This window comes from Shuttleworthella satelles DSM 14600 (genome assembly GCF_000160115.1).
Classification (GTDB): domain Bacteria; phylum Bacillota; class Clostridia; order Lachnospirales; family Lachnospiraceae; genus Shuttleworthia; species Shuttleworthia satelles.
Map to the genome: position 1 here is coordinate 1374366 of NZ_GG665866.1, position 55495 is coordinate 1429860.

Annotated in this window: 61 protein-coding genes and 1 pseudogene (1 of these 62 running past the window's edge); 9 read left to right on the forward strand and 53 right to left on the reverse strand. The window is 52.5% G+C overall.

Annotated features, from left to right (window positions below):
• The 7 genes and pseudogenes from GCWU000342_RS06180 to GCWU000342_RS06205 all read right to left on the reverse strand — a co-directional run.
• Positions 1 to 270 (reverse strand): DUF3801 domain-containing protein (locus GCWU000342_RS06180; RefSeq protein WP_006906476.1); only part of this gene is annotated, 270 nt, incomplete at its 3' end.
• Positions 267 to 1118, reverse strand: a pseudogene (locus GCWU000342_RS06185) (ATP-binding protein). The pseudogene GCWU000342_RS06185 and the gene GCWU000342_RS06180, both read right to left, overlap by 4 nt.
• A 354-nt stretch (positions 1119 to 1472) precedes the next feature.
• The gene (locus GCWU000342_RS11085) at positions 1473 to 1721 is read right to left on the reverse strand and encodes a hypothetical protein (protein ID WP_456299936.1); all 249 of its coding nucleotides are present in this window, start codon (positions 1719 to 1721) and stop codon (positions 1473 to 1475) included.
• Entirely contained in the window at positions 1690 to 1896 is a 207-nt protein-coding gene (locus tag GCWU000342_RS11090; protein ID WP_456299937.1) for a replication initiator protein A, read from the reverse strand. The genes GCWU000342_RS11085 and GCWU000342_RS11090 overlap by 32 nt, the downstream gene beginning before the upstream one ends.
• Positions 1897 to 1983: 87 nt before the next feature.
• Positions 1984 to 2268: a CD1845 family protein gene (locus tag GCWU000342_RS06195; RefSeq protein ID WP_006906349.1), complete on the reverse strand. Its 285-nt coding sequence runs from the start codon at positions 2266 to 2268 to the stop codon at positions 1984 to 1986.
• 158 nt (positions 2269 to 2426) lie between these two features.
• Positions 2427 to 3833: a 23S rRNA (uracil(1939)-C(5))-methyltransferase RlmD gene (gene rlmD / locus GCWU000342_RS06200; RefSeq protein ID WP_006906482.1), complete on the reverse strand. Its 1407-nt coding sequence runs from the start codon at positions 3831 to 3833 to the stop codon at positions 2427 to 2429.
• Positions 3834 to 4287: 454 nt separating this feature from the next.
• The gene (locus GCWU000342_RS06205) at positions 4288 to 5244 is read right to left on the reverse strand and encodes a 3'-5' exoribonuclease YhaM family protein (protein WP_006906483.1); all 957 of its coding nucleotides are present in this window, start codon (positions 5242 to 5244) and stop codon (positions 4288 to 4290) included.
• An 88-nt stretch (positions 5245 to 5332) separates the two neighbouring features.
• On the opposite strand from GCWU000342_RS06205, the gene GCWU000342_RS06210 reads away from it, so the two are divergent.
• Positions 5333 to 7783: an endonuclease MutS2 gene (locus tag GCWU000342_RS06210; protein ID WP_006906484.1), complete on the forward strand. Its 2451-nt coding sequence runs from the start codon at positions 5333 to 5335 to the stop codon at positions 7781 to 7783.
• A 303-nt stretch (positions 7784 to 8086) separates the two neighbouring features.
• On the opposite strand, the gene GCWU000342_RS06215 is transcribed toward GCWU000342_RS06210, so the two are convergent.
• The 6 genes from GCWU000342_RS06215 to rpmJ all read right to left on the reverse strand — a co-directional run bounded on the left by GCWU000342_RS06215 (position 8087) and on the right by rpmJ (position 11573).
• The gene (locus GCWU000342_RS06215) at positions 8087 to 8611 is read right to left on the reverse strand and encodes a bL17 family ribosomal protein (protein ID WP_045000398.1); all 525 of its coding nucleotides are present in this window, start codon (positions 8609 to 8611) and stop codon (positions 8087 to 8089) included.
• Positions 8612 to 8815: 204 nt separating this feature from the next.
• Positions 8816 to 9778 carry a DNA-directed RNA polymerase subunit alpha gene (locus tag GCWU000342_RS06220; RefSeq protein ID WP_006906486.1) on the reverse strand — a complete coding sequence of 321 codons (963 nt, stop codon included), beginning with the start codon at positions 9776 to 9778 and terminating at the stop codon, positions 8816 to 8818.
• 49 nt (positions 9779 to 9827) lie between these two features.
• Complete coding sequence (gene rpsD / locus GCWU000342_RS06225; RefSeq protein ID WP_006906487.1) at positions 9828 to 10421, reverse strand: 30S ribosomal protein S4; 594 nt, start codon at positions 10419 to 10421, stop codon at positions 9828 to 9830.
• Positions 10422 to 10439: 18 nt separating this feature from the next.
• Positions 10440 to 10832: a 30S ribosomal protein S11 gene (gene rpsK / locus GCWU000342_RS06230; RefSeq protein ID WP_006906488.1), complete on the reverse strand. Its 393-nt coding sequence runs from the start codon at positions 10830 to 10832 to the stop codon at positions 10440 to 10442.
• A 33-nt stretch (positions 10833 to 10865) separates the two neighbouring features.
• Positions 10866 to 11234, reverse strand: a complete 369-nt coding sequence (rpsM, locus tag GCWU000342_RS06235; protein WP_006906489.1) for a 30S ribosomal protein S13 — start codon at positions 11232 to 11234, stop codon at positions 10866 to 10868.
• Positions 11235 to 11459: 225 nt separating this feature from the next.
• Positions 11460 to 11573 carry a 50S ribosomal protein L36 gene (gene rpmJ / locus GCWU000342_RS06245; RefSeq protein WP_006906491.1) on the reverse strand — a complete coding sequence of 38 codons (114 nt, stop codon included), beginning with the start codon at positions 11571 to 11573 and terminating at the stop codon, positions 11460 to 11462.
• A gap of 322 nt (positions 11574 to 11895) precedes the next feature.
• Between rpmJ and GCWU000342_RS06250 the strand changes: the two genes are divergently transcribed.
• Positions 11896 to 13662 (forward strand): acyltransferase family protein, encoded by a 1767-nt coding sequence (locus GCWU000342_RS06250; protein ID WP_045000400.1) that lies wholly within the window; start codon positions 11896 to 11898, stop codon positions 13660 to 13662.
• Positions 13663 to 13923: 261 nt separating this feature from the next.
• On the opposite strand, the gene infA is transcribed toward GCWU000342_RS06250, so the two are convergent.
• The 24 genes from infA to rpsJ all read right to left on the reverse strand — a co-directional run bounded on the left by infA (position 13924) and on the right by rpsJ (position 25528).
• Positions 13924 to 14142, reverse strand: coding sequence for a translation initiation factor IF-1 (infA, locus tag GCWU000342_RS06255; RefSeq protein ID WP_006906495.1), 219 nt, complete (start codon positions 14140 to 14142; stop codon positions 13924 to 13926).
• On the reverse strand, positions 14120 to 14800 hold the full coding sequence (locus tag GCWU000342_RS06260) for an adenylate kinase (protein ID WP_045000402.1): 681 nt from the start codon (positions 14798 to 14800) through the stop codon (positions 14120 to 14122). Before GCWU000342_RS06260 ends, infA begins: the two co-directional genes overlap by 23 nt.
• Before the next feature lie 101 nt (positions 14801 to 14901).
• Positions 14902 to 16215: a preprotein translocase subunit SecY gene (gene secY, locus GCWU000342_RS06265; RefSeq protein WP_006906497.1), complete on the reverse strand. Its 1314-nt coding sequence runs from the start codon at positions 16213 to 16215 to the stop codon at positions 14902 to 14904.
• Between the two features lies 1 nt (position 16216).
• Positions 16217 to 16657, reverse strand: coding sequence for a 50S ribosomal protein L15 (gene rplO / locus GCWU000342_RS06270; protein ID WP_006906498.1), 441 nt, complete (start codon positions 16655 to 16657; stop codon positions 16217 to 16219).
• 15 nt (positions 16658 to 16672) lie between these two features.
• Complete coding sequence (gene rpmD / locus GCWU000342_RS06275) at positions 16673 to 16855, reverse strand: 50S ribosomal protein L30 (RefSeq protein ID WP_006906499.1); 183 nt, start codon at positions 16853 to 16855, stop codon at positions 16673 to 16675.
• Between the two features lie 14 nt (positions 16856 to 16869).
• Positions 16870 to 17379: a 30S ribosomal protein S5 gene (gene rpsE, locus GCWU000342_RS06280; protein WP_006906500.1), complete on the reverse strand. Its 510-nt coding sequence runs from the start codon at positions 17377 to 17379 to the stop codon at positions 16870 to 16872.
• Between the two features lie 13 nt (positions 17380 to 17392).
• The gene (gene rplR / locus GCWU000342_RS06285; RefSeq protein ID WP_006906501.1) at positions 17393 to 17761 is read right to left on the reverse strand and encodes a 50S ribosomal protein L18; all 369 of its coding nucleotides are present in this window, start codon (positions 17759 to 17761) and stop codon (positions 17393 to 17395) included.
• A gap of 18 nt (positions 17762 to 17779) precedes the next feature.
• Positions 17780 to 18319, reverse strand: a complete 540-nt coding sequence (rplF, locus tag GCWU000342_RS06290) for a 50S ribosomal protein L6 (protein WP_044959451.1) — start codon at positions 18317 to 18319, stop codon at positions 17780 to 17782.
• 62 nt (positions 18320 to 18381) lie between these two features.
• A complete protein-coding gene (gene rpsH / locus GCWU000342_RS06295; RefSeq protein ID WP_006906503.1) occupies positions 18382 to 18783 on the reverse strand; it encodes a 30S ribosomal protein S8 in 402 nt (133 codons plus the stop codon).
• 21 nt (positions 18784 to 18804) lie between these two features.
• Entirely contained in the window at positions 18805 to 18990 is a 186-nt protein-coding gene (locus GCWU000342_RS06300; RefSeq protein WP_006906504.1) for a type Z 30S ribosomal protein S14, read from the reverse strand.
• Between the two features lie 19 nt (positions 18991 to 19009).
• Complete coding sequence (gene rplE / locus GCWU000342_RS06305; RefSeq protein ID WP_006906505.1) at positions 19010 to 19549, reverse strand: 50S ribosomal protein L5; 540 nt, start codon at positions 19547 to 19549, stop codon at positions 19010 to 19012.
• Positions 19550 to 19566: 17 nt separating this feature from the next.
• Entirely contained in the window at positions 19567 to 19878 is a 312-nt protein-coding gene (gene rplX / locus GCWU000342_RS06310) for a 50S ribosomal protein L24 (RefSeq protein ID WP_006906506.1), read from the reverse strand.
• A gap of 11 nt (positions 19879 to 19889) precedes the next feature.
• The gene (gene rplN, locus GCWU000342_RS06315) at positions 19890 to 20258 is read right to left on the reverse strand and encodes a 50S ribosomal protein L14 (protein WP_006906507.1); all 369 of its coding nucleotides are present in this window, start codon (positions 20256 to 20258) and stop codon (positions 19890 to 19892) included.
• Between the two features lie 16 nt (positions 20259 to 20274).
• The gene (gene rpsQ / locus GCWU000342_RS06320; RefSeq protein WP_006906508.1) at positions 20275 to 20532 is read right to left on the reverse strand and encodes a 30S ribosomal protein S17; all 258 of its coding nucleotides are present in this window, start codon (positions 20530 to 20532) and stop codon (positions 20275 to 20277) included.
• A 33-nt stretch (positions 20533 to 20565) separates the two neighbouring features.
• Positions 20566 to 20772, reverse strand: coding sequence for a 50S ribosomal protein L29 (gene rpmC, locus GCWU000342_RS06325; protein WP_006906509.1), 207 nt, complete (start codon positions 20770 to 20772; stop codon positions 20566 to 20568).
• Positions 20769 to 21200, reverse strand: a complete 432-nt coding sequence (gene rplP / locus GCWU000342_RS06330; protein ID WP_006906510.1) for a 50S ribosomal protein L16 — start codon at positions 21198 to 21200, stop codon at positions 20769 to 20771. The genes rpmC and rplP overlap by 4 nt, the downstream gene beginning before the upstream one ends.
• Position 21201: 1 nt before the next feature.
• The gene (gene rpsC / locus GCWU000342_RS06335) at positions 21202 to 21858 is read right to left on the reverse strand and encodes a 30S ribosomal protein S3 (RefSeq protein ID WP_006906511.1); all 657 of its coding nucleotides are present in this window, start codon (positions 21856 to 21858) and stop codon (positions 21202 to 21204) included.
• 14 nt (positions 21859 to 21872) lie between these two features.
• Positions 21873 to 22259 (reverse strand): 50S ribosomal protein L22, encoded by a 387-nt coding sequence (gene rplV, locus GCWU000342_RS06340; RefSeq protein WP_006906512.1) that lies wholly within the window; start codon positions 22257 to 22259, stop codon positions 21873 to 21875.
• Positions 22260 to 22289: 30 nt separating this feature from the next.
• Positions 22290 to 22571, reverse strand: coding sequence for a 30S ribosomal protein S19 (rpsS, locus tag GCWU000342_RS06345; RefSeq protein WP_006906513.1), 282 nt, complete (start codon positions 22569 to 22571; stop codon positions 22290 to 22292).
• Between the two features lie 10 nt (positions 22572 to 22581).
• On the reverse strand, positions 22582 to 23424 hold the full coding sequence (gene rplB, locus GCWU000342_RS06350; protein WP_044959445.1) for a 50S ribosomal protein L2: 843 nt from the start codon (positions 23422 to 23424) through the stop codon (positions 22582 to 22584).
• Between the two features lie 79 nt (positions 23425 to 23503).
• On the reverse strand, positions 23504 to 23806 hold the full coding sequence (rplW, locus tag GCWU000342_RS06355) for a 50S ribosomal protein L23 (protein WP_006906515.1): 303 nt from the start codon (positions 23804 to 23806) through the stop codon (positions 23504 to 23506).
• Positions 23806 to 24426, reverse strand: coding sequence for a 50S ribosomal protein L4 (rplD, locus tag GCWU000342_RS06360; protein WP_006906516.1), 621 nt, complete (start codon positions 24424 to 24426; stop codon positions 23806 to 23808). The genes rplW and rplD overlap by 1 nt, the downstream gene beginning before the upstream one ends.
• A 28-nt stretch (positions 24427 to 24454) precedes the next feature.
• Positions 24455 to 25138, reverse strand: a complete 684-nt coding sequence (gene rplC, locus GCWU000342_RS06365; protein ID WP_006906517.1) for a 50S ribosomal protein L3 — start codon at positions 25136 to 25138, stop codon at positions 24455 to 24457.
• Between the two features lie 72 nt (positions 25139 to 25210).
• Positions 25211 to 25528 carry a 30S ribosomal protein S10 gene (gene rpsJ / locus GCWU000342_RS06370; protein WP_006906518.1) on the reverse strand — a complete coding sequence of 106 codons (318 nt, stop codon included), beginning with the start codon at positions 25526 to 25528 and terminating at the stop codon, positions 25211 to 25213.
• Positions 25529 to 26058: 530 nt separating this feature from the next.
• On the opposite strand from rpsJ, the gene GCWU000342_RS06375 reads away from it, so the two are divergent.
• Positions 26059 to 26985: a class I SAM-dependent methyltransferase gene (locus GCWU000342_RS06375; protein WP_045000405.1), complete on the forward strand. Its 927-nt coding sequence runs from the start codon at positions 26059 to 26061 to the stop codon at positions 26983 to 26985.
• Here the strand turns inward: GCWU000342_RS06375 and GCWU000342_RS06380 are convergent.
• From GCWU000342_RS06380 to GCWU000342_RS06390, 3 genes are all read right to left on the reverse strand, one after another.
• Positions 26936 to 27877 carry a magnesium transporter CorA family protein gene (locus tag GCWU000342_RS06380; protein ID WP_045000407.1) on the reverse strand — a complete coding sequence of 314 codons (942 nt, stop codon included), beginning with the start codon at positions 27875 to 27877 and terminating at the stop codon, positions 26936 to 26938. The two genes, GCWU000342_RS06375 and GCWU000342_RS06380, sit on opposite strands and share 50 nt — an antisense overlap.
• A gap of 153 nt (positions 27878 to 28030) precedes the next feature.
• A complete protein-coding gene (gene truA, locus GCWU000342_RS06385) occupies positions 28031 to 28930 on the reverse strand; it encodes a tRNA pseudouridine(38-40) synthase TruA (protein ID WP_045000409.1) in 900 nt (299 codons plus the stop codon).
• A 177-nt stretch (positions 28931 to 29107) separates the two neighbouring features.
• The gene (locus GCWU000342_RS06390) at positions 29108 to 29509 is read right to left on the reverse strand and encodes a Fur family transcriptional regulator (RefSeq protein ID WP_006906522.1); all 402 of its coding nucleotides are present in this window, start codon (positions 29507 to 29509) and stop codon (positions 29108 to 29110) included.
• A gap of 258 nt (positions 29510 to 29767) precedes the next feature.
• Between GCWU000342_RS06390 and GCWU000342_RS06395 the strand changes: the two genes are divergently transcribed.
• Together GCWU000342_RS06395 and GCWU000342_RS06400 are read left to right on the forward strand one after the other, a co-directional pair.
• Positions 29768 to 30034 carry a type II toxin-antitoxin system RelB/DinJ family antitoxin gene (locus GCWU000342_RS06395; RefSeq protein ID WP_045000410.1) on the forward strand — a complete coding sequence of 89 codons (267 nt, stop codon included), beginning with the start codon at positions 29768 to 29770 and terminating at the stop codon, positions 30032 to 30034.
• Between the two features lie 2 nt (positions 30035 to 30036).
• A complete protein-coding gene (locus tag GCWU000342_RS06400; RefSeq protein WP_006906524.1) occupies positions 30037 to 30303 on the forward strand; it encodes a Txe/YoeB family addiction module toxin in 267 nt (88 codons plus the stop codon).
• A gap of 294 nt (positions 30304 to 30597) precedes the next feature.
• Here GCWU000342_RS06400 and GCWU000342_RS10690 read toward each other — a convergent pair whose 3' ends face one another.
• From GCWU000342_RS10690 to GCWU000342_RS06430, 6 genes are all read right to left on the reverse strand, one after another.
• Complete coding sequence (locus GCWU000342_RS10690) at positions 30598 to 32046, reverse strand: tocopherol cyclase family protein (protein WP_006906525.1); 1449 nt, start codon at positions 32044 to 32046, stop codon at positions 30598 to 30600.
• Positions 32047 to 32115: 69 nt separating this feature from the next.
• A complete protein-coding gene (locus GCWU000342_RS06410; RefSeq protein WP_006906526.1) occupies positions 32116 to 33900 on the reverse strand; it encodes a phospholipase D-like domain-containing protein in 1785 nt (594 codons plus the stop codon).
• Positions 33901 to 33996: 96 nt separating this feature from the next.
• On the reverse strand, positions 33997 to 34950 hold the full coding sequence (locus tag GCWU000342_RS06415; RefSeq protein WP_242649979.1) for a DMT family transporter: 954 nt from the start codon (positions 34948 to 34950) through the stop codon (positions 33997 to 33999).
• A 115-nt stretch (positions 34951 to 35065) separates the two neighbouring features.
• Complete coding sequence (locus tag GCWU000342_RS06420) at positions 35066 to 35551, reverse strand: deoxycytidylate deaminase (RefSeq protein WP_045000412.1); 486 nt, start codon at positions 35549 to 35551, stop codon at positions 35066 to 35068.
• A gap of 228 nt (positions 35552 to 35779) precedes the next feature.
• Positions 35780 to 37294, reverse strand: coding sequence for an L-threonylcarbamoyladenylate synthase (locus GCWU000342_RS06425; protein WP_006906529.1), 1515 nt, complete (start codon positions 37292 to 37294; stop codon positions 35780 to 35782).
• Positions 37295 to 37400: 106 nt separating this feature from the next.
• Positions 37401 to 39104: a glycosyl hydrolase family 18 protein gene (locus GCWU000342_RS06430; RefSeq protein WP_006906530.1), complete on the reverse strand. Its 1704-nt coding sequence runs from the start codon at positions 39102 to 39104 to the stop codon at positions 37401 to 37403.
• A 792-nt stretch (positions 39105 to 39896) separates the two neighbouring features.
• Between GCWU000342_RS06430 and GCWU000342_RS09965 the strand changes: the two genes are divergently transcribed.
• On the forward strand, positions 39897 to 40568 hold the full coding sequence (locus tag GCWU000342_RS09965) for an adaptor protein MecA (RefSeq protein WP_006906533.1): 672 nt from the start codon (positions 39897 to 39899) through the stop codon (positions 40566 to 40568).
• A 307-nt stretch (positions 40569 to 40875) separates the two neighbouring features.
• Here GCWU000342_RS09965 and GCWU000342_RS10195 read toward each other — a convergent pair whose 3' ends face one another.
• Entirely contained in the window at positions 40876 to 41046 is a 171-nt protein-coding gene (locus GCWU000342_RS10195) for a DUF362 domain-containing protein (RefSeq protein WP_083790734.1), read from the reverse strand.
• A 354-nt stretch (positions 41047 to 41400) separates the two neighbouring features.
• Here GCWU000342_RS10195 and GCWU000342_RS06440 point away from each other — a divergent pair, with 354 nt between their 5' ends.
• Positions 41401 to 41781, forward strand: a complete 381-nt coding sequence (locus GCWU000342_RS06440; protein ID WP_006906535.1) for a hypothetical protein — start codon at positions 41401 to 41403, stop codon at positions 41779 to 41781.
• Positions 41782 to 41911: 130 nt separating this feature from the next.
• Here GCWU000342_RS06440 and GCWU000342_RS06445 read toward each other — a convergent pair whose 3' ends face one another.
• Positions 41912 to 42250, reverse strand: a complete 339-nt coding sequence (locus tag GCWU000342_RS06445; protein ID WP_006906536.1) for an ATP-binding protein — start codon at positions 42248 to 42250, stop codon at positions 41912 to 41914.
• Positions 42251 to 42699: 449 nt separating this feature from the next.
• Between GCWU000342_RS06445 and GCWU000342_RS06450 the strand changes: the two genes are divergently transcribed.
• On the forward strand, positions 42700 to 42942 hold the full coding sequence (locus GCWU000342_RS06450; protein ID WP_006906538.1) for a DUF1858 domain-containing protein: 243 nt from the start codon (positions 42700 to 42702) through the stop codon (positions 42940 to 42942).
• Between the two features lie 376 nt (positions 42943 to 43318).
• Here GCWU000342_RS06450 and dnaB read toward each other — a convergent pair whose 3' ends face one another.
• Genes dnaB through GCWU000342_RS06465 form a run of 3 tightly spaced genes read right to left on the reverse strand, consistent with a single transcriptional unit; the run spans position 43319 to position 47169 of the window.
• Positions 43319 to 44671 carry a replicative DNA helicase gene (gene dnaB, locus GCWU000342_RS06455; protein ID WP_006906539.1) on the reverse strand — a complete coding sequence of 451 codons (1353 nt, stop codon included), beginning with the start codon at positions 44669 to 44671 and terminating at the stop codon, positions 43319 to 43321.
• 3 nt (positions 44672 to 44674) lie between these two features.
• Complete coding sequence (rplI, locus tag GCWU000342_RS06460) at positions 44675 to 45121, reverse strand: 50S ribosomal protein L9 (RefSeq protein WP_006906540.1); 447 nt, start codon at positions 45119 to 45121, stop codon at positions 44675 to 44677.
• Positions 45121 to 47169, reverse strand: coding sequence for a GGDEF domain-containing protein (locus tag GCWU000342_RS06465; RefSeq protein WP_006906541.1), 2049 nt, complete (start codon positions 47167 to 47169; stop codon positions 45121 to 45123). The genes rplI and GCWU000342_RS06465 overlap by 1 nt, the downstream gene beginning before the upstream one ends.
• Before the next feature lie 290 nt (positions 47170 to 47459).
• Here GCWU000342_RS06465 and GCWU000342_RS06470 point away from each other — a divergent pair, with 290 nt between their 5' ends.
• On the forward strand, positions 47460 to 48572 hold the full coding sequence (locus tag GCWU000342_RS06470) for an ABC transporter ATP-binding protein (protein WP_045000777.1): 1113 nt from the start codon (positions 47460 to 47462) through the stop codon (positions 48570 to 48572).
• Between the two features lie 113 nt (positions 48573 to 48685).
• Here the strand turns inward: GCWU000342_RS06470 and GCWU000342_RS06475 are convergent, their stop codons facing one another.
• Both GCWU000342_RS06475 and GCWU000342_RS06480 read right to left on the reverse strand, forming a co-directional pair.
• Positions 48686 to 49939 carry an ATP-binding protein gene (locus tag GCWU000342_RS06475; protein WP_006906543.1) on the reverse strand — a complete coding sequence of 418 codons (1254 nt, stop codon included), beginning with the start codon at positions 49937 to 49939 and terminating at the stop codon, positions 48686 to 48688.
• A 701-nt stretch (positions 49940 to 50640) separates the two neighbouring features.
• A protein-coding gene (locus GCWU000342_RS06480) for a GbpC/Spa domain-containing protein (RefSeq protein ID WP_006906545.1) crosses the window boundary here: on the reverse strand, positions 50641 to 55495 show its 3' portion. The gene runs 4082 nt beyond the window's last position; only the last 4855 of its 8937 coding nucleotides appear in the window; its start codon lies beyond the right edge, outside the window; its stop codon occupies positions 50641 to 50643.

Genomic DNA, 55495 nt, shown 5'->3' on the forward strand with positions numbered 1-55495 from the left:
CACTGAAAACTTGACGCCATACCGATTAAGTTCTTTTTTCAGTTCCTTAAGCTCTGCTTCTTCAACCGGAATTTCTTCAAGCTGTCCCTTTTTAACCATATCTTTTAGCTTTACTTCATTTCCGTTAGCATTAACCAGCTTTTCAAGTCCTCCAAGTTTTTCTGCCTCTTTCATCAGCTTCTTTAGTAAATCCAATAGAAGTTTCCCTGTTACTTTAGCAGCTCTAACTTCCATATTCAGTGTTTTTCTTGCTATTTCTTCATTGATCAACTTCTCTCACCTCCATTCAGCAGTCTGTCCCTATTGCGATTCAGTTTGTCCTTTTGAATAACCTTTCTAAAATCCTCACCTACAACCATAACAGGAATACACATCTCTATGATTCTTGAGTAGATTCTTTGATACTCTACGCTATCCTTACAATTTTGGATTGTGTCGTAGGAAAGGTTAGTAGTGAAGATAGTCGGTTTCTGTTTTAAGTACCTGTTATTCACGATGTTATATACTTGCTCTTTGGCATAGCTTGTATCTCTTTCTATTCCTAAGTCATCCAAGATAAGAACGGAAGTATTTACAAGGGATTCAATATATGCGTTCTTGTCAAATCAAATCCTCCCTTTTGCAGCTCATTGATAATCTGTGCAAAAGTTTCTTATTTTAACGCCTATTTGATACTGTTCAATAAGGCTATTTGCAATGGAGCAGGCAAGATAGGTCTTTCCGCTACCTACTGAGCCATAAAAAAGAAGTCCGATATTTTCTTTTTTCATTTCCTCATAGTCTTTTACAAAGTTCTTTGCAATGATAAGGCTTTGATTTTCTTCTCCCTGATAATTTTCAAAGGTATATGACCACTGAATAATCGAGTTAAAGCAGCTACTCTTTAATCGTTCAATCTCCATCTGCTTTTGCCTTTCTTTTTCTCTTGCTTCTCTATCTCTATCACACTTGCAGGAAGTTCTAAAGAGCATCTTGTTTCCGAAAAACTCCATCACTTTTCCGTCTTTTCTTTCATGACAAACTTTACAAAATGCGTGTCCATCCTTGATATATTCTTTTTCAGGATCGTAAGAATACTCTACATCTTCTATCATTACTTTTTCTAATTCTTTCATCATAGGTGTTCTCCTTTATCATATTCTTCCCATGTCGGGATATTTGATGTTTTCACTTCTTTTCCTCTCCCCTGATCTTTATAAAACCAAGAAAGGATTGTCGCTTTATGGTCTTTATAGGTCTTTCCGGTGCTTTTGATATATGCAGATAATCTCTCAATGTAATTATCAAGCTGTGAGTTCATTATGATTTGTAAATCGGATATATCTTCAGCAGCTAAAAATACATTTTGAAATGTTCCAAGCCCGTTTTCACCAAAACTATATTCTCTCTTACTATACTTACTCTTATTATTCTCTATATAGTTAGAGTCAAGATTTTGAACTTCATGAAGTTCATTTTCTTTACTTCTGAGGTTAAAATCTTTTACTTCTGAAGTTTAAGTTTTTTGACTTCTGAAAGTCATTTTCTTTTACCTGAAATACACTCATAAAGTCTTTAACATATATGACATTCGGCTTACCAAGCCCAAGCCTTACTCTTTCAATCAGTCCGATTCCTTTTTTCATATCGAGTTCATCTAATGTTTTTATAGCTGTCGGCTTTGAGATATTTCTTCTTCTCATAATTTCTTCAACAGTAAAAATAGATAAATACCCTGCCATCTTTGTCTATCCAGTTATTCTTAAAAGACATTCCTGTCCGTTTCAAAAGCATAGAATAAAGGATAATTGCTTCAGCAGACAGTCCCTTAAATTTTTCTCCGTCTACCAATATTTCAGGTACTTTTAGAAAGTTAAATCTTTCTGCTTCTCTATTATAGAAATAGTCAAAGTCCATCGCTTCACCTCCCTCCTTAAAAATTGGCAAAGAAAAAGACGATAGTTTTTCTTCTATCGCCTTTGGTAACCATTTGTATGAATTTTTTTAGATTGATTTTATTGCTTCATTGATTCCCTGAAGGAATGCTATAACAGCTGCTCCGACCATCGGTATTCCATAAGGACTTAACAAAAATCCTAATACCAATGCCTCAATGCCAAGTGATATATCTTTTTGCATAAATGATCCTATTGCAGCAACTATACACATCAGCATTAAGAAATACAGAATAGTTGTTCCTATGCCAAGTATAAATGTCAGAAAGGCAGTAAGGATACTCAGCAGCAAGCTGATTGGAAATAAGATTATTTTTATTATCCATCTCATCATTTCTTATTCCTCACTTCCCAATTCATACTTTGTATCTCCACACACCATATCAATGCAAACATTCACATCTATATAATTTTTTAGGACTTTTTTTCGTCCACCTTCGCCATCTTCTACAAATACATAATGCTTGTAAAACTGCTTAAAATGCAGGATTTTCACGATTTCACTCTTTGTATCAACGCTATGCACTCCACATGCGTCGTCTGCGGGAACTGGTCCACCGGGCAGACCCTTTGAAGCGAATAGCCGCCTTCCGCCAGGGTCTTCAGATCCCGAGCCAGAGTCGCCGGATCACAAGAGACATAGACGATACGGTCTGGCCGCATTCGGAGCATGGTCTGAAGGCAAATGTCATCGCAGCCCTTGCGGGGCGGATCAACTACAATCACATCCGGATGCAGGGCATCGCCGGCGACGGCGTCTCTCCTCCCCTCATAGAAGTCCGGCAGAATCTCCTCCGCCTTCCCCACGAAGAAATGCGCGTTCTCGATGCCATTTCTCCTGGCATTGGCCTTCGCGTCCTCGATGGCCTCCGGGATGATCTCCACCCCGTAGACCTGTCCTGCCTTCCTGGCCAGGAAGAGAGAGATGGTTCCAATCCCGCAGTAGAGATCCCAGACGCTCTCCTGCCCCTTGAGATCTGCATACTCCAGAGCCTTTTCGTAGAGCCGGGCCGTCTGATAGGGATTGACCTGGTAGAAAGACCGGGGACTGATGGCAAAGGCGATATCGCCGATGTAGTCTGTAATACTCTCCTGGCCCCAGATGCATCGGGTCTCATCGCCCATGATGACATTGCTCTGCTTGCAGTTGCTGTTGATACAGATCGATTTCATCCCGACAATCTTTGTCAGCCGATCGATCAGCTCCTGCTGCCGGGGCAGTTCCCTGCCATTGATGATCAGACAGACCATAATCTGCCCGCTGGCAAAGCCCTTGCGGATTAAAACGTGGCGAACCAGCCCTCTTCCGGTGACCTCGTTATATGGCCTGATCCTGCAGGCCCGCATGTAGTCCTTGACCGCCTTTAAAATGCTCTCGTTCTCCGGCGCTCCCAAGAGGCAGTCATCAATCGGGATAATGCGGTGACTCCTGGCCGCGTAGAAGCCGGAAATAATCTCCCCCTCCCTATTCTCTCCCAGGGGAAACTGGGCCTTGTTCCGGTAACGGAAAGCCTTCTCCATGCCCAGGATAGGCTCCATAACTCGGTCAACAACTCGGTCAACCAGTTCCGGGGCAAAGCCTCCGATACGGATCAGATCATTTCTCACCCGAGCTTCCTTCCAGGCCTTCTGCTTCTCATAAGAGAGGGCCTGCAGCTGACAGCCCCCGCACTGGCGGGCGATAGGGCAGACCTCCGGCACGCGGTTCTCAGAGGGCAGCAGGATCTCCTCCACCCGGGCGTAGCCGTAGTTCTTCTTGACCTTGGTTGCCCGGGCCATGATCTGATCGCCCAGGACGGCCCCCTTGACGAAGAAGGTCATCCCCTGATCATGTCCGATCCCCTCGCCGCCCACGGCCATATCTTCAATTGTCAGAGGAAATAAATCATTTTTCCGCATATGTAGCTACACCTGTTTTCCTTTGCCATAGGATTTTCATCTAACCCACTCGCAGATATGATCTCCAGCGCAAGTCCTCACGCTCGCACAGACAAATCCTCCCAACAGAGGCGACTTCATCTGCGCAGGTAATTCCGTTCGCACAAACAATTCCTCCGATACAAACTCTTCTCCTGCCGAAAAAATATCCGCGTCACTGGCGATTCCACCCGCGCAGACCATTCCACCCGCACAAACAATTTCTCCGATGCGGGTCCTTTCTCCCGAACAGGAGCTCCTCGAAACGAGCGAATCAACGAGTCGCAAGCAATTCCCCCGCCCCAATTCAAAAATCCCGACGGATGCTCACACAAGCGCCGGGACTTCCTTAATCGCGGTGACCAGGGCGGTCCCTCCACCGGATCCTCTGGTCGCAATGGAACGCCCTGCAAGGCGCATCCAATGAATCCTGTATTTACTCTTCTTCCGGGCTGGTCTTTCGGATATTGGAATCCAGCAGACGGTTGAAGCCCTGCCATTTGAGGTTGCCGGGAGCCAGATCTCCCAGGGCCTCCTTCATGGTCTCAAGCTTGGCGTCCGCATTGTCCGCGAAGGCCAGGGCCAGGGCCTCCGCGATGGCCGGCTTCTTGGGAGAGCCGAACTCCAGCTCCCCGTGGTGGGCCAGAATACAGTGGATCAGCTCCGCCGACTTGGTCGGCGGAAAGCCCGGGATCTTGGTGATACGGTTCTGCACGATCTGCGCCCCGATCATAATGTGCCCCAGCAGCTGACCTACGTCCGTATAGTCGTTCTTTGGATAGGGCGAGAGCTCATAGAGCTTTCCGATATCATGGAAAATCGCCGCCGTCAGAAGCAGACTTCGATCCAGGAAGGGATAGTGGGACGCGAAGAAATCACAGGTCTGAGCCACACTCAAGGTGTGCTCTAAAAGCCCTCCCACGTAGCCGTGGTGAACGCTTTTTGCCGCGGAGTGGAACTTGAACTTTTCAGCGAATCCCTCCTGCCTGACGAAAAAGGACTCCAGCAGTTCTCTCATACAGGGCGTTTTGACAGAGGCGATCAGATTCAGGAGCTCCTGATACATCTCATCGGGATCTCTCTCAGAGCAGGGGAGGAAATCGGCCGGATTGTACTCCCCCTCTCTCGCCAGCCGAAGCCGCTTGATATTGAGCTGGCGGTTGCCATTGAAAATAATGACCTCCCCCGTCACCTGGATATAGTCCAGCTCCTCGTACTCGTCAATGCCCAGGGAGCCCGGATCCCAGATCTTCCCGTCCAGACTGCCTGTCTTATCCTGAAGTATCAAAGACTCATAGGGTTTGCCGTTCTTGGCTGTCGCCTGGGTCTTCTTGCGGCAGAGATAGATCTCATTGATGTGGTCTCCCTCGGCCAGCTCCTTGATATACTTCATTTGTTCTCCGTTCTAAGCGTCCTCGGCGCAGCGCACATTTGCTCTATCATTATAGCAGACAATCCCGCAAATATCGTATAATCCCCTTATGAACAGGAAAGTCTACAAAACACTCGAATACCATAAAATTCTCTCCATGCTGGAGGCCCGGGCCTCCTCCGACAAGGGAAAAGAATGCTGCCATCGCCTGCAGCCCCTTACAAACCTGCGCGATATACAATTCGCCCAGAGACAGACGGCGGACGCCCTGGGCCGTATCCTGGCAGGGGGATCCTTCTCCTTTGGTGGCATTTCCGACCCCGGCCCCCTGGGCAAACGCCTTGCGGTCGGGGCCAGCGCAAATGCCCGCGAGCTCCTGGCCATCGCCTCTCTTCTGACCCTGGCCGGTCGGGCAGCCGCCTACGGGTCCAAGAAGAGGGAGAGTCTGCCCGACGACAGTCTGACCTCTCGCTTCGCGGCGCTCGATCCTTTGCCCGGCCTGGCAAAAGAGATCAACCGCTGCATTCTCTCCGAGGATTCCTTTGCCGATGATGCCTCCCCAGGTCTCAGACAGGTTCACCGGGCCATGGCCTCTGTCAATGAGCAGGTCAGGTTCCAGCTAAACCGCATGCTCTCCTCTTCTGCCAGGGACTACCTGCAGGACGGGGTGATCACCATGCGGGACGGCCGCTACTGCCTGCCGGTCCGGGCCGAGTACAAGAACTACGTGCCCGGCATGGTTCACGATTCTTCTTCCTCCGGCGCCACCCTCTTCATTGAGCCCATGTCTGTCGTCAATCTCAACAATGAGCTCCGTGAGCTGGAGGGGAAGGAAGAGGAAGAGATCGCCCGGATCCTTCGCTCGCTCTCCGATCAGGTTCTTGAGAATATCGAGACCATCCAAATCGACTTCGACCGCCTGGCAGAGCTGGACTTCATCTTTGCCAAGGGCCAGCTGGCCGCCGATATGTCCGCGAGTCAGCCGGATTTCAATGAAGAGGGGATCATCAGCTTAAAGGCGGCCCGTCACCCCCTTTTGGACAAGAATATCGTTGTCCCCATTGATATCAGCCTGGGACAGAACTACAACCTCCTGGTCGTAACCGGTCCCAACACCGGCGGCAAGACGGTCTCCCTCAAGACCTGCGGCCTGCTGACGCTCATGGGACAGGCAGGCCTGCACATTCCCGCCAGGGATCACAGTCAGCTGGCCGTCTTTGACAATGTCTACGCGGACATCGGAGATGAGCAGAGCATCGAGCAGTCTCTGTCCACCTTCTCCTCCCACATGACCAATATTGTCCATATCTTGGACGGCGTCGACTCCGTTCTGGCAAATGGCCACGACGCCTTAGTCCTCTTTGACGAGCTCTGCGCCGGCACGGATCCGGCGGAGGGGGCCGCCCTGGCCACCGCGATTTTAGATCGCCTTCACAGGCGCCAGGTCCGAGTCATGGCCACGACCCACTATTCCGAGCTCAAGGTCTACGCACTCTCAACCGAGGGCGTAGAAAATGCCTCCTGTGAGTTCTCCCTGGAGACCCTCTCCCCCACCTACCGGCTTCTGATCGGCATTCCGGGCAAGTCCAATGCCTTCGCCATCTCCTCTAAGCTGGGACTGGCCGCGGACATCATCAGGGATGCCCAGAGCCGTATCGATGAGGAGAGCGTCTCCTTCGAAGATCTGCTGGCCGACCTGGAGAACCGCCGCGTCGCCATCGAGAAGACCCAGGCCGAGACCCGGGCGGCCAAAGCCTCCATCGATAAGACCCGGATCCAGCTGGATCAGAGGCTGGCCCAGCTCAACGCCTCCAAAGATAAGGTCCTGCAATCTGCCAACCTTGAGGCGGCCCGCATCCTCAAGGAGGCCAAGGAAACCGCCGACAAGACCATCCGGGACTTCCATAAGTACGGCCGGGCTGCTGCCGCGGATATGACCCGCATGGAGCAGGATCGAAGAGCCCTGGGCGAGAAGCTCAAGACCCGCCAGAACAAGTCCCGGGCCTCTGCCGGGATGGAGCAGGAGCGAAGAAAGGCCCCTGTCCCGAAGGCAAAAGATCTCCATATTGGCGACAAGGTCAAGGTCCTTTCCATGGGGGTCACTGCGACCGTCCACTCTCTTCCGGACAAGTCCGGCCATCTGGAGGTCCAGATGGGGATCATCCGCAGCCGCGTCAAGCTGACCGACCTTGTTCTGGTCAGCGACCAGAGCTTAGCGACCTTAAACGGACAGCAGCTACCCGGAACCGGCAGACGGCGGGCCCCGGGCTCCGGCGGCAGACAGTCAGCCTCTTCCTTCAACAAGTCCGCCTTCATCTCGCCTGAGATCAAGCTCCTCGGCATGAGCGGGGACGAGGCTATCTGTGCTCTGGACAAATACCTGGATGACGCCGTCCTCTCCCATCTCAGGGAGGTTCGCGTCGTTCACGGCAAGGGCACCGGGGTCCTGCGTCAGCGGGTCCACGAATATCTCAACGGGAACCCCCACGTCAAGTCCTACGACCTGGCTTCCTACGGTCAGGGCGACGCGGGTGTGACAGTCGTCAAGCTGCTCGATTAATCTTGCTTTCGCTCTCCCGCTCTCTCATCGGTTCAAGTCCTTTATTCTTCAGACAGGGGGATTTGCAATCAGATATCGTAGTCTGAAGGCAGATTCATCAAGGCGTTTTATCCCTTCACTCAATTTTGGGTTCTACAATAAATGTTGGGACGAATAGATGTTTCCATTCGCCCCTAAGTGTATGATTGGATAAAAAGATCCCTCCCGGCATTTCAAACCGGGAGGGATCTTCATTTCTACTCATGGAACAGCTGCAAAACAGCTATTTCACGGGCTCACGTTCTTGTTTTGGAAAGATTAGGCTTAAACTAACTCCAGAACAACTTCCATCGCGCCGTCGCCCTTGCGCTGGCCAATCTTGATGATTCTGGTGTAACCGCCGCTGCGGCCGTCATACTTGGGGCCGATCTCATCGAAGAGCTTGGCGACAAGGTCGGCCTTCCTGGTCTCACGCTTCTTGGCGCCTACCTCTGTAATGGGATAGAGCACCTTGAGCATCTGACGCCTTGCGTGCAGACGGCTGGGCTGATCCTTCCTGATCTTCTTCTCGATGGTCTCATAGACGGTCACCTTCTTGCCGTCTACGACTTCCTTCTTCCGCTTTCCATCAGCGTCCTTAACAGCGACCTTGGCCTGGACGGAGACCTCGTCGAAGTTATTTCTCTCGCGGATTGCGAGCGCGATCAGGCCCTCAGCGATTTTGGCGGCCTCCTTGGCCTTGGCCTCTGTAGTCACGATACGGCCTTTGTAGAGCAGGTTGGTAACCTGATTCCGAAGAAGCGCCTTGCGCTGTGATGAAGTTCTGCTTAACTTACGATACTTAGCCATGATAATACCTCCTGTCAGGTGGGAGCGATCGGCCTGCTTCATCGGACTTACAGCCCATCGCCCGTGTGCTTACTGGTGAACGACATACCGTATCGGTCACCCTGTGCCACTTCGGGGTTTTCAGAGCGCGGCGCCCTTCGGACTTATCCGCGTTCTCAGAAGACAAATCCAAATCGTCTCAGACTCAGATCGTCTCCTTCCTTCTTACAGTTCTTCCGTCTGCCGGAGTGAGAGTCCCATCTCCTGCAGCTTCTGGAGGACCTCCTCCAGAGACTTGCGCCCGAGATTGCGAACCTTCATCATATCCTCGGGCGTCTTGTTGACCAGCTCCTCGACGGTGTTGATTCCGGCCCTCTTCAGGCAGTTGTAAGAACGTACAGATAATTCGAGCTCGTCGATGTTCATCATCTTCATGCTCGCCGTATCCGCGGACGGTTTCTCTACCATGATCTCTGTGTTCCTGGCATTCTCGGAGAGATCAATAAAGAGATTCAGGTGTTCAGAGAGCACCTTGGCTGCAAGGCTTGCCGCCTCGTCCGGACCGATTGTTCCATTGGTCCAGACCTCTAATGTCAGCTTGTCGAAGTCAGTCACCTGACCGACACGCGTGTTCTCAACATTCATGTTGACACGCTCTACAGGGGTGTAGATAGAATCAACCGCGATCACACCGATGGGGGTGTCATCCGTCTTATTCTTGTCGGAAGAGACATAGCCTCTTCCCTTGCTGATGGTCAGCTCCATGTACAGCTTGCTGTCAGAGCCGCCATTCAGATGCGCGATCACAAGATCCGGGTTCACGATCTCGATATCGGAATCCACCTGGATATCCGCTGCGGTGACGGTCCCCTCGCCCTCATACTCGATGTAGGCGACCTTGGGCTCATCCGTCTGACTGTTGCTGCGGATTGCCAGCTGTTTGATATTCAGAACGATCTCCGTGACGTCTTCCTTCACTCCAGGGATTGAGCTGAACTCGTGCAGAACGCCCTCGATCTTAATCTGGGTTACAGCGACACCGGGCATAGAACTGAGCATAATCCTGCGCAGTGAATTGCCGAGGGTGATTCCGTAACCTCTCTCTAAGGGCTCTACGACGAACTTGCCATACTTCTTATCATCAGAAATCTCTGCGATCTCAATGTTTGGTTTTTTGAAATCCAGCATTTATATGCCCTCCCTATCGACTATGCAAGGTCTTGATAAACGACTCTAATTACTTAGAATACAGCTCGACGATCTGCATCTCATCGACCGGGACATCGATCTGATCTCTGGTCGGAAGCGACTTGACAGTAGCCTTCAGATTCTCCGTATCGGCCTCAAGCCAGTCGGGAATCATGCGTCCTCCGGTGACCTCGACGATATCCTTCATGCGCTGGAGGGTCTTTTTCTTCTCGACGATCTCAACAAGATCTCCGGCCTTCACAAGGTAGGAGGGGATATTGACCTTCCTGCCGTTGACCGCAACGAACTTGTGGTCGACAATCTGCCTTGCCTCGCGGCGGGTGCGGGCCCAGCCCAGACGGAATACGACATTGTCGAGGCGGGACTCTAAGATCGTCATCAGGTTCTCACCGGTCTGACCCTTCTTAACGTCCGCCTGTCTGTAATAATTGCGGAAAGGCTTCTCCAGAACGCCATAGATGAACTTGGCCTTCTGCTTCTCCTTCAGCTGCTTGCCGTACTCGGAAACCTTGCGGCGAGAGTTGCGGGGCTGCCTCTTGGACTTCTTATCTACGCCTAAGAAAACAGGATCCAAACCAAGGGATCTGCATCTCTTAAGGACTGGTGTCTTATCAATAGCCATCTTTGATGAACCTCCTAATTAAACTCTTCTACGCTTGGGGGGACGGCAGCCGTTATGAGGAACGGGGGTAACGTCCTTGATGCTCTGTACCGTCAATCCGGCAGCCGCAAGCGCGCGGATCGCGGCTTCACGACCTGAACCCGGCCCCTTGACGAAGACGTCAACGGTCTTAAGGCCATGAGGAAGAGCTGCCTTGGTGGCAGTCTCCGCAGCCATCTGTGCAGCATAGGGAGTAGATTTCCTTGAACCTCTGAATCCGAGACCGCCGGCACTTGCCCATGAGAGAGCGTTGCCCTGGGCATCTGTCAGAGTCACAATGGTGTTATTGAAAGATGCCTGGATATGTGCCTGTCCGTGTTCAACGTTTTTCTTTACGCGCTTCTTCGTAACTTTTCTTGTCACTTTAGCCATAATGTCTAACTAACCTACTTTCTCGTTATGCAATTACTTCTTCTTATTCGCAACGGTCTTCTTGGGTCCCTTGCGGGTTCTGGCATTGGTCTTGGTCTTCTGACCGCGAACGGGCAGACCCTGACGATGACGCTTGCCGCGATAACAGCCGATCTCCTGCAGTCTCTTGATATCAAGAGCTGTCTGCCGTCTGAGGTCACCCTCGACGGTAAGCGTCTCCTCAATTGCGTTGCTGATTCTCTTTACTTCATCATCGGTCAGATCCTTGACACGGGTGTCCGGATCCACATTAGCAGACGCGAGCACCGCATCTGAACTAGCTCTGCCGATTCCGTAAATGTAAGTTAAACCAATTTCAATTCGCTTCTCTCTTGGTAAATCTACACCTGCGATACGAGCCATGTGTATTTAACCTCCATAAAATCCTGGATACCTGGGTATCCGTTATCAGTAGAAGCAGTCTCTACCCCATACAGCTCCGGTCTCCCGGCCTGAAATGTGTGTATGTCCTCGATTCCGCCTTTCGCTCTCGCGATATCTTCCCCGGCACTCGGTATGCAATGCCTGGAATCTATAATCAGCCTGGCCAAGACCGGCCGGCTGCAGCCGCACGTCATTTGGGAATTATCATCCCTGTCTCTGGTTGTGCTTGGGATTCTCGCAGATGATTCTGATGCGTCCCTTTCTCTTGATGACCTTGCACTTCTCGCACATAGGCTTCACAGACGATCTTACCTTCACAGATCCTTCCTCCTCTCGTTAGTTTCGCGCTGTCTCAGGGTTTTTACGGTGTGGGTCAGTCACAGCTTTCCCTAAAAATGGGCGCACTTAGAGCCTTCTTTCCAAAAGCGTCTAGGGCAAATGATATCATCTGCCCACTGCGATGTCAACCAAAACCGCGTAAAATGGGCATTTAGGGCCTATACTCCATCTCTCCTTCCCATCTGCACAAGATCTTGTATCCATGATATACTGTTGTATTGATATCTGGTCTTTTACAGGTCATTTTTCTCCGGAAAATGATCTGTCGGGACCGATGGAAGCTGATCAGGGGGATTTCACTATGCCGACTTCATCTCGCGGACACATTCTGGGGCTTGACGGGCTTCGCGCCATCGCCATTGCGGGAATTGTCCTCTATCACCTCATGCCGCAGCAAGTCCCCGGCGGTTATCTCGGCGTCACCCTCTTCTTTACCCTCATGGGCTATCTGATCCTTGTGAAGAACCCGGATGCCGTCCAGGGGAAACCCTTTTATGCGGGAACATATTATAAGAAGAAATTCCTCCGCCTCTATCCCCTTCTTCTCATGGTATTGGTCTTGTCCTCCCTGGCCCTACTGGTCCTTTATCCCTCCTATCCCAGGCGGATTCTGCCCGAAGCGCTCAGCGTCCTCTTTGGCTTTAACAACTTCTGGCAGATTGCCCAGAACGCCAGCTACTTCACCCGTCTCGCCAACAGCTCCCCTTTTACCCACCTCTGGTTTTTGGGGCTGACCTTCCAGTACTATCTCATCTGGCCCCTGCTTTTGCTTCTGCTCAACCGCCTTCGTCCGCGGATCAGAAAATTCGGCCTGCGTCGGGTCTGCTTCTGCTTTTTGATCCTCCTGTCCTTTTTGTCCATGCTGGAGGCCGGCCTTCTCTATCGCCCCGATCACGATCCCTCCCGCATCTATTACGGAACCGACACCCGCGCCTTCTCCCTCTTTCTGGGAATGGCCGCCGCCTTTCTCCCGGTCAGAAAGCCGCGCGCTTACTTTAAGGCGCATCGGGCAGCCGGCCTTGCCATTGCCATCCCGGCCGCAATCGGAATCCTGACCCTGAGCCTGACGCTTGACGGTTCCTCCGCGGCCAACTACCGGGGCCTGATGCAGCTGGCGAGTCTTCTCTTTGCCCTTCTCATGCTCATGGTCATCTGGATGCCCTCCCCCCTGGGGCGTCTGCTGGATCATCCGATCTTGAGAGCGGTAGGCCAATCCAGCTATCTGATCTACCTTCTGATGTACCCGGTCATCTTTTTTGTCAGCCACTGCAGCCAGGACTCTTCGCACCCTCTCTGGAAGGTCCTCTGCCTGGCCCTCATCGCGGTCCTTACCGTCGGCCTCAGCTTCCTGGACAGAAAGCTGTCCGCCCTCCCTCTTTCCGGCGGATCCCGCCATCTGACCCGAAGGAGGATTTACCCGGCCCTTCTTCTGGTCTGCCTGCTCCTCTGCGCCCTTCAATGGAAGATCAGCGACCGCGCGATTGCCGCCCAGGCAAAGGACCAGGCGCAGATGGAAGAGGAGTTAAAGAGCCAGCAACAACAGCAGGATCAGAGAAATGCCGACGCGCAGGAAGGTTCTAACCAGGCAGATGCCTCCAGGAAATATTCCGTCACCGCCATTGGCGACTCCGTTCTCCTGGACGCCTCCAGCACCCTCTCAGATCAGATCCCCGGGATCTATGTCGACGGCAAGGTCTCACGCCAGGCCTGGGCGGTCAAGGACCTTATTAACTCCCTGAAGGAGAAAAATCTCCTGGGCAATATCATCATTCTCCACTTGGGCACCAATGGGGCCTTCCGTCGGTCTGTCGGGCAGGAGATCATCGACCAGCTGGGATCCGACCGCCAGATCTACTGGGTGACTGTCTACGCCCCCGGCGTAGCCTGGGCGGCCCAGTCCAACGACACCATCAAAGCCCTGGCTGATGCCAATCCCAATGTCCATCTGATCGACTGGGCCAATTATGCCAAGGGACACCGCAGCTGGTTCTTCTCCGACGGGATCCACTTGAAGCCTGACGGGCAAAAAGCCTATGCAAAGCTGATCAGGACCTCCTGCGGACTCTGACGCGGGCAGATAGATCTGTGAAAAACAGCCAAAAAATACCCCAAACACAGTATTGGATCTGGTCCCCGAAGGATCCCGCTCCGGCATTTGACATAGCGTCTGAGAAAAACGAATTCACACAAAGGAGGAAGCCTCAAGCCACAGGGACTTGAAGCTTCCTCCTTTCCATAATATATTCGCTTACAATATGTGATGACGCTGTTCCCTATGGAACAGTTTACCGTCATACAGGCAGATGCGGGTTGAATTGATTCATCTGAATCACTTGTCTCTCCAGATAATTCTCCCCTTGGTCAGATCATAAGGAGACATCTCTACTGTCACCTTATCTCCGGGCAGGATACGGATATAGTTCATCCGAAGCTTCCCGCTGATATGAGCCAGAATCTGGTGCCCATTCTCTAATTCCACGGAAAACATGGCATTCGGAAGCTTCTCCAGGACCTTACCCTCAACCTCAATCACATCTGCTTTCGACATTCGATACCTCCAATTCATTACCAAGAATGGCCTTAATCTGCGCAAAAACCACATCCATGGGCTGGGTCCCGTCCACTGTCTTAAGTACCCCTTCCCTCTCATAGTAATCGATGAGAGGCTGGGTCTGCTCATGGTAGACCTGCAGACGATTTGCCACCGTGGCCTCACTGTCATCCGCCCTCTGGATCAGCTCTGATCCGCAGGCATCGCAGACTCCCTCCTTCTCAGGCGGCAGAGCGACCAGATGATAGGTGGCTCCGCAGGAAGGGCAGACACGTCTGCCGGACATGCGCCTGATAATATTCTCATCGGGGACCTCAACATTGATCGCGAAATCGATGCTCTCTCCCCTGGCGGTCAGGGCCTTGCCAAGAGCCCGGGCCTGGGGAATGGTTCTCGGAAATCCGTCCAGGACAAAGCCGTCCTCACAGTCATCCTGCCCGATGCGATCCATCAAAAGGTCGCAGGTCAGTTCATCGGGAACCAGATTTCCCGCGTCCATATACTCCTTGGCCTTTTTCCCCAGCGGGGTCTGATTCTTGATGTTGGCCCGGAAGATATCTCCTGTAGAGATATGAGGAATCCCGTAAGCCGAAGCGATCTGCTTGGCCTGCGTTCCCTTTCCGGCGCCGGGAGCCCCTAACATAATAATCTTCATTTGCGCAAATTCTCCCATCTTCTGTCATCGAATACAGGCTGCGGGCATCCTTGTCATGAATCATGGAGATAGGATCTTGCAACCCTATCTCCATCAATTCGTCAATTGTTCAGGAAGCCCTTGTAGTTTCGAACCATCATCTGCGATTCGATCTGCTTGAGCGTCTCAATCACAACGCCCACAATAATAATCAAGGACGTTCCGCCAAAGGAAACATTGGCATTAAACAATCCGTTAAAGATAATGGGAAGCATGGTGACGATGGTCAGGCCAACCGCTCCAATCAAAATGATGGAGCGAAGGATTCCGCTGAGGTAGTCACTGGTCGGCTTACCGGGACGGATCCCGGGGATGAAGCCACCCTGCTTCTTGATATTATCGGCGATTTCCAGCGGATTAAAGGTAATCGATGTATAGAAATACGCGAACGCGATGATTAAAACCACGTAAATCGCAGCGCCGATCGTATAGATCCATTCCGTTGTGTGGAACCAGTGGGACTGGGACAAGAGCTTTAAGATCTTGGATCCGATCCCATTGCCGTTGCCCTTGCCCAAAAGAGCCGCCAGAATCACAGGCGTCTGCATCAGGGACTGGGCGAAGATAACGGGAATAACGCCTCCGGTATTCACCTTGAGGGGAATATGGCTGCTGGTTCCGCCCACGCTTCGTCTCCCGGCAATTTTTCTGGAGTACTGGACCGGAATTTTACGCTCCGCGTCCTGCAGATACACGGTCATAATGACCACCGCAAGAATAATCGCCAGAATGACAAGAGCCGCCAGAACGGCCTTGGCCGCAGCCTTGCCGCTGATAAACTGCTTGAAGAGGGTCTGGAGATCCTGCGGAATGCGGGAGATGATATTGATGACAAGGACAATGGAGATTCCGTTGCCGACGCCTCTCTCCGTAATCCGCTCTCCCAGCCACATCAGAATGGTCGAGCCTGCCGTCAGTGCGACCACAACCTCGAAGACATAGAGGGCGTTAAACTGAACCAGATAGCCGCCACGGCCGAATCCGATCGCCATGGCCAGTGACTCTCCCAGAGCCAGGCCGACCGTCAGATAGCGCGTAATCCGGGTCATCTTCTTGCGTCCCTGTTCCCCATCCCTCTGCATCTCCTCCAGAGCCGGGAAGGCAATGGTCAGAAGCTGCACAATAATAGATGATGTGATATACGGCGTGATGTTCAATGCGAAAATGGACATTTGGCTGAGAGATCCGCCCGTAATCGCATCCAGGAAATCAGATGCTCCCCCCGTAGAAGAGAACAGATTGTTGAACACATCTCCCTGAACGCCGGGCAGATGAATCATAGATCCGATTCTGACAACCACTAAGATCATCAGGGTGAACCAGATCCGTCTGCGTATATCCTTAATCTTGAACGCGTTGTGGAGTGTTTTCAACATATCAGATCACCTCTGCCTTGCCGCCAAGTGCCTCGATCTTCTCCCTGGCAGATGCAGAGAACGCATTTACCTGAACATCGAGCTTCTTGGTCAAATCACCAGTGCCGAGGATCTTGACTCCGTCAAGCTCCTTCTTGATGATTCCGGCTTCCTTGAGGGCTGCTACGGTTACAACTGCGTCGTTGTCAAATACCTCAAGGGCAGATACGTTAATCGCAACGATCTGCTTGCTGTTGCGGTTTTTGAAGCCTCTCTTGGGGAGTCTTCTGAAAATAGGCATCTGGCCGCCCTCGAATCCGGGCCTGGGAGCGCCGCTGCGGGCCTTCTGTCCCTTGTGTCCCTTGCCGGCGGTCTTGCCGTTACCTGAACCGTGTCCACGGCCTCTTCTGCCCGCATCACTGAAGGTTGCGCCCTCCGCAGGTCTTAAAGTGGATAAATCCATTTCTGGCACCTCCTATTATGCTTCCTCTACCTTTACCAGATGAGCCACATGACGAACCATGCCGCGAACAGCCGCATTGTCAGGAAGCTCAACCGTCTGATGCATCTTGTGCAGTCCGAGCGCCTCAACGGTCTTTCTGTTCTTGGGAACATTGCCGATGGGAGACTTTACAAGCGTTACTTTTAACTTATTAGCCATCTTCGCATTCCTCCTTAACCGACGATCTCTTCAACGGACTTGCCGCGAAGTCTGGCGACCTCTTCAGGACTCTTCAACTGGCGGAGCGCCTCGATGGTTGCCAGGACGACATTCTGCTTGTTGGAGGATCCCAGAGACTTGGTACGGATATTGGCAATCCCCGCAAGCTCACATACTGCGCGCGCGGGGCCGCCGGCGATGATACCGGTTCCGTCGGGAGCCTTCTTTAAAAGAACAGAAGCACCTGTGTGTTTTCCAATGATATCGTGCGTGATGGACTTGTTCTCGTCCAGCTTCACTTCGATGAGGTTCTTGGCTGCATCCTCCTTGCCCTTGCGAATGGCGTCGGGGATTTCTGTCGCCTTGCCAAGACCTGCGCCAACATGGCCGTTGCCGTCGCCGACAACCACCAGAGCTGCGAAGCGCATGTTACGTCCACCCTTGACAACCTTGGTGACGCGCTTGATCGCAACTACGTTCTCGTTCAACTCCATCTGACTGGGGTCAATAATCGTACGCTTCATGTATTATCTCCTCTTAGAATTCCAGACCAGCTTTTCTTGCGGCATCAGCCAGCGCGGCCACCTTGCCCGCATAGATGAAGCCGCCTCTATCGAAGATGACTTCCTTGACGCCGGCGTCGATTGCCCTCTTGGCAATGACGGTTCCCAGCCTGGAAGCTGCCTCTACATTATTCGTCTTCTCAAGGTCAGCCTTTACGTCTGCATCAAGAGTCGATGCGGAAACAAGGGTCTTGCCCGCCTCATCGTCAATCAACTGCGCATACATGTGCTGATTGCTTCTGAATACGGCCAGACGCGGTCTGGCAGCGGTTCCTGAAAGAGTGTTGCGAATTCTTCTGTGCTTCTTGACACGGACTTCCGTTCTTGATTTCTTCGTAATCATTATGCCTCACTCCTTTACTTATTTCTTACCAGCCTTGCCGACCTTACGACGGATCGTCTCGTCGACATACTTGATACCCTTACCCTTATATGGCTCAGGAACTCTCTTGGATCTGATCTCGGCTGCATACTGACCGACCGCTTCCTTGTCGATTCCGGAAACGGTAATCTTATTGTCCTCGAGTGTGGTCTCAAGTCCTTCGGGATCATTCATTACAACCGGATGAGAATAACCAAGGTGGAGTGTCAGCTCCTTGCCCTTCTTAACGGCCCTGTAACCCACGCCGTTGATCTCAAGCGCCTTGGAAAAGCCCTCCTTGACACCCAGAACCATGTTGTTGAGCAGGGATCTGGTCAGTCCGTGAAGAGACTTCATCTTCTTTAAATCATTGGGTCTGGAAACCTTCACCTCAGATCCCTCTACCTCGATGGTCATCTCAATCGGCAGATCTCTCTCAAGCGTTCCCTTGGGACCCTTCACCGTCACATGATTATTTTCTGCAATCTCTACGCTTACGCCGTCAGGAATTGCGATTGGCATTCTTCCAATACGTGACATGCCCGTACCTCCTAAATTTGTTATGGCTTACGCCATTGTCATAGCTGTCCTGCGGATTCTGTTTACCAAACGAAGGCCAGAACCTCGCCGCCGACCTTTTCCTTGCGGGCCTGCTTGTCGGTCAAAATTCCCTTGTTGGTGCTCAAAATCGCGATTCCAAGGCCTCCCAGCACATAGGGGATCTCGTCCTTTCCCGCGTAGATACGCAGACCGGGCTTGGAGATTCTCTTGATGCCGGAGATGATCTTCTCCGTCTTGTTCGCGTTGTACTTCATAGTGATATGGATGTTCTGACCCGCGCCGGCCTCAACCAGGTCGTACTTGGCAATGTAGCCCTCGTCAACGAGGATGCCTGCGATTGCGACCTTCAGCTTTGATGCGGGAACATCAACTGTATCGTGCTTTGCAGTGTTTGCGTTACGAATTCTCGTAAGCATATCTGCGATAGGATCACTCATAGTCATGATAAAAATTCCTCCTTCTGCTTACCAGGATGCCTTCTTAACGCCGGGGATCTCACCCTTGTACGCCAGCTCACGGAAGCAAACTCTGCAAACGCCGTACTTCTTGAGGTATGCGTGAGGACGACCGCAGATTCTGCAGCGTGAGTACTCTCTGGTGGAGAACTTGGCGCCGCGCTGCTGCTTTACCTTCATAGATGTCTTAGCCATGTAATATATTCCTCCTGAATCACTTCGCGAAAGGCATGCCGAAGAGCCTCAGGAGCTCGCGTGCCTCTTCATCCGTCTTTGCAGTTGTAACGAACACGATATCCATACCGCGGACCTTGTCCACCTGGTCATACTCGACCTCAGGGAAGATAATCTGCTCCTTGATTCCAAGAGCATAGTTGCCTCTGCCGTCGAAGGAATTGGGGTTCACGCCGCGGAAGTCACGCACACGGGGGAGGGCCAGATTGACCAGCCGATCCATGAAGTCATACATCTTCTCGCCGCGCAGGGTCGTCATACAGCCGATTGCCTGTCCCTCGCGAAGCTTGAAGTTGGCCACAGACTTCTTGGCCTTGGTCGTAACGGCATGCTGACCCGTGATGGTCTCCATGTCCTTCACTGCGCTCTCAAGAACCTTCGCGTTCTCCTTTGCCTCGCCGACGCCCATATTTACGACGATCTTCGCAAGCTTGGGAACTTCCATCTTATTCTTGTACTCGAACTTTTTGATCATCGCCTCGACGATCTCGTTCTGATACTGATCCTTTAATCTACTCAACGAAATGGCCTCCTTCTTTATTTGATCACTTCGCCGCTTGCCTTGGCAACGCGAACCTTCTTGCCGTCCTCTATCTTAAAGCCGACACGGGTCGTCTTGCCGTCGACTAAAAGCATGACGTTGCTGATATCAATGGGAGCCTCCTCCTCAATGATTCCGCCGGCCTGATTGGTCATACTGGGCTTGGTGTGCTTCTTTACAATATTAATGCCCTCGACGACAAGTCTGCCCTTCTTGGGGTCAACGGAGAGAACCTTTCCCTCGTTATTCTTATCTGCGCCGGCGATCACGCGGACCATATCGCCTTTCTTAATCTTCATTGTAGCCATCGTAATCCTCCTTACAGCACTTCGGGGGCCAGAGAAACGATCTTCATGAACTTGTGATCGCGAAGCTCTCTTGCCACGGGTCCGAAAATACGGGTTCCTACGGGGGTCTTGTCGTCCTTGACGATCACGGCGGCGTTCTCATCGAACTTTATGTAGGAACCGTCGCTGCGGCGGGTACCCTTAACGGAGCGAACGACAACCGCCTTGACAACATCGCCCTTCTTGACAACTCCGCCGGGTGTTGCGCTCTTGACGGAAGCAACGATGATGTCGCCGATATTTGCGTATCTTCTTGTGGAGCCGCCCAGGACACGGATGCAAAGCAATTCCTTCGCACCAGTATTGTCGGCTACCTTCAATCTAGTTTCCTGCTGTACCATAATGTAGCCTCCTATATTACTTAGCGCGCTCTACGATCTCGGTCAGTCTCCACCTCTTGTCCTTGGACAGGGGTCTGGTCTCCATGACGCGAACGGTATCGCCCTCATGGGCCTCGTTGTTCTCGTCATGCGCCTTAAGCTTGTAGGTTCTCTTCACAATCTTGCCATACAGAGGATGCTTTACATTATCCTTGATCGCAACTGTGATTGTCTTATCCATCTTATCGCTGACAACAACGCCCTGGCGTGTCTTTCTAAGATTTCTTTCTTCCACGATTGTTCTCCTCTCTCAATCTAAGATCGAATCTTACTGATTCTTCCCTGCCTCAGTGATCACAGTCTGGATGCGGGCGATGTTCTTGCGAACCTCCTTGATACGACTGGTATTCTCAAGCTGATTGGTAGCGTTCTGGAATCTCAGATTGAAAAGCTCCTTCTTAGCATCCTCGAGCTGGGCGCTGAGCTCAGCAAGAGACTTGGACTTTAACTCTGTAACAAATGTATTCGTCTTCATTCGTTCTCACCGCCTTCTAAGTCTGCCTTGGAAACGATCTTGCACTTGCAGGGCAGCTTGTGCATCGCAAGGCGAAGAGCCTCTTTCGCGGACTCCTCCGGTACGCCGGAGATCTCGAACATCACGCGCCCCGGCTTAACAACGGCAACCCAGTACTCCAGAGCGCCCTTTCCTGAACCCATTCGGGTCTCGGCGGGCTTGGCAGTCACAGGCTTGTCGGGGAAGATCTTGATCCAGATCTTACCGCCACGCTTCACATAACGGGTCATGGCGACACGGGCTGCCTCGATCTGGTTGGACTTGATCCAGCAGGGCTCCGTGGCCACAAGGCCGTACTCACCGTTAGAAATCTTATTACCACGCATAGCCTTCCCGGTCATAGTGCCGCGGAACTGCTTGCGATGCTTTACTCTCTTAGGCATTAACATATTAGCGAGCGCCTCCTTCCGCTTTGTTCTTGTTAGGAAGAACCTCTCCCTTGTAGATCCAGACCTTGACGCCGACCTTTCCGTAGGTCGTATCCGCCTCAGCGAAGCCGTAGTCGATATCCGCGCGCAGGGTCTGAAGGGGGATGGTGCCCTCATTGTAGGACTCGCTGCGGGCGATATCCGCGCCGCCCAGGCGTCCGGAGCACTTGGTCTTGATCCCCTTGATCCCGGTCTTCATCGAGCGGCTCATGGTGGACTTCATGGCGCGGCGGAAAGAGACACGGTTCTCCAGCTGCTGGGCAATGTTCTCCGCAACAAGCTGCGCGTCCTTGTCCGGCCTCTTCACTTCCTTGATGTCGATGAGAAGCTTCTTTTTCGTCAGCTTCTGAGCCTCAGCCTTAATCTTCTCGATCTCAGCTCCGCCCTTGCCGATAACAACGCCGGGCTTGGCGGTATAGACGATGGCCTTGACGCGGTCAGAGGATCTCTCGATCTCAACCTTGGAAATACCAGCGCCGTAGAGCTTCTTCTTGAGGAAATCGCGGATGGTATGGTCCTCGACGAGGAAATCAGCGAACTCTTTCTCCGCATACCATCTGGAATCCCAGTCCTTGATAATGCCGACTCTTAAGCCGTGGGGATTAACTTTCTGTCCCATGTCATTCCTCCTTCTTACTTCTCATCCAGTACCAGGGTGATGTTACACATGCGCTTCTCGATGCGATAAGCTCTCCCCTGCGCTCTGGGTCTGATACGCTTCATGATCGGTCCCTGATTGGCATAAGCCTCAGCGACATAGAGGTCATTGACATTAAGGCCATTGTTGTTCTCGGCGTTGGCGATTGCGCTCTTTAAGAGCTTGGCGATTACGCTGGAAGCATATCTGGGGTTGTAGGTCACAACGCCAAGCGCGGTCTGTACGTCGAGACCACGGATGGCATCTAATACGAAGCAAGCCTTCTGAACGGAAATCCTGGCATAGGAAAGCTTTGCTGAAGGTCTTGTATCTTTCTGTTCGTTTCTCTCACGCTTGATCTGGGATCTGTGTCCTCTTGCCATGGTGCGGAAACCTCCTTTCGAATATTACGCTTATCTGACGCCAGTCTTCTTCTCGTTGCCCTTGTGGCCGCGGAAGGTTCTGGTGGCTACGAACTCACCAAGCTTATGTCCGACCATATCCTCGGTTACATAGACGGGAACATGCTTGCGGCCGTCATAGACTGCAAAGGTATGTCCCACGAAGCTCGGGAAGATTGTGGAACGACGAGACCAGGTCTTGATTACGGTCTTGTCGCCGGAAGCGTTCATCGCGTTAACCTTCTTCAATAAGCTCTTGTCAGCAAATGGTCCCTTCTTTAATGAACGTGCCATTGTATCCTCCTTACTTGATTGCCTTACCGTCGCGTCTTCTTACGATAAGCTTGTTAGACTTTGCGTTCTTCTTTCTGGTCTTCAGACCCAGAGCAGGCTTGCCCCAGGGTGTTGAAGGCGCCGGACGTCCAACAGGAGCCTTACCCTCACCACCTCCATGGGGATGGTCGTTGGGGTTCATGACAGAACCGCGGACGGTCGGCCGGATACCCATATGGCGCTTTCTGCCGGCCTTACCAATCTTGATCAGGGAGTGATCGCCATTGCCTACGACGCCGATGCTGGCTCTGCAGTTCAGGCGAACCATTCTCATTTCGCCGGAGGGAAGACGAAGGGTCGCGTAGCCGTTCTCCTTGGCCATCAGCTGCGCCGCATTGCCTGCAGACCGAACCAGCTGCCCGCCCTTGCCGGGATAGAGCTCAATATTGTGAATCATGGTACCTACAGGGATCTTCTCGATGGGGAGACAGTTGCCCACACGGATCTCTGCGTTCTCGCCGTTCATGACCGTCATGCCGTCGGTAAGACCGGCAGGCGCCAGGATATATGCCTTCTGGCCGTCTGCGTAGACAATCAGGGCAATGTTCGCGGTGCGGTTGGGATCATACTCGATGCCGACCACCTTCGCGGGCACATCGTCCTTGAGTCTCTTGAAGTCGATCAATCTGTACTTGCGTCTGTTTCCGCCGCCCTGGTGGCGAACGGTGATCTTACCCTGGTTATTTCTTCCTGCATGCTTCTTCAGAGAGGTCGTCAGACTCTTCTCCGGGGTGCTCTTGGTGATCTCGGCGAAATCAGAGCCGGTCATGTTTCTTCTGGAAGGTGTATATGGGTTATATGCCTTAATTCCCACGTTAAACTCCTTTCACATTGCTGTGTTTATTCTCGTGCTTCACTGCACATACTCTCGGGACAGGGTCCCTGTTTCTGCCTTACAGGCCGGCGAATACCTCGATATCCTTGCTGTCCTCCGTAAGCTTGACAATGGCCTTCTTGGTCCTGGCCGTCTTGCCCAGAGGGCCTCTGCCCTGCCGCTTGGCCTTGCCCTCGCAGTTGATGGTGTTGACTCTTGCGACCTTGACGCCATCGAACATCTTCTCAACCGCTTCCTTGATCATGGTCTTGTTGGCCTCGGGATGTACAAGGAAGGTGTACTCCTTATTTGCCATGCCGCTCATAGACTTCTCCGTTACGAGAGGCTTGAGGATTACGTCGTAAAACTGTACGTTAGCCATTATGCATATACCTCCTCGATCGACTTAACAGCCTCCTTGGTGACAACAAGGGTGTTGTACTTGAGGATGTCATAAACGTTAATGCTGTTGGTCTGCGCCGTCTTGACGTCAGGGATATTCCTGGCGGAGATGATTGCCTTCTCGTCATCCTGGCCCAGAACCACCAGAGCCTTCTCTACCTTCAGGTTCTTGAGAACCTCTGCGAACTTCTTGGTCTTGATCTCATCAAAGGCGAGCTGGTCGACAACGATCAGCTTATTCTCCTGCACGCGGCTGCTGAGCGCGGACAAGAGAGCCGCCCTCTTCTCCTTCCTGTTGAGCTTGAAGGAATAGTCGCGGGGAGTGGGGGCAAATACGACGACGCCGCCGGTCCACTGGGGAGATCTGGTTGATCCCTGTCTCGCGTGACCGGTCCCCTTCTGTCTCCAGGGCTTGCGGCCTCCGCCGCGAACCTCTGAGCGGGTCTTGGCCTTCTGGGTTCCCTGGCGCTTATTGGCCAGCTGCTGCAGAACAGCCATGTGTACCAAATGATCATTTACTTCTACACCGAATACGGAATCGGCAAGCTCCATCTGCTCGACTTCCTTGCCCTCCATATTGAATACGGATACTTTAGCCATCGTTAAAGTTCCTCCTTTCCTCTCTTACTTACCTGCCAGCCTTGACGCTTTCCTTAATCGTCACTAAGGACCGCTTGGGTCCCGGAACAGCGCCCTTGATTAAGAGCAGGTTGTTCTCGGCGTCAACCTTGACAACCTCAAGGTTCTGGATGGTTACCTTAACGCTGCCCATGTGTCCGGGCATTCCCTTGCCTTTGAATACCTTGGAGGGATCGGATGCGGCGCCGTTAGAGCCCTGATGACGGTGGAACTTGGAGCCGTGAGCCATGGGGCCTCTGTGCTGGCCCAGTCTCTTGATGGCGCCCTGGAAGCCCTTCCCCTTGGAGATCGCGGTCGCGTCGACCTTATCGCCCTCCGCGAAGATATCGGCCTTGATCTCGTCACCGAGCTTATACTCGGAAGCATTCTCAAAGCGGAACTCGCGGACATATTTCTTGCCCTCGACACCGGCCTTGGCGAAATGTCCCTTGAGGGGCTTGTTCACGCCATGTCTGTGATGCACCTCTTTCCTGCCTGCCGCGTCCTTGGTGTTGATCTTGTCCTTCTTGTCCACAAAGCCAACCTGTACGGCCTCATAGCCGTCGTTTTCCAGAGTCTTAACCTGCGTAACCGCGCAGGGACCTGCCTGAAGTACAGTGACCGGAATCAGGACGCCGTCTTCATTGAAGATCTGGGTCATTCCGACTTTGGTAGCTAAGATCGCTTTATTCATTATTAACCTCCTGTGATCTACAGCGGAATACGGCAAATGCCGTATTCATCCTAGAACAGTCGTCTGTTCTCATTACTTGTTCTTCATCTTGATGTCGATGTAAACGCCCGCCGGCATCTCAAGACGTGACAGAGAATCTACTGTCTTCTGGGTCGGGGTCAGGATGTCGATGAGCCTCTTGTGCGTTCTCTGCTCGAACTGCTCTCTGGAATCCTTGTACTTGTGTACGGCGCGCAGAATCGTAACTACTTCCTTCTTGGTCGGAAGAGGTACGGGGCCGCTCACCTCCGCTCCGTTCTTCTTTACGGTATCGATGATCTTCTTGGCCGATGCGTCAACCAGCTCATGATCATACGCCTTTAAAGTGATTCTCATTACCTGTGCTGCCATAAAAAAAGTCGCCTCCTTCGCACTTTCTCAGTACGACAAGCGGTGACTGTACACATTTCCGTGTGTGTCCTATCGAAAGCACACGTGGTATCTGCTCAAAGGCAGACCTTTGTTTGTGATACAGTGACTTGTCGCCAGTTTCCTAACTTGACATTCGCTCCACGGAAAACCTGCCACAAGGGCAGCAACCTCACGCTTCAACGCTATCAATGTCACAGCAAGAGTTACTATACACGAATTTTCAGGACCTGACAAGCACAGAAGGACATCTTTTGTATTTTTTCAGGAACATTTTTTACCTCATCTAAATCTGCTCTCTCTCCTCGCCATTCTTCCTATATCTAGTGTCCCTATGCTATACTCTTACCGTCTTGTATGGGCGCATACATTCGGCTGACTCAGCAACCGGAATAAGAACTGGATCAGAGATCTTATCAGACAAACAGATTGCCCCCGCCGCCGCAATCATATTTGGAGTGGCAGCAATCGTATTTCATATTTAATGGAAAGAACAACGGAGGAAAATGCCTATGTGGCTGGCAGATCGCTGGAAAGACTACGAAGTATACGACTGCTCCGGGGGGGAGAAGCTGGAGCGCTGGGGCAGCTACACCCTGCTTCGCCCGGATCCTCAGGTTATCTGGGACACAGCCCGCAGGGATCCTCACTGGAACAGGCTCAACGCCCACTATCACCGCTCCAGACGGGGCGGCGGCGAATGGGAGTTCTTTGACCTGCCGCAGGAATGGCAGATCTCCTATGAGCTCCCCACTGCCGGGCAGCTGACCTTTCGCGTCAAGCCCTTCTCCTTTAAACACACCGGCCTCTTCCCGGAGCAGGCGGCCAACTGGGACTGGTTCTCTGAGCTCATCCGAAAGCGCAAGGCCGCCAGTCCCCAGTCCCAGATCAAGGTTCTCAACCTCTTCGCTTACACCGGCGGCGCCACTTTAGCCGCGGCCAGGGCCGGGGCAGCTGTCACTCATGTAGACGCCTCTAAGGGCATGGTGACCTGGGCCAGAGAGAATGCCGCCGCCTCCGGTCTTGCCGACGCCCCCATCCGCTGGCTGGTAGATGACTGCGGCAAGTTCGTCGAGCGGGAAATCCGCCGGGGCAGACGCTATGATGCCATTATCATGGATCCTCCTTCTTATGGAAGAGGCCCCAAGGGGGAGATCTGGAAAATCGAAGAGCAGGTCTATCCTCTGATCTGCCTTGCGGCCAGGATCTTAAAGGATGATCCGCTCTTCTTCCTGATTAATTCCTATACGACAGGCCTGCAGCCCGCGGTTTTAAGCTATATGCTCTCTTCGGCTCTGTCCTCCTTTGACGGCAGGGTTGAGGCTCAGGAGATCGGCCTTCCCGTCTCCTCCAATGGTCTGATTCTCCCTTGCGGCGCAAGCGGTCGCTTTACAGCATCTTCTTGCGGTGCAGGAGCCAGGCTATCAGGACAGAAATAACCAGGGTGATCAGTATGATGATTCCAAAGCCGTGAGGCACATGGGCAAGAGGCATCCACTGATCGTCCACGTTCATGCCATAGACTCCGGAGACGATCGTTGGGATGGCCAGAATCAGGGTGACGGAGGTCAGAATCTTCATGACGTCGTTCAGGCGATTGTTGATCACCGTGGAGAGAAGCTCTCTGGTCCCGTTGATAATATCCCGGTAGATCCCCGTCATCTCGATCGCCTGACGGTTCTCAATGATGACATCCTCCAGCAGATCTCGGTCTTCCGGGAACTGCTGGAGCCTTCCGTAACGGGTCAGTCGGTCCAGAACCATGGAATTGGCTCGGAGTGAGGTGGCGAAATAGACCAGGTTGGACTCCAGCTCGTGCAGATCAAAGAGGTCAGAGTCCCCCGTCGAACCATTGATCCTCTCCTCTATCTCTTTGCGCTTTCGGTCAATGGTGCGCAGAAGCGACTGATAGACAATATTGGAATTATAGAGAATCTGATAGACAAAGCGCATCCGCTTCTTGGTGGAGAACTCCTTCATGCTCTGATCCACAAATGTCTGAAGAACCGCTGTCTCCTCCGTGCAGACCGTGATAACCACATCCTCTCTCAGCAGGATCCCCAGGGGAATCGTCTGATAAGAGTTGCGATTATTGCGGATCTCCGCAGTCGGGATATCCACCAGAATAAGCGTATATCCCTCCTCCAAACTAATTCTGGAGGACTCCTCATCATCCAGAGCCGCCCGAACATCAGCAACATCCATCTGAAAGCGGTCGGCTATTTCAACGCACTCCTCCGGACTGGGATTGGTCAGCTGCACCCAGGCTCCCTCGTCATAATCCTTTAATTTCTGAATAACTCCCTCGTCTGTCCTGTAATAATTGATCATCCCTGACCTCTCATCCCCTGTGGTCCTCTCTGCGCCTCTTTTCTCTTCCCCGGTCTCACTATCCCCGTGCAAAGACCGTGGAGTCAGTTTTCACCAGCTCTGATCAGGCGGCTTGCCCTGCCGCCCGCTATCCCCGCGCAAAGGGCTGCGGACTCAATCGTAATCTACCCTGATCAGGCACAACCCTCTGGCCGGGGCGGTCGGTCCCGCAGCCTTGCGGTCCCTGGCCTCGAGAATCTTCTCGACATCCTGTGGTCTCATGCGATGCCATCCCACCTCCATAAGCGTTCCCACCAGGATGCGAACCATATTCTGTAAAAAACCGGTCCCGTGAAAACTGAAGTAAACGTATCCCTTGCTCCTGCGGATTTCAATCCGGTCTACCCTGCGGACCGTGGATTTCTTCATTTTGGGATTGCCGCAGAAAGATCTGAAATCATGCTCGCCCAGCAAACAGTTCGCCGCCTCCTGCATGGCGCTGACATCCAGTTCCTCTTCCAGGGGCGTGTAGTACCTGCGGTTGAAAACCGGCTTGACCCTGCCGTCAAAGGCCGTGTACTGATAGGTCTTACCGACCGCCTTATATCTGGCGTGAAAGCGGGCTGCCGCCTCCTTGAACGCGACCACGGAGATATCGTCCGGCAGGTAGTGATTGAGATAATCCTGCATTTCCTGACAGGTCATACTTCTGGGCTGATTTCTTCGCGTCAGCTGCGCGCTGGGCTCCGCCTGCCAGGTCATATTCCCCGGCTGATTTCCTCTGTCCCGTCCTTTACTCTCCCTGCGCTCCCAGGGGCCCGGCCGGTAGGCAGGGGCTTCAAACGCAATAGAAGCCACCATCCCCCTGGCATGGACTCCGGCATCTGTCCGCCCGGCTCCAATCAGCTTGACAGGGGTGTCCGGCCTCATGAAATCTCTCTCATCCATCGCGAGGCCGCACATACGAGCCAGGGCCTGCTCCAGCTTTCCCTGAATGGTCTCCTGACCTGGCTGGTGTTCCCAGCCTGCGTAGCGGGTTCCATCATATGCAATTTTCAGCCGATAATTCTGCATCTGACCTCTCATTTCCGCCGCGCTTATCGTTCTCAGCCGATGAATCTGTGTGCCCCAATGAGCCTGCGTTCTCCGCATCAATATAGCACAAAAAAGGAGCCCCCGCAGGAAATGATTCCCGGAGGGCTCCCAAAGAAACTCAAAAAAGGCGTTCCGCTTCTGTCATGAAGTGGAACATCACCCCGCGTTCTCGACCTTCTCGCGATCTTCCACTTTTTTCTGGCGGCAGGACTCGCAGATCCCCTGGAGAATGACGTTCTCCACCTTAAAGGAATCCCCTGCCAGAAGCTGAAGCTCCTCCGGGACCACCAGGCGTTCCACAATGCTCCCGCACCGGCTGCAACAGAGGTGGATATGAGGCGTATTTCGGCCGTCAAAATGCTCCTTGCCGTCGACCATAAAGCTAATTGCCTCCCCGCAGGCCGTCATATCCTTCAAATTGCGATATACCGTTCCCAGTGAAATGTGGGGCATCTGTTCGCGCACGGACGCGTACACCATATCGGCGGAGGGATGGTCGCTGCGGTTTTTTAAATTTCTGGCGATAAGCTCACGCTGCCTGGAATATCTCAGTGCCATATTTCACCTCAAATCCGCCGATCACGGACGCTTGCAATAACAATACTTATTCTTATCTATGCCTCCATCCTATCCTTTTCGCTGTCAAATTGCAAGTTTCATCGCCTGAGTTCCGAAGTTTGATACAGCTTTCATCTCCCGCAAACCCTTGTGGTATTCGGATATTTTGGGCATTAAAGCAGCACTTATTAAGCACACGAAAAGCACTTGAAAAGAACGTGCAATTAGGCTATAGTGAGGATGCAGGAGGTGATCTATATGGCAATAACAGCTGATATGACAAATTTTACATTCAAGGTGGATAAAAAGACCAGAGAAGAATACAGCTCATTATGTGATTCTCTTGGCCTTACAATGTCTTCTGCGACTCTTGCACTTGTGAGACAGGCAGTCAGAAATCAGGGAATGAGTTTTTCTCTTCGTGACGAGAATGGGTTTACTCCAGCTGAGGCTGCAGAACTTAAGCGCAGGATCAGCGATGTCAGGAAGGGAAATGCTGTTCATCATGATCTGACAGAGGACTGATTATGCGGAACTTGCTTTGGCAGTCCGATGCCTGGAAGGAATACGCGGAGATTCAATCTGATAAGGCCCTGCTGAAAAAGGTCAATAATCTGATTAAAGATGTAATGCGGAATGGCTATAATGCATCCTATGGCCAGGTGGAGATGCTGAAAGGCGATTTTGCAGGTTTTGCCAGCGTCAGAATTGACAAGAAGAACCGCATTATTTTTGAGGCTGATGAATATCAGATTACCATCATTCAGTGCGGAGAGCACTATAAGGACCATTAACAGAATATCGAAAATATGAGATTGACCGTTATATTCGCTGGTACTGCACAGATCAAATCAACACTCGGAGGGCTCAGTCCTCTTCAGTATGGAAAGGAGTTGGGTGTGGCTGTCTAAAAAATGTCCACACCCCCTTTTTTCCGTGCCCAAATTGCAAGTTTCACCAGCGCAGGCAGGTCCCCGTTGCCAGGTTCCTCATAAAGCAATTGCAGGGTAAGCAATGCGTCATTCACCTCACGAAGGATACCCCTGTGCCGAGAGATATGTCAGAGTACAGCATTGCCTTCCGCAAGCTTAATCTCCGTATTCGCATCCCACATGAGCCGCTTCAATCTCATCGACCAGCTCCCACTTCCAATCCTTCTTGAGGGACTTGCGGTAGAGCTTTATGCTGCCTGTCCCCGTGCCTCCGCACCAGAATTTGTCATGACGGATCTGACCGCCCGGGGTCTCATAGCTGAGCTGGACCATATCCTTCCTGGGACATTGAATATCCGTGTACATCTTGGACAGGGGGGTCTCCTGGATCAGGCGCCAGCGAATATAGTCCTTCCCCACCTTGACCTTGTAGCGGGTCTTGGTCAAAGTCCAGACATGAGAGAAGTTGAACTGATAGGCTTCTCCCTCATGCCAGATGGCGCCGAGCAGGCCATTTTCCACTTCCAGATTGCCAATCCTTGGCTTGCCCCCTCCAATGGCAAAGGCGGAATTACTCAGCTTGTCTCCGCTGATCTTCGAAGTCAGATCATTGGAGGCCAGCCAGATCCACGGCCTGGTAAAATCACTGCCCCAATTTTTATCCGCGTAGCCAAACGAGGTCTCCGGGCGGACCATGTAAATCTGCCCGTTATAAACGACTCGCCCCTCATAGGCAGTCTTCATCCCCTCCGCGTGCCAGAGCATCTGCAGAGCCTCCTGGTCGCGCATGGCTTTCCCCGCGCCATAACCGATATTAAAGGCGATCTTCTTGTCGATGTGCAGATCCCAGATCAAATCACCGGCGTCGCTCATCCACTCCGGGTGTGCCTTGACCTCCTCCGGCCGCAGACAGACCCTCCCCAGACTTCTGGTCTCGCTGAGGAAACAGTTGTCCGCGCTGATTGAGAAGGGAGCCCCCTCATTCATGCTGACTTTCTTCCAGGGGAAGAAGCGGTTCAACTGCCTCGGGTCTTCTCCCCAGACCCCAGCCTTGACCATGAGATAGGAGGGCTTAATCCCCTTGCTCTGCGTCTCTTCGCTCTGTCCCAGAATGGCGGAATCTGTTCCCAGAGCCGGATTGATCGCGAAGAAGCAGAGGAAAAAGCTCTTCTCCTCGCCGGTAGCCGCATTGTGCCCGGTAAAGAACTGCCGCCAGCAATCGTAGCCCTGTTCCGCCAGCTTGCCGCGAAGCATAAAACGGTCGCGCTCCAGATCGGACTTGTTGAAGCCGCTCTCCATAATGTCGCTGCTCACCTCGCCGGCGACATCCATGGCGCTCCTTCCGAGCTCCACGGCTCTGCCTGCCAGAGGATACTTCTTTGATACCTCTTCCACCATCTGTCCCACGGATTTGGCCGCAGACGCCGCCGCCTCATCCAGCTTGTACTTTTTGGCGATCTCTCCCGCCTTGCTGACAGCTCCGTCCGTGACATGAATCGCCCCGGTGGCCGCCTTCTTGGCCACTTCAATGGCCGCATCCGCGTTGTCCGTCGCAGAGTCAATCGCCTTGGATATATTGGTCTCAATCTCTTCTAACACGCCCATATTCGTCCCTCCTTTTGGAAGTTACCTAAACCTTATTTTGGTCCATCCCAGCCGATTTGTAAACCGACCCTAGAGCATAGGGGCAAGCAGCTTGAACACCGCCCCCAGGGCCCGGTCAAAGCGGTTGCGGAAGCCTCCGGCCCGGGTATCCTCCAGGGATATCTGCTGACATTTGTCCAGGGTCTTTTGAAAATCCTCAAGAATATCCCCGATCACCCGGTTTCCATCCACATAGAGTCCCACCTCGAAGTGGTGATAGAGGGACCGGTAATCCAGATTAATGGACCCGACCGTCGCCCTTCTGTCATCGCTGACGAAGACCTTGGCGTGTACAAATCCCGGCGTATACTCATAAATTTTGACGCCGGCTTCAAGAAGCTCCCGATAATGGGTCTTGGCCAGAGCAAAGGCGTAGCGCTTGTCCGGAATATGGGGCAGAATAATCCTGACGTCGATCCCTCGCTTGGTCGCGTAAGTCAGGGCATTGACCATTGTTTCATCCAGAATCAGATAGGGGGTCATGATATAGACGTAGTCAGAGGCGGTCTGAAGGATATCCAGGTAGACCTGTTCTCCCATCCGCTCTCCGTCCAGAGGGTTATCCGCATAGGGGATGACAAAGCCATCCTCAACAATCCGATCTACCGCTGTCCTGACCTGGTTTGCCCGGTCGGCCTGATTCGCCATATTTCCCAGGTCTGCCCAGTGCCCCTGATTTCCCTGGCCTGCCCGATCTCCCTGATCCGCCCGGTCTGTCCGATTCGCCTGAAGTAGCTCCCGGGCCTCCTCGACCCGCTGTCCTCCCCCTGTCCTCAGAAGACCGTAGAGGGTTGAGGCCTCAATATAGCGGTTCTCCTCCGGCATAGGCTTATTTGCCTGATAATTCCAGGACTCCAAAAAGAGGCGGGTAAAGGTGGCGACCCCGTCTCCATAGCTGCGAATAGCCACATCCTTCCAGTGCCCGTAGGGGTGGGTCACATTGATATACTCATCCGCCAGATTGAGCCCTCCCGTATAGGCCGTTTTCCCGTCGATGACCGCGATCTTGCGATGGTCACGGTAATTGTACTCCGTGGAGACGAAGGGCCTCACCGGATCAAAGATGCGGCAGGCGATGCCCAGCTTCTCCAGCATGGCCGGATAATTATGGGGAAGGTTGGTGAATTCATTGGTCCCGTCATACATGAGACGGACCTCCACTCCCTCCTTGACCTTTTGCGAGAGAATGTAGAGGATCTTGCCCCACATCTGCCCCTCAGAGACAATGAAATACTCCAGGAAGATAAAATGCCTGGCAGAGGACAGGTCCTCCAGGAAATCCGGGAGGAAGTCATCACCCAGAGGATAGTACTTGAGGTTCGTGACCGGATAGGGATGATAGCCGCAGGTGTCGTTCATATAATGGGCAAAGGCCGATCTCTCGGGTCGGCAGTCTTCAATCGCCTTCATGGTCAGGGACATGTCAGGCTGTGCCTGACTCGTGTATTTCAAAATTCTGGAAATTTGCTTCTTCAGTCTCCGGTGGCCGACATCACTTCTCACATATACATAGAAGAGAGCCCCGAAGGGGCTTCCGACCGCGACAAAAAGCAGCCAGGAGAGTTTGACGCTCGGATCGCTGTCGCTGTTGAAAATATGCAGAACCGATATGACGGTGACGGCCATGGAGAACATATACATATAAGGGCCGTAGCGATTTAAGGTGTCCACAAGGGCAACCACAAAGAGGATCTGCAGGATGATCAGCGCAGACATAATGAAGGTTCTGCCGTAAACCAGCTTGATCAGACGCTTTTTCCCTCTCTTCAAGAGACGCATCTCCCGGATATCACTCAGTGAATTGATTTTCCGCATCCCTCACCTCAGTTCAGCCCTTCTTTTGCAAAAGCCTGTCTACTGCCTATGTGCTCGTCTAATTGATGCAATCATATCGCAAAGATCCTCTTGATTTCAAACTTTGCTCTGGGCCAGGATTGTCCCTGCGCAGACCAGGATTAAAGAGAGCAGAATGACAGGCCAACCCGCCCCTTGCTTCTCCTGGAGAAAAATCGTGGAGAAGATCACGCCAAAGACAGGCGTCATAAAACCAAAGACCGCCACTTTGGAGACGGGATTGTACTTGAGCAGCTGACCCCAGAGCGAATAAGCCACCGCGGAGATGCCCGCCAGGAGCAGGAGAATCCCCAGTCCTGCCCCCTCCATTTGTCCCAGGAGAACTGTCGGGCTGCCTCCCATCAGGCGCCCCGTCAGGCAGAGCAGGATTCCTCCCAGAAAAAACTGATAGCCGCTTAGTGTAAAGGGCAGTTCCTCCCTGGAATACTCCTTGAGAAAAACAGATGAGAAAGCGTACATGACCGTCGACGCGAATACGGCGAGCTGGCCCGGCAGAGAAGATCCGGAGCCGACCACTGCCTGTGCGCCCCCTCCTCCCAGCAGGGCAATCAGCAGTCCGGCCAGATTCAGCAGAAGAACTCCGGAGAAGCCGAGAGCGCTGCCAAGCAGCTTGCGCCGGGTCATTCGCTCCTGGTGAAAGAGTGCGCTTGCCACAAAAAGGGCGACAAAGACACTACTCGCCTGAATGATAGAGGCCGAGACCCCGCTGCTGTGCGCCAGCCCCAGGTAGAAGAAAAAATACTGTCCCACCGTCTGCAAAAGACAGAGCTTGAGGATCTTGCCCCACATTCCTCTTCCGGGAAAGAGAAGCCTCCGGTAGAGCAGGCTCCCGATCGCAATGGCAAAAATTCCCGCCAGAATAAAGCGAAAGCCTGCGAACAAGATCTGGTCTCCTGTCGCCGACGCCTTGATTCCATAGAGTCCATAGCCGATTTTAATGGCGGGGAAAGCCCCTCCCCACAGGGCGCAGGAAATCAGGGCTCCCATCCACACAATAGGAGTCCGACTCAATATATTCTGCTCGGGTCTCTGTTCAGGTATCTTCCCCGACAACCGGCTAATCTTCTGTTCGGATATCTGGTCCTCACACATTATTTTCCCTGAAGCCTGCGATTTTCCAAAAAACTCAGAGGTCAATCTCAACCCTCCTGCCCGAGGGCAGATAGCGCCTGCAGCTGATCCCCGCCGCCTTGAGCATGCGCTTGGAGGCAATGACCGACGGTGTATCCGCGTACTTGTCGGTCTTGAAGATGATCTCCTTGATCCCCGCCTGGATAATGGCCTTGGCGCACTCATTGCAGGGAAAGAGGGTGACATACATCTTGGTCCCCTCCAGGCTTCCTCCCCGGTAATTTAAAATGGCATTGAGCTCGCTGTGAGTCGTGTAGAAATATTTGTTCTCCAGGGGATTTCCCTCCCGGTTCCAGGGAAACTCGTCATCGGAGCAGCCGATGGGAAGGCCGTTGTAACCAATGGAGAGAATCTTATTCTGCGAGCTCACAATGCAGGCCCCCACCTGGGTATTGGGGTCCTTGGACCGCATGCCGGCCAGGGCAGCCACTCCCATAAAATACTCATCCCAACTGATGTAATCCTCACGTTTACTGCTCATATTCTTTCCTCTGTCGTCTGCCGCCTGACCTATTGCATCCGATCGTCCGCCTGACCCATTGTACCCGATCGGCCGCCTGACCCATTGCATCCGATCGGATCGGCCGCTTGATCCATGACACATGGGTTTCCCGCGTGTCCCTGTCCCCTCATCATAAATCCGCTCGTCGTGAACCGCGGCCTCACTCTCCTGCTCGCTCTCTTCTTTCTTATTTTATGCTTCTTCTTTCTATGCTTCTTTGCTCTCGGGCAGACTTACCGCCAGCTCATTGAGCTTGGCCGCCAGCTTCCCGATCGTCTGATTCAGGACTTCAAAGCAAAGCCCATACTGCTGCAGGTTCCCCCCATAGGGATTGAGGATATCCAATTCATCTCCCACATAGGCGGAGAGGACATAGGTATTGTCCTCATCGGCATTCGCGAAACGCCTGATAATCTCCGTTCTCTGCCCGGCGTCCATGGTAAAGACCAGGGTCGAATCTGTGATCTCCTCATTCTTCAGGGGCTCGGACTCATAGTCCGCCAATTCGATTCCCTTGCCCTGCAGAACTGCCTGGACCTTCTGATTGACCGGTTCCGGAAAGAGGGCCACCCTCCCCCGGGCGAAAATCTCAATCGGCCGAGTCAGATCCTGCCTGCGCAGCAGTTCCGCCGCCATGGGAGCCCGGCACACGCCGCGGCCGGAGACGAAAATCACCCTCGTCACCCTCCTCGCCGCCAGAATCAGCTGGTGGGCCGCCGCCTTGATCAGGCGGTTCATAATGGCCGTTCCCATCTGTGGGGTGTCAAAGGCCTCCGAGTAGATGATCTCTATGCCCTGGTCATCAAAATGCCGGAGGACTCCAAAGAGATGGCGGGCAATCTCCTCCTCGTCGCTGCGCGGTCCGATCTCAACAATATCCCCATAGAGATAACGGCTTCTGGTCTCAGCGCTCGCGATAACGCCGACCTTACTCCCCGTCGCGATTGCCTCCGCGCTCAGGCGGTTGATGGTCTCAACCACATCGTCAGCCGCCCCCTCAACAATTTTCAGATCTCCTCTGGGCGCATAGTGCTTATAGCGCATTCCGGGCGCTTTGGGTCTGGCGCTGACATTCTCTTCCATCAGTCCGGGATCCATTCGGACATGATCCTGTCCCAGAACCTCCTCCAGCATCCGCAGGTTGATATAGCCGGGACGGAGCACGGTCGGGATCCCCTCAGACAGGTCCACAATCGTGGACTCCAGGCCGATTTCCACCGGGCCCCCGTCGATAATCGCATCGATCTTGCCTGACAGATCGTCTGCCACATGCTCCGCTCGTGTGGGCGAGGGACGGCCGGAGCTGTTCGCGCTCGGCGCCGCGATCATGCAGCCGCTGGAGAGAATCAGCTGGCGCGCGACTGGGTGAGAGGGCATGCGCACCGCCACGGTGTCAAGCCCGCCCGTAGTCTCCAGGGGGATCCGGTCATTTTTTCTGACAATCATGGTCAGCGGACCCGGCCAGAAAGCGTCCGCCAGGATCCTCACTTGAGGGGCAAGCTCCTGGGCAATGGCCTCCATCTGGGAGAAATCCGCGATATGCACGATCAGAGGATTGTCCGAGGGCCGCCCCTTGGCCGCATAGATCTTCCTGGAGGATTCGGCATTCTCCGCGTCTCCTCCCAGGCCATATACGGTCTCTGTGGGAAAGGCCACCAGGCCTCCCTCGCGCAGAATCTCCCCCGGCTCTCTCAGAATCTCCTTCAAATCATCTCCGGGCATGGCCCGAAACTGTCTTGTCTCCAAACGGGATCCTCACTCTCTTCGCTTTCATTCACTTCATTTGCCGTCTCCCCCGGCATCCTATTTCCTCCGTCGTCCCGACATCCTATTTACCGGCGCTGACCGTCTGCCAGATGGAAGACGGCTCCATCCCCAGCTTCCAGAAGGCGACACCCCCCAGCTGATTGTTCCGATAGACCTCCATCTTCTTTGCGATCGAGTCGGCGTTCTCCAGCCAGATCTCCACCTTGTTGCCATCAGCGTCCTTCCAGGAGGCTGTGCTCTGCCCCAGCTCCTCATTCCAGCTGGCCACAACCTTATTCTGGGCCAAAAGGGCGTCCTGGTCCTTCATGGCGACAGCCTGACTGGACACGCTTCCGTCGCTCTTCGTCGTCCAGGCCCTGGTGTAGAGCGGGAGAGCCAGGATCACCTGCCGGGCAGGCGTCGTCTCTAACGTGGCGGAAACTGCCTTTTTGACATAGTCGATCGAAGAATTGCTGCCCGCGGTCTTGTCCGTGGCCCAGTGCTCATCATAGGCCATAATCACGTTATAGTCCGCGTAGTTTGCCTGCTCCGCCCGGTTGTAGTGAAGACTGGAGGCGCTCGGCGTGTAATTGTCGACGGAGACGACCAGATTATTGGCGTGCGCCTTGAGGGATAACTCTCTGATGAATTGAATGTAGCCATCCGCCGCCTCTGTCGGCAGAGACTCGATATCTACATTGATCCCGTCCAGATTGTAGCGGATCGCGGCCGCGATCAGACCGTTGACCAGATTGTCCCTGGCGGACGTCGTATTCAAGACGGTCTTGGTGTCGACCCCCTTGGAAGCCAGATTGCTGACCAGACCCCAGACGGCGACATTTTCGCTGTGCGCCTTGGTCACATAGTCGCTGCTGCCATAGTCGTTTAAGTTGCCCCCATTGTCCTTGAGGGAGAACCAGGTGGGGGAGATCACATTGATTCCGCTGGTGTTGGCCAGGAGATTGGACATGTTGGCATTGCCCGCAGTCGAGGTTACCTGATGCCAGGCCAGCTGGATCTTCTGATCTAAAATCCTGTGGCTGTACTGGCGCTCCGGCAGATTTGCCTCGATTTTGGAGTCCTTGACCCCGCTGACCTTACTCTTGCGGACACAGCCGATGACATTGTCCGCAGTGACCACCTGATACCAGCCGTCCAGTTCCTGCACAATAGTAAGGGAATCTCCGCTCTTTCCGTCCTCCAGAATCTGACTCTTAATTCCCGCCTTGCGACGAATCCCCTCCGCCCCGTTTAAGCTGCCGGTCTTCACTGCCGTCCCGGCTGTCCAGATCGCCAGCCGGTTGGGCTGATTGGCGACGGTGTAGGTCAGGTCCGTGAACTGCTTGACAAAATCCAGGGCCACATAGGTCTTATTGTCGGAGACGATGACGATGGGGGCGGACCAGCTCTTGGAATTCTTATCTTCCATATAATTGGAGTCAGAGAGATTAACGCTGATCAGATTCTTATCCGTGGCATAGCGGAGAATCCCCTCACTTGCGTCATAGACCCAGCCGTCGTCAAGATGGTCGTGAAGCAGGCTCCAGCGGACATAGGTCGTTCCGTTGACCAGCTTGGCGGCAGGTGCCTTGTCGTCTGTACTGATCAGATTGCCGTTGGCAATCACCGCGCCGTCTTCCTCCCCGTCCACTCCAAAAAAGGTATTCAGGCTCAAATGCTCTTTGCCCGGCCGATAGCGCACGACCAGAAAAATGACGATCCCGAGCAGGACAATCACAAGCAGTAAAATCAGCGCCAGGGGTATTCTCTTCTTTTTCTTCTTCATCTCACACCTCAGAGCCGAAAATCACACAACAAATCGAATTCATTATATCATAAGAGAGACACCCCGTAGATGATCCGGGGTATCTCTCAGAATGCCTTTCGTGACAGATATGTATTCTTTCGCGCCGATCGGCTCTCCGTAGCCGCCGGCTCCTTGTCACAGGTGTCGCAAGATGATGCACCGGGCACCTGTATCATTTACAGTTACAATATATTTCCCTTTTATTTCCCCGATAGCCCCCTCTCTCCGAACTGCCTTCGGCGCCTTGACGCCCCATCTGTCCGCTCCCGGATCTCCCTTGACCGCGGATTCTCACCTGCCTGTCCACTTTGTTCGCTGCATGGATCTGTGTGAGAGCGATTCCCTCCGCAGCTCTTAATCTGTGGTATATGCGTAAATCGAGCGCAGAGGAATCAGACGCGCGAGAAAAAGGATCAAGGCTTGTTTTCACCGACTGCCCCCGCCTTCTTGTGTCAGAGGACAGCCATCCATGATTTTGGCTTCGCTGATGATTCGGGAAATGCCGGAAAAAGCAGTGTGCTCTGCTGTCGGCCGAGGAATCCCTCTTCCCTATCCCCGAAGGGGAAAGATAAGTCCTTCTTCTCGCCTGGGCTTCTTTCTATCCTATAGATAGCATTTCCGCTCTGCTATGGCAAGCGCTCAAAAGGCATCTCCCCTTATCATGACAAAATTAACTCTATCCTGCTAAGCGTTTGACGGGAATCCTGCATCATTGCGAATTCTTAAAATTCTTACTATAATAAATCGCACGAACTAACGGCAGGAGGTTTTATGAAGATCGAGAAGCTCAGTGACAGACAGGTTCGCTTCCATATTTCCCGCTCCGACCTGGAGCGCAGAGGGATCAAACTGTCTGAATTCGCTTACGGAAGCGAACGGGCCAAGGCTCTCTTTCGTGAGCTCCTGCTCTGGGCCGAGTACAAGTTCAACTTCGTCGCCCATGATGTCCCTATTATGATTGAGGCTGTTCCTTTCAGCGCGGATGAAATCATCCTCATCGTCAGCAAATTAAACCCTCAGGAGCTCGAAGCCTATCAGCAAAATCAAAAGACCTCCCTCTCCCCCGATCACAAGGCCGGGCAGGATACCGACCCGCAGAAGGCCGTCCGCCATCTGATTCCTCCCCGCGTCCCAAATGAGAAGACTGTCCTCTTCGCCATCGACCGCCTGGAAGATCTTCTATCCCTGGCCCAGAAAATTCCCCAGCCAAATCAGGTCAGCTCTTCTCTCTACCGCGATCTCAACAGCGGGATCTATTACCTTCTTCTCAGCTCCCCTTCGGACCAGCAGGAAACCTTTTCCCTCGTTCAGGCGATCACAAGCGAATACGGCAATCTGCTCGACGTCCCTAAATTCGGAGAGGCCTATATCGCTGAGCGCTTTGAATGCATTTTAGCGGAGAACGCCCTGTCCCAATTACAATCTCTCCGCTCCGGACGCTAAAATACGCATCCCCCTTCAAGTCCCTTTTCCCAGGAGATCGAAGGGGTCTTCGTCTGCACGTTTTGTCCACCCCAAAAGTTCCCTAGAAAAAGATTGACCCCCCTCAATCCCTTGTAAATAAAGGGATTGAGGGGGGTTCTATCAACACATTTTGTCCTATAACTCTAAATAAAGAGATTGAGGAGGCTTCTATCAACTATTTTGTCCTATAACTCTATAACTCCCCAATTGCTCTGTCCCTTGCGCAAAAAAGGCCGCCTCCCCGAGGGGAAGCGGTCTTTTTTGCTTTTCCTGTTGGATGAGGGAATTAAGCCTCAGCGGGCGCGCCTACCGGGCAAACTGCCGCGCAGGAACCGCAAGAGATGCAAGCCTCCTCATCTATGACGTACTTGGAATCACCGGCGCTGATTGCGGATACAGGGCACTCGGGCTCGCAGGATCCACAGCTGATACAATCATCAGAAATAACGTATGCCATTTGAAAACCTCCTGTAACTAAGCTCTTACATCTAAAACCTACCATCCTGTTGGTATGCTCATTATATGGTTGAAAAATGTCCTTGACAAGTACTAATTTGTGTACACAATTGTTAGCTATTCCTAGCAAAAATCCCTGTATATTGTAGATATGTCGGGAATCTCCTAATCTCCTGATGCTCTACTTAACCCTCTTTGATTGTCATATCACCTATGCCAGACTGATATATCCTGTTTTTAGAAAGTAGACTTTTCTGTACTTATAAGGATACAATAAATTTATATTCTATTCTCAGACACTGCGACTATTTTTTTGTTGTCTCTATTTGTATGGCTTTTATGGAGGAAGTGGTTTGTGAAGAAACGATTAAAATGGCTTTTGGGAATCTTGCTCGCACTTATCGTGATCGTAATAATTGACATGATGATCTGTATTCACCAATATGGAAAGGGGAAAGTCACCCCTTGGCAGGTGCTGGAGGTCAATTTATTCCATAAGATGGTCGCACTTGAAGAACATGATCAGGGAATGCTATTTTTGACGGATCATGACTGGACTGGTGATGAGCTTTTAAAGCGCGGCTACAGAGAGACAGACCGCATGGGGAGTGTGGGCTATTATACCGCGCCGGACGGAACAACATTCCGTGTCATTGACAGGAGCGAATGGTGCCTTTTCTTTCGATTACATGATATAAAAGGCATTACACTGGAACAATTGGACCAGCATACATAAGGGCACACACTGATAAAATGGCAGCCCCCGCTTCCAATCCACAGCAATTTCACCCTGCATGGTTTGGAACGCGCGCTCCTCGGCGTAAACCGTTCGCACCACAAGGCCATCTGTTTCCATAGAGCGCAAGCTATACAAGCGAGTCGTCCAGCAGAAAGTCAATGACACTGATATTGAGGATGCCCTTATCGTCATACCAACGCTTGCGGATGTCATGGCGGACAATAATTTTCGGGAAGGAATCACCGGTCAAGGAAAACGGCTTGTTCTCGATGACTGCTTTTTCCTCTGTTTCCAAAGCGTAGGCGGACTGAATGTAGGTCTTTTTACCACCGGAAGTTGCAATAAAGTCGATTTCTCGCGCAACCGGCGTGACCTTTCCGTTGGCGTTTTTCTCATTGCCGTAGACGATACCGATGTCAACGGAACATTCACGGATTATCAACTCATTGAAAATAATATTTTCCATTCAATGAATATTATACTCCAAGGCGAGAGCAAATTAACGGAGTTATTGAAAAGTTAGCATATAAACCAGGCAACATTTCAATGAAAGGAGCGAGAAGGTGCTCCACCATATCGGAATTGGAAATGATGTGTGGATTGGTTATGAAGCTGTCATCTTCTCCGACGTAAGCAATGTATTGGAAATGAAAAATGCTAAAAGTTGCAAAAATCCTTTCCGGTGCAGCGAAAGAAAGCATAATGGCTTGTCTCTGATTGACGAAAGCCTGATTCAGATTTCAATTCACCCACATCACGTTTCCGTCTCTTTTTGTTGTATATACAACGATTTTGCTGGTAAAATCATGTAAGATAGTCTCATAGCTTGTCCTGACAGAGGACAGATGTTATGATTCAGAACAGTCTGGCTGTCGCTTCAGCCGTACACGTACAGTATTTCCAGGAGGTAGAACAATGGCAGAGAACAATGCACCCGTTGTAAACAAGGACACCATGATCGGAGAGCTCTTGCAGATCGATACCGAGCTGGCTCCCATTCTGATGAGCATCGGCATGCACTGCCTGGGCTGCCCCTCTTCCCAGATGGAGACCATCGCGGAGGCCGCTATGGTTCACGGCTATGACGCCGACGACCTGGTCGATGAAATCAATTCCTATCTGTCCGCCAAGGCTGCTTCCCAGCCCGCCCAGGCCTGAGTCGATACACGAGATATAACATAGTACAGGCGCAGCATAGGACAGGTACAACATAATACATGCGCTGCCTGATACATGTGCGACATCGCACAGGCTCAACATAGTGCAAGCGCACATATATACAAGTATGGCTAGTAGTGGCGCAACATAAGTACAGGTACAATTAGTACAGGCGAAGTACAAGTACAGCTGGTACAGATGCTGCATAGTACAAGTACAAATAAGGCAGGTACAACATCGTGCAAGTACAGCATGATACATGCACAACATCGTAAGCGATATAATAGAAATCCGGCCTCATGTGACGAAAAGAGACAGTCACACGAGGCCGGATCCTTTTTCATGACAATGGAGTAGCTTTTGTTTTATCTCCCCTTCACGTAGATGAGCCCCTGTCGTGTTCCTTGTTGGCAAATTTCGTATACTCAGGCAGCCAGACCAGCTCGACCGTCCCGATCGGGCCGTTTCTCTGCTTGGCAATGATAACCTCTGAGATCCCCTTGAGCTCCGTATCCCGATGGTAGTAATCATCGCGATAGAGGAACATGACGACATCCGCGTCCTGCTCAATCGCCCCGGACTCTCGCAGATCCGACAGCATGGGCCGGTGGTCCGGCCTCTGCTCCACCGCCCGCGAGAGCTGGGAGAGAGCAATGACCGGAACATTCAGCTCGCGGGCCACCGCCTTGAGCGAGCGGGATATCTCGGAGATCTCCTGCTGCCTGGACTCAGATCGGCTGCCCGAAGAGCCGCTCATCAGCTGCAGGTAGTCGATAATAATGACATCCAGTCCCTTCTCCAGCTTTAACTTGCGGCACTTAGAGCGAAGCTCTGAGACCGTAATCCCGGGCGTGTCGTCAATGATCATCCTGGAGTTGCCGACCACGCCGGCCCCCTCGATCAGCTGCTCCCACTCGAAGTCCTGGAGGCTTCCGGTGCGAAGCTTCTGCGCGTCTACCCTGGACTCCAGGGAAAAGAGACGGTTGACCAGCTGCTCCTTGCTCATCTCCAGGGAGAAGACCGCCGCCGCCTTGCCCTCATGAAAACAAATGTGTTGGGCCAGGTTCAGGGCAAATGCCGTCTTGCCCATCGAGGGCCGGGCCGCGATCAGGATCAGGTCCGAGGGCTGCAGGCCGGCCGTCTTATAATCCAGATCATAAAAACCGGTCGGGATTCCCGTGACCGTCCCCTTCTGCCTGGCGGCCGCTTCAATCCTGTCAAGAGCGCGCAGGACTACCTGGTCGATGGGGACATAGTCTGTGCCGCCCCGGTTCTGCAGCAGATGAAAAATATCCCTCTCTGTGCGGTCCATAATGACCGCCGCCTCTTCTTTACCCTCGTAGCAGGCGTTCGCGATATCCTGATTCACCCGAATGATATTGCGCAGCATGGCCTTGTCCTTAACAATCCTGGCGTAAGACGCCACATTGACAGAGACCGGGACAGCTGCCACCAGATCCGCCACATAGTCCAGACTTGACAGCTCCGGGGGCACTTCCTTTTGTCTGAGCTTGTCCTGGAGGGTGACGACATCGACCGGCTGCCCCGCATTGTAGAGCTCCGCAATGCACTCGAAGAGAACCCCGTACTGCTCATGATAGAAATCCTCCGGAGTCAGAATCTCCAGGGCAGAGGCAATGGCCTCTCTGTCCATAATCATGGAGCCAATGACAGACTGCTCCGCCTCCAAAGAGTTGGGCATGATCCGTTTCGTCAGTGTCTCATCCATAGCTTATGCTTCTCCGACGTGCACGCGCAGAATCGCCGTTACCTGGGGATGCAGCTTGACCTTGATCTCATGCATCCCGAGAGAACGGATGGGCTCCTCCAGAATAATTTTCTTTTTGTCGAGGTCCTGATCGTACTGTTTCTTAACTTCGTCAGCGATCTCCCTGGAGGAGACAGAGCCGAAGACTTTGCCGTTTTCCCCGGTCTTAATCGCGGTCTCCACCTTCCAGCTCTTCATGGCCTCCGCCATCTCCCGGGCGGCGGCCAGATGCTCCGCCGCCAGTTTAGCCTCATTTTTGGTCCGAAGCTTCAGGTCGTTCAAGTTCTTCGGAGTGGCTTCCAGACCCCACTTCTTGGCGATGAGCACGTTCCTGGCGTATCCGTCGCTGACATTGACGACGTCGCCCTTCTTTCCGTGCCCGGCCACATCCTGCAATAATACTACCTTCATCACAAATCTCCTTTATCTACATGCTCGTCAATCAGCCCGATCAGCTTTTGCTTGACTTCATCAATATCAGCTCCCGCAATCTGAGCTCCCGCAATGTTGAGATGGCCTCCGCCGCCCAGCTGCTCCATTAATTTCTGCACATCCACCTCATCGATGGATCTAGCGGATATATAGACCTTGCCTCTGTAATCGGTAATGACAAAGGAGGCCTTGATTCCGACAATGTTTAGAAGCTCATTGGCCGCCTGCGCCCCCACAATTGTCGGGGACTCCACCTCCGTCGTCTCACAGATCGCCACGGCATAGTGGTCATGATAGACCTCGGCGTCACGGACCACCTGGGCCCTGGCCTTATAGGTCGCCATATCCTCGCGAAGCATCTTGCGCACCCGGATCACGTCGGCGCCATTTCTCCGAAGGTAGGCCGCCGCCTCAAAGGTCCGAACCCCCACCTTGGCCGCGAAGTTATCCGTATCGATCAAAATGCCCGCATAAATACAATCCGCCTCTGTGGGCCGCAGCTGCACCTTCTCAGAAAAGTACTGCAGGACCTCGGCAATCATCTCACAGGCGGAGGAGGCATAGGGCTCAATGTAGCTCAGGACCGGATTCTGAACGACCTCTTCTCCCTGGCGGTGGTGATCGAAGACTACGATATGGCGGGTTCGGTTGAGCAGGTCCGGCGCAACGGTGTAGTTCGGCCGGTTGGTGTCTACGACCACAACCAGCGTGTGTTTATCGACGATCTGCAGAGCCTCCTCCGGGCTGATGATCATGTGCTCCGGATAGCCCCGGTCCCCTGTAAAGAGGGAGACCAAGGGGCGGAGAGAAGAGGTCACCGTATCGACGACGATTCTGGCCTCTTTCCCCAGCTCTCTGGCAGCCACGTAGACGCCGACCGCCGCTCCGAAGGCGTCAATATCTGTGATTTTATGCCCCATCACAAGAATGGTATCGCGGGAGGTCATAATCTCCCGCAGGGCCTGTGCCTTGACCCGGGCCTTGACTCGGGTATTCTTCTCTACTTCCCTGCCCCGGATGCCATAATAGCGGATCTCATCCCCGGATTTAATGGCGGCCTGCGAGCCCCCGCGGCCCAGGGCCAGATCCATGGCGGCTCTGGCATACTCTGTGTTCTGCGTGTAGCTCCTGCCGCCCAGGCCGATGCCGATCGAGAGGGTGATCTCGTTGTCATTACCGGCCTTGGTATTTTTGATCTCCTCCAGAATCGAAAACCGATCTTCTTCCATTTTGGCCAGATACTGGCGCTGGAAGAGAACGATGTACTTGTCCCGGTCATTTTTGCGGACAATGGCGTCAGAGCTTTGAAAATACTTGTTGACCTTGCGGTCAATCAGGGCAACCAGAAGGGCCCGGCGCACTGCCTCGACGGAATCGATGGTCTCCTCATAGTTATCGATGCTGACCTGAGCAACCGCGAGCTCCTGATCGATGTTCTTCTGACGCAGGGCCACCAGCCTGGTCTCGTCGAAGAGCATAAAGGCGATGACCCTGTCCATGCTGAGGTTGAGGGAGTCAGTCACCTCCTTCTTCTCCCTGAAATTATCGATCGTCAGCTGCTGCAGGGTGGCGCGGTAGGTATGATGATCGCTCTTTAAGCCAAAGACCAGAGGGTCTTCACCGATCGCCGCGATCCGGTCCTTGTTGATCTCTCCAAAGAGAGAGGTGACTGATTTCTGAAAATCAGAGTCCTCCCCGGCCAGCTGAAAAAAGGCCTCGTTGCGCCAGAGGAATCGTCCGTTGGTGTCAAGGAGGGCATAAGGGATTTCCAGCTTGCCCAACAGTTCCTTCTGCACCGTCCCGTAACGGGTGGCGAAATTAATGATCTCCCGGTTGAGCTGTTCTCTGTTCCAGCGGTAAAAGGCCCAGATCACCAGGGCATAGACCAGAATACAGGGTATCGCCAGAAGAGCCAGCTTGATGTTGAGAAAGAAGAGGGCGATGTCACCGAGCACAAAGAGGACGATGACATAGAGCGGGGCCTTCAGATAGTGGTCCAGCTTGCCCCTGTAAATCAAAGTGTTCACTGCCTAATCTCCTTTTATCCGGTTCTGCCCCCTCGATTGGTGCTCGATCACACCTATGGCGGAAACAGAAAGCCAATCACAGTATAACATTTGCCCCAGATCATGGCTATATCTGCCGATTTATGCATGCCTTCGATGACTCTGCGAAATCCTCCTTGGGCAAGCTGCCGAAATCCTCCCCACATTTTCGACGGTCTGCCCATAGGAGGCCGGGGGGACATTTCCTATAATAGAAGACAGATATGAAAATCGGGCGGGCAGAGTCCGCTCACATAGAGAAGGAGAACACTATGTCAGAAGTAACACTGAAAAATGTCTGCAAGGTCTACCCCAACGGGTTCCAGGCCGTTAAAGACTTCAACCTTGAGATTCAGGACAAGGAGTTCATTATCTTCGTCGGTCCCTCCGGATGCGGTAAGTCAACGACCCTCCGCATGGTTGCAGGTCTGGAGGAGATTTCCTCCGGTGACCTCATGATCGACGGCAAGCGCATGAATGACGTCGAGCCCAAGGATCGTGATATCGCCATGGTCTTTCAGAACTACGCTCTCTATCCCCACATGACCGTATATGACAATATGGCTTTCGGTCTCAAGCTCCGCAAGGTTCCCAAGGACGAGATTGACAAGAAGGTCCGTGAGGCCGCAAAGATTCTCGACCTGGAAGCCCTCCTGGAGCGCAAGCCCGCCGCTCTCTCCGGCGGCCAGAGACAGCGTGTCGCCATGGGACGTGCCATCGTGCGTAACCCCAAGGTCTTCCTCATGGATGAGCCCCTGTCCAACCTGGACGCCAAGCTCCGTGTCCAGATGCGAATTGAGATCGCCAAGCTCCATGCGAGACTGGGTGCCACCATCATCTATGTAACCCATGATCAGACCGAGGCCATGACCCTCGGTACCAGAATTGTCGTTATGAGCGCCGGTGTCGTTCAGCAGACAGATACTCCCGAGAACCTCTACAATCATCCCGCCAACCTCTTCGTCGCAACCTTCATCGGTTCTCCCCAGATGAACATCATGGATGTCAAGCTGGAAGATAAGGACGGCAAGCTGGTTGCCAAGACCGTTGTCGGTGATCACGAGCTGACCATCCCTGAGAACAAGCAGGCGCAGCTGAAGTCTTACGCCGGCAAGCAGGTCAAGATGGGCATCCGTCCCGAGGACATCTACGATGCCAACTACGCTGAGGGAGTCAACCAGAACGACGTCATCAAGGCAAGCATCCGTGTATATGAGCTTCTTGGCGCTGAGGTCTTCCTCTACTTTGATTTCGGCGGCGTTCAGATGACCGCCCGCGTCAACCCCAACACCAGCATCCGCCAGGGACAGGAAGCCACCTTCGCTCTGGATATGGAGAAGGCTCACTTCTTCGATCTGGAGACCGAAAAGACCATCTGCGACTAAAAAACAGCTGCATTTGAAGGTCGAAAATAACTATAAATATGATATGAACCCGGCAGGCAGAATGCCTGCCGGGTATTTTTATGGATTTCATTTTTGCTTTATGTGGCACCTGGTTACAAATCCATACTGTCAGGATTTAACAGGAAGTCAAAAACACTCATCACCAACACACCTTCTTCATTATAAAGCGGTGCAATGGCGTCTTTCGTGATTATTATTTTCTTGAACCCATCGCCAGTATTGATCAGAGGCCTTTGTTCCTGCTGCATTTTCTTTTCATCCTGCATGGCAAATGCCGACTGAATATAGTAACGTTTGGAACCTTTATTGCAAACAAAATCGATCTCCAGTTGTTTTCTTATCTTTTTACCTGCTTGATCTATTTCATTCATCACAACGACGCCTACATCGACGTTATATCCTCTGACTTTCAGTTCATTGAAAATGATATTTTCCATCGCGTGCGTTTCTTCGACCTGTCGGAAATTTAATCTGGCATTTCGAAGACCCAGATCCGTGAAATAATACTTGGATGGTGTATCGATATATTTCTTACCTTTTATATCGTATCGAATCGCACTGTCAATCAGGAAAGCATCTTCAAGATAATCGATATAGCGCTTGATCGTCATCTTGCTGATGGTCGTATGTTTTACGCTTTTAAAAGTCGCAGACAGCTTGCTTGGATTGGTCAGGGAGCCTATGGAGGAAGACAGAATATTCAGCAACTCTTCCAGCTCAGCTTTATTTCTGACATGATTTCTTCCGATAATATCGGAGATATACGTTTCCTCGAACAAGGATTTCAGGAAATCGCCCTTCTGATCCGTCGTGGTAAATGTAAGTACCAGTGGGATCCCGCCGTAAAGCACATAATCTCGCCATCCATCTGCCTTTTCCCCCTCATAAACAGACATAAATTCCGCAAATGTCAGCGGATACATATGGACTTCATCACCCCGCCCGCGAAACTCTGTAATAATATCTTTGGAAAGGAATTTTGCATTGCTGCCTGTTACATAGACATCAACGTTCTTCCTTCGCACCAGACTGTTCAGAATGGACGCAAAATCTCCGAGAAGCTGCACCTCGTCCAACAGCACATAGTGTTGATCCTGGTCGTTGATCCGTTCGGTTAGATAGGGAAAGAATATATCCGGATCCCGATACTTTTTATTCTCATAGGCATCAAAAGCCATCTCTATAATATGATCGTCCGGAACCTGGCTCTTCCTGAGATATTCCCTGAATAGCTCAAAAAGCAGATACGATTTTCCGCATCTGCGAACCCCGGTAATGACCTTGATCAGCCCATTATGACGCTTGGAAATCAGCTTGTTCAGATAGGTATCCCTACGAATTTCCATTTTTATCGTCCTTGTCTATTAATGATACAAATATGCGGATTCCGCATTTTTGTCCATTTGGATTATAACGTGCATCTTTCTGATGGTCAATACCTCACGTGATATTCTTGCAGATTCCGCATTTTTGTCCATTTAATTCATTAATTTCGGATGGCCGATTGTAAAATGAAGTTGGACCCTTAAATAGCTTCCGGACGCTGCTTCGGATCCGCCCTCGCCGGGAGGCAGGAAAGGAACTCTGTTCCTTTCTCTGAAAAAGGGGACTCCATGTCATTCCGTCAAGGGCTGCCCGGACGCTCTGCGTCCAGCGCACTGTCCGTTGATTCCATTCCCGCTCCCTTGTATCGAGAATGGATAGAAAAGTCCATAGCGGCTTTCTCTGGTAGAATGTGCAAGTTCCTCCCACAAGGCAATCTCCTTGATTGATCATAAAAGCTAATGCCATATATGCATCCGATCTGAACCCAAAGAGACACCCCTGCTCATATTCATTCTGAGAATCACCGCCTCCTACTCGATTGTTCATACTTAAAGAAGGGACACCCTTGCCTTCGGCTATATCCTTCCCACTCCCGGGCGGATTCCGGACTTGCACCGGTTAGAAACGTGCGCCGTCGGGCGCACCACCAAAACAAAGGAGCTTGGCATTTAGCCAAGCTCCTTTGTCGCATCCGTCCTTATAGACCTCTGCATGCTAGCAACTACTGTTGCTTTTTCCTCTTGCTGACAACCGTACCTGCAAGTAATCCGCTTGATGCAAGAAGTAAGAACATCATAAGAGGAATATTGCCGTTGTCACTTGTCTTCGGCTTCTCCAACCCCGGCTTATCGGGATTGTGAGGCGTCGGATTCTCTGGCTCCTCAGGCTTGTGCGGGGTCGGGTTATGGGTCTTATTGGTATCAGACTCATTCACGCCATCCTTAACGTGTCCCTGGTTGTCTACAGGATTTCCGTTGACGTCGTCATTGACCTTAACCTTAAAGCTTACGGTTACGGTAGCTCCGTTCTCCACTTCCTTGGTCCAGGTGATGGTTCCGTTGTCGTTGACGCCATCGTTGTCTGCTGAGACAAAGCTGGTGTACTGCGGAATCTTATCCGTGAAGGTTACGGTCTGCTTGCTTCCCGTCGTGTTGGTGTAGGTCAGCTCGTAGCGCAGCTCCTGACCCGGCGCAACAACCTTTCCATCAATGCTGGTGGTGTCTGTTCCGGTGAAGACATCCTTCTTGGGTTCTGTCGGGGTCGGGTTATGGGTCTTATTGGTATCAGACTCATTCACGCCGTCCTTGACATGTCCCTGGTTGTCCACAGGATTTCCGTTGACGTCGTCATTGACCTTGACCTTAAAGCTTACGGTTACAGTCTGGCCGTTCTCAACCTCCTTAGTCCAGGTGATGGTTCCTCCGGCTTCCTGTCCGCCATCTTCCGCGGATACGAAAGTCGTGTACTGCGGAATCTTATCCGTGAAGGTTACGGTCTGCTTGCTTCCCGTTGTGTTGGTGTAGGTCAGCTCGTAACGAAGCTCCTGACCGGGTTGTACCACCTTGCCGTCGATGCTGGTGGTGTCTGTTCCGGTGAAGACATCCTTCTTGGGCTCCGTCGGGGTCGGGTTATGGGTCTTATTGGTATCAGACTCATTTACGCCGTCCTTGACATGTCCCTGGTTGTCCACAGGATTTCCGTTGACGTCGTCGTTGACCTTGACCTTAAAGCTTACGGTTACGGTAGCTCCGTTCTCCACTTCCTTGGTCCAGGTGATGGTTCCGTTGTCGTTGACGCCATCGTTGTCTGCTGAGACAAAGCTGGTGTACTGCGGAATCTTATCCGTGAAGGTTACGGTCTGCTTGCTTCCCGTCGTGTTGGTGTAGGTCAGCTCGTAGCGCAGCTCCTGACCCGACGCAACAACCTTTCCATCAATGCTGGTGGTGTCTGTTCCGGTGAAGACATCCTTCTTGGGCTCCGTCGGGGTCGGGTTATGGGTCTTATTGGTATCAGACTCATTCACGCCGTCCTTGACATGGCCCTGGTTGTCCACAGGATTACCGTTGACATCGTCGTTGACCTTAACCTTAAAGCTTACGGTAACGGTTGCTCCGTTCTCCACTTCCTTGGTCCAGGTAATGGTTCCTCCAGACTCCTGTCCGCCATCTTCCGCGGATACGAAGGTCGTGTACTGCGGAATCTTATCCGTGAAGGTTACCGTCTGCTTGGTCCCCGTCGTGTTGGTGTAGGTCAGCTCGTAGCGAAGCTCCTGACCGGGTTGTACTACCTTTCCGTCGATGCTGGTGGTGTCTGTTCCGGTGAAGACATCCTTCTTGGGCTCCGTCGGGGTCGGGTTATGGGTCTTATTGGTATCAGACTCATTTACGCCGTCCTTAACGTGACCCTGGTTGTCTACAGGATTTCCGTTGACATCGTCGTTGACCTTAACCTTAAAGCTTACGGTAACAGTAGCTCCGTTCTCCACTTCCTTAGTCCAGGTAATGGTTCCTCCAGACTCCTGTCCGCCATCTTCCGCGGATACGAAGGTCGTGTACTGCGGAATCTTATCCGTGAAGGTTACAGTCTGCTTGCTTCCCGTCGTGTTGGTGTAGGTCAGCTCGTAACGCAGCTCCTGACCGGGTTGTACCACCTTGCCGTCGATACTGGTGGTGTCTGTTCCGGTGAAGACATCCTTCTTGGGCTCCGTCGGGGTCGGGTTATGGGTCTTATTGGTATCAGACTCATTCACGCCGTCCTTAACGTGACCCTGGTTGTCCACAGGATTACCGTTGACGTCGTCGTTGACCTTGACCTTAAAGCTTACGGTAACGGTAGCTCCGTTCTCCACTTCCTTGGTCCAGGTAATGGTTCCTCCAGACTCCTGTCCGCCATCTTCCGCGGATACGAAAGTCGTGTACTGCGGAATCTTATCCGTGAAGGTTACAGTCTGCTTGCTTCCCGTTGTGTTGGTGTAGGTCAGCTCGTAGCGAAGCTCCTGACCGGGTTGTACTACCTTGCCATCAATGCTGGTGGTGTCTGTTCCGGTGAAGACATCCTTCTTGGGCTCCGTCGGGGTCGGGTTATGGGTCTTATTGGTATCAGACTCATTCACGCCGTCCTTGACATGGCCCTGGTTGTCTACAGGATTTCCGTTGACATCGTCATTGACCTTGACCTTAAAGCTTACGGTTACGGTAGCTCCGTTCTCCACTTCCTTGGTCCAGGTAATCGTTCCGTTGTCGTTAACGCCATCGTTGTCTGCTGAGACAAAGCTGGTGTACTGCGGAATCTTATCCGTGAAGGTTACAGTCTGCTTGCTTCCCGTTGTGTTGGTGTAGGTCAGCTCGTAGCGAAGCTCCTGACCGGGTTGTACTACCTTTCCATCAATGCTGGTGGTGTCTGTTCCGGTGAAGACATCCTTCTTGGGCTCTGTCGGGGTCGGGTTATGGGTCTTATTGGTATCAGACTCATTCACGCCGTCCTTGACATGTCCCTGGTTGTCCACAGGATTTCCGTTGACATCGTCGTTGACCTTGACCTTAAAGCTTACGGTTACGGTAGCTCCGTTCTCCACTTCCTTGGTCCAGGTGATGACCTTGCTCTGTGCATCATAGCTGCCGCTATTTTCAGCAGATACGAAGGTCGTGTACTCAGGAATCTTATCCGTGAAGGTCACGGTCTGCTTGCTTCCCGTCGTGTTGGTATAGGTCAGCTCGTAGCGCAGCTCCTGACCGGGTGCAACAACCTTTCCATCAATGCTGGTGGTGTCTGTTCCGGTGAAGACATCCTTCTTGGGCTCCGTCGGGGTCGGGTTATGGGTCTTATTGGTATCCGACTCATTCACGCCGTCCTTGACATGTCCCTGGTTGTCCACAGGATTTCCGTTGACGTCGTCGTTGACCTTGACCTTAAAGCTTACGGTAACGGTAGCTCCGTTCTCCACTTCCTTGGTCCAGGTGATGGTTCCTCCAGACTCCTGTCCGCCATCTTCCGCGGATACGAAGGTCGTGTACTGAGGAATCTTATCCGTGAAGGTCACGGTCTGCTTGGTCCCCGTCGTGTTGGTGTAGGTCAGCTCGTAGCGAAGCTCCTGACCGGGTTGTACTACCTTGCCATCAATGCTGGTGGTGTCTGTTCCGGTGAAGACATCCTTCTTGGGCTCCGTCGGGGTCGGGTTATGAGTCTTATTGGTATCAGACTCATTCACGCCGTCCTTGACATGACCCTGGTTGTCCACAGGATTTCCGTTGACATCGTCATTGACCTTAACCTTAAAGCTTACGGTAACGGTTGCTCCGTTCTCCACTTCCTTGGTCCAGGTAATGGTTCCGTTGTCGTTGACGCCATCGTTGTCTGCTGAGACAAAGCTGGTGTACTGCGGAATCTTATCCGTGAAGGTTACAGTCTGCTTGCTTCCCGTTGTGTTGGTGTAGGTCAGCTCGTAGCGAAGCTCCTGACCGGGTTGTACTACCTTTCCATCAATGCTGGTGGTGTCTGTTCCGGTGAAGACATCCTTCTTGGGCTCCGTCGGGGTCGGGTTATGGGTCTTATTGGTATCAGACTCATTCACGCCGTCCTTGACATGACCCTGGTTGTCCACAGGATTTCCGTTGACGTCGTCGTTGACCTTAACCTTAAAGCTTACGGTTACAGTCTGGCCGTTCTCAACCTCCTTGGTCCAGGTGATGGTTCCGTTGTCGTTGACGCCATCGTTGTCTGCTGAGACAAAGCTGGTGTACTGCGGAATCTTATCCGTGAAGGTCACGGTCTGCTTCTCGCCGGTCGTGTTGGTGTAGGTCAGCTCGTAGCGAAGCTCCTGACCGGGTTGTACTACCTTTCCATCGATGCTGGTGGTGTCTGTTCCGGTGAAGACATCCTTCTTGGGCTCCGTCGGGGTCGGGTTATGGGTCTTATTGGTATCAGACTCGTTCACTCCGTCCTTGACATGACCCTGGTTGTCTACAGGATTTCCGTTGACATCGTCGTTGACCTTGACCTTAAAGCTTACGGTGGCTGTCTTGCCTGCCTCTACTTCCTGGGTCCAGGTGATGACCTTGCTCTGTGCGTCATAGCTGCCGTTATTTTCAGCAGATACGAAGGTCGTGTACTCAGGGATCTTATCCGTAAAGGTTACCGTCTGCTTGCTTCCCGTCGTGTTGGTGTAGGTCAGCTCGTAGCGAAGCTCCTGACCGGGTTGTACTACCTTTCCATCAATGCTGGTGGTGTCTGTTCCGGTGAAGACATCCTTCTTGGGCTCCGTCGGGGTCGGGTTATGGGTCTTATTGGTATCAGACTCATTCACGCCGTCCTTGACATGACCCTGGTTGTCCACGGGATTTCCGTTGACGTCGTCGTTGACCTTAACCTTAAAGCTTACGGTAACGGTAGCTCCGTTCTCAACCTCTCTGGTCCAGGTAACAACACCGTTGTCGTTGACGCCATCGTTATCTGCTGAGACAAAGCTGGTGTACTGCGGAATCTTATCCGTGAAGGTTACGGTCTGCTTGGTCCCCGTCGTGTTGGTGTAGGTCAGCTCGTAGCGAAGCTCCTGACCCGGCGCAACAACCTTTCCATCA

What these genes read in the sequence shown, in the direction of transcription:
- GCWU000342_RS11085 (WP_456299936.1), bottom strand. Translation starts at nt 1,721, where the DNA reads ATGGCAGGGTATTTATCTATTTTTACTGTTGAAGAAATTATGAGAAGA.
- GCWU000342_RS11090 (WP_456299937.1), bottom strand. Translation starts at nt 1,896, where the DNA reads ATGGACTTTGACTATTTCTATAATAGAGAAGCAGAAAGATTTAACTTT.
- GCWU000342_RS06195 (WP_006906349.1), bottom strand. Translation starts at nt 2,268, where the DNA reads ATGATGAGATGGATAATAAAAATAATCTTATTTCCAATCAGCTTGCTG.
- rlmD (WP_006906482.1), bottom strand. Translation starts at nt 3,833, where the DNA reads ATGCGGAAAAATGATTTATTTCCTCTGACAATTGAAGATATGGCCGTG.
- GCWU000342_RS06205 (WP_006906483.1), bottom strand. Translation starts at nt 5,244, where the DNA reads ATGAAGTATATCAAGGAGCTGGCCGAGGGAGACCACATCAATGAGATC.
- GCWU000342_RS06210 (WP_006906484.1), top strand. Translation starts at nt 5,333, where the DNA reads ATGAACAGGAAAGTCTACAAAACACTCGAATACCATAAAATTCTCTCC.
- GCWU000342_RS06215 (WP_045000398.1), bottom strand. Translation starts at nt 8,611, where the DNA reads ATGGCTAAGTATCGTAAGTTAAGCAGAACTTCATCACAGCGCAAGGCG.
- GCWU000342_RS06220 (WP_006906486.1), bottom strand. Translation starts at nt 9,778, where the DNA reads ATGCTGGATTTCAAAAAACCAAACATTGAGATCGCAGAGATTTCTGAT.
- rpsD (WP_006906487.1), bottom strand. Translation starts at nt 10,421, where the DNA reads ATGGCTATTGATAAGACACCAGTCCTTAAGAGATGCAGATCCCTTGGT.
- rpsK (WP_006906488.1), bottom strand. Translation starts at nt 10,832, where the DNA reads ATGGCTAAAGTGACAAGAAAAGTTACGAAGAAGCGCGTAAAGAAAAAC.
- rpsM (WP_006906489.1), bottom strand. Translation starts at nt 11,234, where the DNA reads ATGGCTCGTATCGCAGGTGTAGATTTACCAAGAGAGAAGCGAATTGAA.
- GCWU000342_RS06250 (WP_045000400.1), top strand. Translation starts at nt 11,896, where the DNA reads ATGCCGACTTCATCTCGCGGACACATTCTGGGGCTTGACGGGCTTCGC.
- infA (WP_006906495.1), bottom strand. Translation starts at nt 14,142, where the DNA reads ATGTCGAAAGCAGATGTGATTGAGGTTGAGGGTAAGGTCCTGGAGAAG.
- GCWU000342_RS06260 (WP_045000402.1), bottom strand. Translation starts at nt 14,800, where the DNA reads ATGAAGATTATTATGTTAGGGGCTCCCGGCGCCGGAAAGGGAACGCAG.
- secY (WP_006906497.1), bottom strand. Translation starts at nt 16,215, where the DNA reads ATGTTGAAAACACTCCACAACGCGTTCAAGATTAAGGATATACGCAGA.
- rplO (WP_006906498.1), bottom strand. Translation starts at nt 16,657, where the DNA reads ATGGATTTATCCACTTTAAGACCTGCGGAGGGCGCAACCTTCAGTGAT.
- rpmD (WP_006906499.1), bottom strand. Translation starts at nt 16,855, where the DNA reads ATGGCTAATAAGTTAAAAGTAACGCTTGTAAAGTCTCCCATCGGCAAT.
- rpsE (WP_006906500.1), bottom strand. Translation starts at nt 17,379, where the DNA reads ATGAAGCGTACGATTATTGACCCCAGTCAGATGGAGTTGAACGAGAAC.
- rplR (WP_006906501.1), bottom strand. Translation starts at nt 17,761, where the DNA reads ATGATTACGAAGAAATCAAGAACGGAAGTCCGTGTCAAGAAGCACAGA.
- rplF (WP_044959451.1), bottom strand. Translation starts at nt 18,319, where the DNA reads ATGTCACGTATTGGAAGAATGCCAATCGCAATTCCTGACGGCGTAAGC.
- rpsH (WP_006906503.1), bottom strand. Translation starts at nt 18,783, where the DNA reads ATGACTATGAGTGATCCTATCGCAGATATGCTTACGAGAATTCGTAAC.
- GCWU000342_RS06300 (WP_006906504.1), bottom strand. Translation starts at nt 18,990, where the DNA reads ATGGCTAAGACATCTATGAAGGTAAAGCAGCAGCGCGGCGCCAAGTTC.
- rplX (WP_006906506.1), bottom strand. Translation starts at nt 19,878, where the DNA reads ATGGCTACAATGAAGATTAAGAAAGGCGATATGGTCCGCGTGATCGCC.
- rplN (WP_006906507.1), bottom strand. Translation starts at nt 20,258, where the DNA reads ATGGTACAGCAGGAAACTAGATTGAAGGTAGCCGACAATACTGGTGCG.
- rpmC (WP_006906509.1), bottom strand. Translation starts at nt 20,772, where the DNA reads ATGAAGACGAATACATTTGTTACAGAGTTAAAGTCCAAGTCTCTTGCT.
- rplP (WP_006906510.1), bottom strand. Translation starts at nt 21,200, where the DNA reads ATGTTAATGCCTAAGAGAGTAAAGCATCGCAAGCAGTTCCGCGGCACT.
- rpsC (WP_006906511.1), bottom strand. Translation starts at nt 21,858, where the DNA reads ATGGGACAGAAAGTTAATCCCCACGGCTTAAGAGTCGGCATTATCAAG.
- rplV (WP_006906512.1), bottom strand. Translation starts at nt 22,259, where the DNA reads ATGGCAAGAGGACACAGATCCCAGATCAAGCGTGAGAGAAACGAACAG.
- rpsS (WP_006906513.1), bottom strand. Translation starts at nt 22,571, where the DNA reads ATGGCACGTTCATTAAAGAAGGGACCATTTGCTGACAAGAGCTTATTG.
- rplW (WP_006906515.1), bottom strand. Translation starts at nt 23,806, where the DNA reads ATGGCTAACGTACAGTTTTACGACGTAATCCTCAAGCCTCTCGTAACG.
- rplD (WP_006906516.1), bottom strand. Translation starts at nt 24,426, where the DNA reads ATGGCTAAAGTATCCGTATTCAATATGGAGGGCAAGGAAGTCGAGCAG.
- rplC (WP_006906517.1), bottom strand. Translation starts at nt 25,138, where the DNA reads ATGAATAAAGCGATCTTAGCTACCAAAGTCGGAATGACCCAGATCTTC.
- rpsJ (WP_006906518.1), bottom strand. Translation starts at nt 25,528, where the DNA reads ATGGCAGCACAGGTAATGAGAATCACTTTAAAGGCGTATGATCATGAG.
- GCWU000342_RS06375 (WP_045000405.1), top strand. Translation starts at nt 26,059, where the DNA reads ATGTGGCTGGCAGATCGCTGGAAAGACTACGAAGTATACGACTGCTCC.
- GCWU000342_RS06380 (WP_045000407.1), bottom strand. Translation starts at nt 27,877, where the DNA reads ATGATCAATTATTACAGGACAGACGAGGGAGTTATTCAGAAATTAAAG.
- truA (WP_045000409.1), bottom strand. Translation starts at nt 28,930, where the DNA reads ATGCAGAATTATCGGCTGAAAATTGCATATGATGGAACCCGCTACGCA.
- GCWU000342_RS06390 (WP_006906522.1), bottom strand. Translation starts at nt 29,509, where the DNA reads ATGGCACTGAGATATTCCAGGCAGCGTGAGCTTATCGCCAGAAATTTA.
- GCWU000342_RS06395 (WP_045000410.1), top strand. Translation starts at nt 29,768, where the DNA reads ATGGCAATAACAGCTGATATGACAAATTTTACATTCAAGGTGGATAAA.
- GCWU000342_RS06400 (WP_006906524.1), top strand. Translation starts at nt 30,037, where the DNA reads ATGCGGAACTTGCTTTGGCAGTCCGATGCCTGGAAGGAATACGCGGAG.
- GCWU000342_RS10690 (WP_006906525.1), bottom strand. Translation starts at nt 32,046, where the DNA reads ATGGGCGTGTTAGAAGAGATTGAGACCAATATATCCAAGGCGATTGAC.
- GCWU000342_RS06410 (WP_006906526.1), bottom strand. Translation starts at nt 33,900, where the DNA reads ATGCGGAAAATCAATTCACTGAGTGATATCCGGGAGATGCGTCTCTTG.
- GCWU000342_RS06420 (WP_045000412.1), bottom strand. Translation starts at nt 35,551, where the DNA reads ATGAGCAGTAAACGTGAGGATTACATCAGTTGGGATGAGTATTTTATG.
- GCWU000342_RS06425 (WP_006906529.1), bottom strand. Translation starts at nt 37,294, where the DNA reads ATGCCCGGAGATGATTTGAAGGAGATTCTGAGAGAGCCGGGGGAGATT.
- GCWU000342_RS06430 (WP_006906530.1), bottom strand. Translation starts at nt 39,104, where the DNA reads ATGAAGAAGAAAAAGAAGAGAATACCCCTGGCGCTGATTTTACTGCTT.
- GCWU000342_RS09965 (WP_006906533.1), top strand. Translation starts at nt 39,897, where the DNA reads ATGAAGATCGAGAAGCTCAGTGACAGACAGGTTCGCTTCCATATTTCC.
- GCWU000342_RS10195 (WP_083790734.1), bottom strand. Translation starts at nt 41,046, where the DNA reads ATGGCATACGTTATTTCTGATGATTGTATCAGCTGTGGATCCTGCGAG.
- GCWU000342_RS06445 (WP_006906536.1), bottom strand. Translation starts at nt 42,250, where the DNA reads ATGGAAAATATTATTTTCAATGAGTTGATAATCCGTGAATGTTCCGTT.
- GCWU000342_RS06450 (WP_006906538.1), top strand. Translation starts at nt 42,700, where the DNA reads ATGGCAGAGAACAATGCACCCGTTGTAAACAAGGACACCATGATCGGA.
- dnaB (WP_006906539.1), bottom strand. Translation starts at nt 44,671, where the DNA reads ATGGATGAGACACTGACGAAACGGATCATGCCCAACTCTTTGGAGGCG.
- rplI (WP_006906540.1), bottom strand. Translation starts at nt 45,121, where the DNA reads ATGAAGGTAGTATTATTGCAGGATGTGGCCGGGCACGGAAAGAAGGGC.
- GCWU000342_RS06470 (WP_045000777.1), top strand. Translation starts at nt 47,460, where the DNA reads ATGTCAGAAGTAACACTGAAAAATGTCTGCAAGGTCTACCCCAACGGG.
- GCWU000342_RS06475 (WP_006906543.1), bottom strand. Translation starts at nt 49,939, where the DNA reads ATGGAAATTCGTAGGGATACCTATCTGAACAAGCTGATTTCCAAGCGT.